Source organism: Janthinobacterium sp. FT14W (assembly GCF_009208755.1).
In the GTDB taxonomy this organism is placed as follows: Bacteria; Pseudomonadota; Gammaproteobacteria; order Burkholderiales; family Burkholderiaceae_D; genus Janthinobacterium; species Janthinobacterium violaceinigrum.
This window is the reverse complement of the sequence record NZ_WFLL01000038.1, coordinates 1-56041: the sequence shown is the minus strand read 5'-3', so window position 1 is coordinate 56041 and position 56041 is coordinate 1. Positions and strand designations below refer to the sequence as shown.

Below are 56041 nucleotides of genomic sequence, written 5' to 3'. Positions count from 1 at the left end.
CGATAAACGTGGTCCACTCGACCAGGCCTATCGATTTCAAATAGCGCTGCATCGGGCGTACCTTGAGTTCCGCCGTGCAGAAGCGCGCCACAGGGTTCGGGAGGAATTTCTTTTCGTCGTGCAGATCGGCGAACGGCTCGCCGCGGCGGCTGGCCGTTGTGAAGTCCACAACGGCAAATTCCTTGCCGCGCGCTTCGTTGCGAGGACGGTTTTCTATCCAGACGATAGGAACTCCCCAGCGTTCGCCGCAGTCGCGCACGAATTCAAGGGTTGCTTCCTCTTCCTTGCCGGTGTTGGCGAAGCACACCACCACGTCGGCCGGCAGCGTGCCGCCGTAGGCTTGAAGCGTCATCCACAGCATCATGCCGCTGGTACGGCCGCCGCTGAACGAAATGACACCCGGGCCGTCGAACAGGAATGGGCTGTTCATGCTGGCACCGCGCAGCGTTGAGCCAGGGCCACCAGCCAATGCGCCAGCTCGGGCGGCGTATGCTCGCGTTCTGCCTTGCCGCACTCCGGGCGCCAGCCCCGATCGCCTTTTCGGCGCCGCTCGCCGGCGCGGTTGCGGCCTGATGGCGCGATCACATGCGAGGCGTCGCCCAGGACGATGGGCATGGCCGGTATTTGAGCTGGCGCACAGCCGACGATGTACAGCAAGGTGGCCTTTTCCGCGCGGTGACCAAACGAGCTTTGGAAAATCGGCAACGTCCAGCCGCCAAATTTGTCCCGCTCGCCGATCGCTGGTAGTCCGCAGTGTGGCCAAAGAGTCGAGCGCTTCGGGTGCTCGAGCACGCCGCCGAACTTGCGCACCTGGGCGACGGCCCACACCGCGAGTTCCTTTTCGTCCGGGCGTGGCTTGGCCAAGTGGCGCAGCGTACCCCAGGAGCGGCACGGCGGATGCGCCACCACCGGCACGCCACCTGGCCAGGCGCGGGCGTCGCGCTCCGCGTCCCAGGCATCGACCGCCGGCATGGTCTTGTAGATCGAATTGGCGCGCACGAACAAGGCCGCCACGGCCGGTACTGAGCGTTCCGCCGTCATGCTGGGCACCCGACCGGCGCGACAGCCTTCTTGATCGCCTCGATGGCCGCCAGCGGCACGGCTCGGAACATACCCGGCCACTGGTGGTCCAGCTCCACCCACGCATGCAGCTCCCCATTGCCGACGTCGCGGCGCAAGTCGTTGACAGTGCCGGCCTGGTAGCCTTCGTCGGTATCGAATGTCACGCGGTCGCCCAGGGCGATTTGCCGCGGTGAATCGGTCAGGGTGGTCAGCATTGCGGTGCTCCTTTCAGTTTGGCGGTAACGCCGCACACGCCGTAGCGGTCGATGGCGGCGTCGATCACGTCGCCGCTGGATGCGGCAACCTCAAAAAATTCAAAGCGTTCGGTTTGCGTGCGAACGATCACGGCATAGGTGCTCATGTGCCAGTTCCTTCATCGGGTGGGGTGTCGGTGACGATCAGCCGGGGCCACGGGCAGGCGTTGACGGCCGCCCAGGCGGCATTGACCGCTGTTTTTGCCTCGTCGGACAGATTGGGCGCGGGCGCCGCCGGCGGCGTGGCCGGGGCAGGGCGGTCGGGGTGCGTACAGTTATTTACACGAGTCCGAGGAACGGCAACCCCAACAGCCACCCCGCGCCCGCCTGTGGCCTGTACCGGCGTCCACGTATGGCGCACGGACTTGAAGACCACGCCTATGAGGTCGCTGCAGCGCACGCCGTAGGGCGTGGTGCGCAGCGTTTCGCCGTAGCGGCCGATGACGGTCTTTTCGTCCTTGGCCAGGGTGACGACCAGTTCCTTGCGCGGCACCAGGGCGCCGCCTTGGGCGCGCAAGTATTCGGCCCAGCAAGCGCGCTTTTCGCCGTCGATCTTTTGCACGGCGTCCCAGGCGCGGCGCATGGCGGCCGGGGCTTCGTTGAGCATGTTTTCCTCGATGCGGCGCAGTTCGCGCCACACGGTGACGGGCGCGCCGCCCCATTGCTGGAATTGACGGATGCCCCAGCACGCGGCCCATGACTCGACGCGCGCCGAGGGCGTCAGCTCGACATCGCCTTCGGTATCGGCCGTGATGACATAGCCTTCTTTCGTTTTGTGCTCGGCCACGCCGTCGATGTTTTTGGCCACGTACTTGGCGATGTAGCCGGCGGCGCTGCCCTTGGCCCAGTCGATGCGTTTCACGTCCAGGCGGCGCGCGAATGCGCCCGGTTCGCCACGGTCCACGCGCCAGGCGTAGCGCTTCATGATGCGGATGGCGCGGCCCGCCACGTCCTGCAGGTGGGCCGTCTTGTATTTTGCGGTCGGGCGCACGAACAGCAGCAGATGCCAATGCGGGCAGCCATCGTGATGCGGCTCGGCGATGCGAAAGCCGTACAGGCCGATGCCACGACGCGCCAGCGCGGAGCGGCACAGCGATGTCATCTTGCCTAAATACGCGTTGGCCTCGCGCGGCGTGGAGCCGTCGAACTTGTCGTTTGGCTTGCCGTTGTGCTGCATGGCGTGAAAGCGCGATGGGCACGTCCAGGTGATGAAAATGCCCTGGTCGCCGCACTCGCGGGCGATCTGCTCGAAGCCGTTGATGCGCAACATCAGCTCGCCGCGCCGGATGGCTTTATTTGCAGTCGTTTTCTCGGCCAGCTCGGCGATGCTGAATTGCTGGCCGTTCTCGTTCTGCACCAGGGTGGCGGCCAGCGCTGCCGCGTTGCGCCGGTTTTGCGCCAGGCGCGACAGCACGGCATCGTTGCTGGCGTAGGGCTCGCCGCGATAGTTCACGTAGCCCAGGCGGATATTTCCCGCTTCAAAGGCGCGCTTGACGCGCTTGCGCAACTGGCGGCGCCACCAGCGGGCGTCCACCAGGCGGGCGATGGTGTCGGCCAGCTCGTCAAATTCGGGCAGCTCGATGCCATACGAGGCGCATTCGTCTTCCATGATCTGCAGGGCGTGCGTTTCAGATATGGCCATCCACAGCATTCTGGTAACGCCAGAGGCAGCGCGCTCGGCGGTGGCCACGATGTCGGCGTCGCTTTGGGACAGGTCGACGCCGGCCGGTACGTACTGCTCGGCAAACTCGCGCACAAAGCTGGTGGCGATGGATTCATAGACTCTGTACCAGGACGACCAGGCCATCTTGGCCATGGCGGCCGTGATGACGCGGTTGCGCCACTTGAACGGGATACGGGCCAACTCGGGCGCGAAGTACGAGGATCGCAAAAACGCCTCGTGGCGTTGGGCTGGCTTGAGAATTTCTTTAGATGGCATTCAACAGTCTTTCGTACACACGGATAGCGGCAGAGGTGGCGGCGCGCAGCGCGATGCGCTCTTCCTCGGTAAATGAGTGGATGGGCGATTCCCAGCGGTCGGCGTCCATGCCGGCGGCGATCAGGACGGACCGCCGTGCGCCACGCGGCGACAATCCCCACGCCTGGGCCATGAAGGGCGCGAGGTTGCGCGGTTTGATGCTGCGCAACTGGGCCTTGGCTTCGGCGATGGCGGCCCGCGCATGCCCGGCGCCTGGTGGCGTCGGCATATCCTTGTCGCGCGCGGCCAGAATCTCGGCGGCAGGCTGAAAGGACAGGTGATTGTCGATAAGGGACGCCGGCACGGTTCAGTCCTTGATGGCGCCGATGGCCCGCAGCACGCCTGGGGCAATGACGATCAGGAGCGTCAGCAGCCAGACGCCGCAGGTTTTGGCCAGGCGTAGCATTAGCGTGCCCCTTCCTTGGCAAAATACTTGGCCCAGTAAGTTAGCGTGCGCGATGAGCTGGTGCATTGCACGACACCCGATTCGCTGGCGAACAGGTAACGCAGCTCGATGGGCAAGCTATCAGCCAATGCGCGCTGGTTGGCCGGTGAGAAAAAGCCGAAAACCTGCAACGGTTGCGCATCGCTGATGATGAAGGTCAGATTGGCCGCGCCGTAGGCGTGATAGCTCCTGGCAATCTCGCGGATATAGGCGCACAGGTTGGCGATGTTGGTGCCAGCGTTAGCGTTCAGAAGGAAGCAGGTCGGCGCCACGGGCACGACGCATTCTTGCAGCGCCGGGCGGGCCGTGTCCGGCGCCAGGGAATGGTCGGCATGACGGGGGGCGTGCAGCGTGTTTTCCATCGGTTTTCCTTATTTCAGGTTGAACGAATCCCGCACGCTCAAAAGGGAGCGCTGCAGGGCACAGCAAAAGAGGGGAGTTACAGCGGCCGGGCTACGGCGGCGCGAGGAGCGGGATAATCATCAGCAGCCCGCAGTCAGGTCCAGGGCCAGCTGGCTGGTGGCTGCCGCGCGCGCATGCTGGGACATCGGGATGCGGATATCTGGCTTGGGCATGGCGGACAGCGAGAGGGTGCGCAGTACTTCCAGGCCTGCCACGAAGGAGTGCCCGCATTCGGGGTTCTGGCACATGTAGGTGATTTCCTTGAACATGGCGGACATCATCCGGCTCTTGACGGCGCGGACGGTGTATTCGCAATGCGGGCAGGGCAGGCCGATGACTCTCATTTCAGCTTTCTTTCCACTTGGTACAGGGCGCGACCGCGACCTGTCATGTTTTTCGACTGTATGCGTAAGCGCGTCTTGACGAGCCATTCAGCCGCCTGATCGATACTTGCCAGCCCCTGGCGTTGGCGCACGAGTTCCAGCACCGCGCGCTCTTCGTCATTGAGGTTAATTTGATGGTCTGGCATTTTTTGAAACTTTAGAGTTGCTCAAAAGTGACTCGGTTTAAGCACTGCGACGCTGTACGCTGTCGCTGTGGCTGTCATCCAAGGCAATGACGGCCAGAGCTTCACGCATCACGATCTGGCGCACCAGCACGGCAAGCTCTTCGCCCTGGTAGTTGGCGATCGAGGAAACGAGCTGGTGCTCATAGTCATCGAGGCGCAGCATGACGCGGTGGCTGCGGATACGTTTTGCATCGGGGTACATGACGTTGTCCTTAGTGAATGGATTTGGAAGCGAGTTCACGCTTGTAGTCGGCGAGGCCGCGCAGGATCAGGAAACGTAGAAACCAGGCACGGGAGCGCTCAAGTTTCTCTGCGTAGCCTTCGACTTCCTCTACCTCGTCAGACGTCAGACGAACGCCAAGAGGCTTAGTCGTGACGCCCTTGGCAGTGCGCCTCGCTATGGATACGTTTTTCATAATGTTATGATCTGTAATCGCTATGGTATGGCATAACTATAGCTCTCAAATGAGAGCATTGTAAAGAAGAATTTGCGCACAAATGAGATCAATTGGTGAAATACTAAAAGAAGAGCGTCAGCGGTTAGGCATGAATCAAGAGGATTTTGCTGCCGTTGGCGGGCTGAAGCGACGCGCACAAACGCTGTATGAGCAAGACGAGCGCGCCCCGGATGCGCTTTACTTACGAGCGTTGGCTGGGATTGGAGTCGATGTCCACTACATACTTACGGGTGAGAGATTGCAATCAGCCATTACCTCGGATGAGCGCGAATTGTTGGATGGCTATCGAAGTATGGACGTTCGCGGGAAAGCAGGCGTACTTGGGATGATTGGCGGCATGCGCTCGCCAACGCCTCCAGCATCCCAAGCAGGGAATGCCCCACACGTTGAAACCCACGGCAAGATTGGGCAAAATTTCGTGGGGAATATCATTGGGCCGCAGACTTTTAATGTGGCCGGCAGCGGACGAAAAAAGGAAAAATAGTCTGCAAATGATTCACCTTCTTATGCTTATTGTAATTGCTGCTTGTTTGCTCTGCATAATTTTCAGCAGCTGGAATCCTCGGAAGCGAGCGATTGACGCTGGCGAGCCGGGTGCCTCCCTTTGGCGACATATTCAACTATGCATATCAAGTGCAAAGGTGAGAAAGCCTCCATGCCTAACCGAGCAGATTGCAGTTGCGCCAAAAGTTCCTTCGGCTAGCGAGAATATTCCACAACTCAAGCAAGTCGCAGTTGAGGCGCAACCTGCTCAAGTTCCATCGCGCGCAAAAAAAAAGTCGAAGAGAGGGCCACGAGGCGAAGCAGGAGATGTCGACGAAATTCAGTTTTCGTACCCGAAGCGAGACGGTTTGGGCTATGTAACTCGCAAAGTTTCAGTGTGGGCAGTTGATGCGGATTATATGGAGGGTTATTGCCATGCAAGGCAGGGAAAACGAACTTTTTCTTTGCGGCGTATTCGTGGCAAGGTGACTTCGCTGAGGACAGGAGAAGTTCAACGAATCGGGAGGTGGGCGAGTGCAATGCGCCTCCTTCCCAACAACAGAATCGTTACTGATGGGGCTTCCCATCGTTCAGTTGGCATCAATGTCTACCCAATGGGCAGGACCAATCAAAAGCAGTGGCAGACTGCAGCGTATTTTGTCGGTTTTCGTGATACTAAGCGCTGTGTATTGGAGTCAATGGCGAGGGCGGCCGGTTGGCAGGTACGTGGAGGGTTTAGCGGTTCCCTGGATATTTTGATCGCTGGCCCGCTCGCTGGGAACGTGCAACTGAGCAAAGCAGAGTCGATGGGGATTGATGTTATTTCGGAGTCTGATTTTATAAGACGAATTGCGGAAGGCTGAACGGTATCTGACCCTCAAACCCATTTTTATGACGCCAATGATGCGAACGGAAACTTGAAAAAGTTTTTTGTAAGCATCTTTGGCTTTTTTATAACCTATCCTGCGCTCGCTGATTGAAGCCGAATATTCGCAATAAATTGCTGGAAAGACTCAGGAGGCTTAGATTTTGCTGCTAATTGTTCAAAGGAAAGTGTTAATTTTGCCGCAAAGTCATTCTGAGGAAGATGGCAGAATATAGAGGAGTCATCGGATTTTCTATCTGCTAACAAAAGAGAAAGCCACTTTCGAAAGAAATATAAAGCAAATTTTCCACGGTAACGATTTCTCTGTTCTAATAATTTAAAAGAAATATCGTGTGTTGTTATTTCATCTTCAGTTGGTTCTCTTTCCAGACAAATCATTTCCTCAAGCCGTCCGCGCCCTTTTTTTACTAAATTTAGCTGTACATCGGCAAGATCATCTAATCGATTCGTAATTTCGGAGATTTGTTTTATTTTGCATTTTCGTGCTAAATAAATTCTAAAATTTATGTCCGATGTAGTATTTAGGAAAAAATCATAAGTGGACTCGAACAATAAAATTATCTTTTTCCTAGCCTCAATATTTCCATGGCAATGCAATTCTATTTTTAATATTTCCTCCAAAACCTCATTGTCAACTAGATAGTTTTCGATGGAGTACTTTTCCGTCATGAAAATAGAATTGTCAATGTCTCCACCTTTTAAATCGTCAAAATCTCTATCAGTGAAAAAAAATACATCCTCGTTCATTCCTGTGAGATCGCTTTTCAGTGATTTCCATAGTTGAAGTAGTTGATCCTTATTTCTGCAGATGAATGGCTCATATTCTATTTCTGGATGAATTTTTGACAGCCAATGTGAATAGATTACTTTGTCATCAACTCCTTCATAAGCGAAGATTTTTGTATTCGCACAAGATGATTTTACCGCGCCTAACTCAGCTTTTAGGACGGCGGAGACAGTCAAACCATTTTTCAATTTATCAAGATAAGGGTCAAGCGAGGTGGCAATGTCAGTGATCATCGATAATGTCCTCGGAACTGTCAATGTTATCGTCTATTTCTAATCCAGGGAGAAAATCGCCGACCTTCATGGGGGCAAAACTTAGGCGGAGAGACGCTGCGAAAGGCTCAAGTTCATTATCAAATATAAATGGCGAGTGAGTAATTGCTATAACCTGTTGACATGTTGATGACGACAATATGTCAGGTAAAATTTTTCGTTGCCAATCTATCGAAAGCGAAAGTTCTGGTTCGTCAATTAATACTAATTTTTTCTTAGGGTAAAGATAAAGTTGTGCGAAAAGCGATATCATTTGCTTTTCTCCAGACGAAAGCGCGTCTAATGGAATCTTTACTTTTGCTCGCCGGCTTGATACTGTTACGCGCAAGTTTCTCTTGTTGAAGGTGAGAATTTTGTCATCATCTGACATTGCATCCACCATTCCTCTGGTTTTAGTAGAGGAGTCATCGCCAGAAAGATATTTGTTGCAATTTGCGATAAATTGCTCGACGGTGCTCTCGATACCTTGGGTTTTTTGTATCACGGAGTTAAGTTGCCCAAGGAAATAATCTAGGAACTTTTTGGAGTCAGCAGGAACGGCGTCACTGTAAATTGTATCGATATCAGGAATTCGTACACTGCTATAGGGGCCATAGCGATATTCTCGGTCAATATCTTTAATGCGTTCAAAAAATATCTGAAGTGCCTCTTTGGTTGGCCTGGCATTCAATTCTGGTACGCTTTGAGCAAAGGCACCCGTGACCAGGTCATTAATGATATTTGCACTTACTTTTCCATATCCTTGGTTTGATTGAAATTGAATGTCTCGATACAGTGCCGCTAATCTATCTGAAATATCACTTAAGCCAAAATTAATGTCGCCGGTGTGAAGTCCTCGCCGCGAAACTCCTAAGCGAGCAAGGATAGATTTTTTTCTTCGCCCCGGTCGACTTTCAACATTGGGAATGGAAAGTTCAATTCGTCGATAAGTGGGGAGGTAAACGATCTCAAATTCGGAAAGTACTGTAGATAGTAGTTCTCGAATTCGATTCAGATGAGGGGTTCTATCCTTTATTGGGTCTGCAAGTCGCTTGCAACGAGTTTTTGCCTCCCCAATGTCATAATTTGTTTTTGTATATATTGTGGAAAAAACTGGATGATCTAATAAATCCGCATTTGTCATTCGATCAAAATCTACTTCCAAAAGTTCGAGTAATGTATGAGGTTCAAGCTCCCACGCTTTTGCTCTGGCAACAAAATTAACGTCAGAACAAATTTCCATTAATTCATCAATTTGAACTTTTGAAACCTGCATAACGTCAGGAAGTCCTTCAATTGAACAAGAAATACTTTTAAAGTCTATGTTTGCAAGCCGAGTAAACTGGCCCCGAAGAAATGCATCTAGCGCACCAAGTAATGTGGTCTTGCCAGAACCGTTTCTCGCTATTAGAACTGTTGCAGCATATTTCGAATCCAGGCTTATTGAACGATATCCAAAAAGCCCTTCAATGCTGAAATGCTTGACTAAAGACGGGCGAAGTGCGGCCGTTTTAATATCGCTAGCAAGACTGTCGTTTTCCATAATTTCCTAAGATTTTTGATTTGCTTGCAAGAAAGGACAAGTTCAGAGGTCTCTGTTTACTCGAGACATGTATCGATAGTAGTCCTATATTTTCCTAAGTACTTTTTTGGTACTATCGGCATCTTGCCATAAAGAAAAAAACAATTCAAATTTCATGTTATTTAGGGAGCTAATCTGTCTAAATTCAGCCTCGACTTAAGGGCCGCATAGTTAGTTCTACTTACTGGCGTCGCAAGTGTTCGTTTCCTGACGTAAACGACCGTTCATCTGGCGTTACCTGTCACCTTGAGTTTAGTCGTAAATTCATTGCATCTTGGTATCGGCGCCTTCCGTCCTTCCGAGGTTACTTACTGTTCTCGCGGATGATATCCCGCACTTCCTCAATATGCTTCCACGCATGCAGAGCCGCCCGTTTCGCGGCCTGCTTGCTCTTATAAACATGGTCCAGCGTCTTGAGCGTGCCAACGGCGCCAGCCTGTTCCTGCCCCGCCTTTTTCTTCTTCGCCGCCACGTCCTTCCACTTTGCCACCACGCCCGTGATGCCTTCGTCCGGGTCTTTCTCTTCCTCTCGCTCGACCTCCACCGCTTCGGTTTTCGTTTCAAACTCCACGCGCGTTGTAAAACCGTTGCCGCCCAGACTGTGCGTGACCTTGACCGATAGCCACTCGGTGGCGTCGATCTCGGGCTTGAAGCCTTGTACGGTCACGGGCGATTGCGGGAACACGGCCGGGTTGCCAAGCGCCAGGCTCATTTCGAAGGTGGCCAGGCCGCGCAGGATGCGCTGCCATTCGGCCACGGCCGCCGCGCGCGCGTCGGTCTCGCTGGCAAAGGTGGTGCGCAGGCGTTTGCTGTTGCCGGGCACGCCGGCCACGACGCTGCGGCGGCGCGCGTAGCGCTCGTCGTGCCAGAAGGCGCGCACGCCCGTGTAGGCATCGCTTTCGGCGCTGTGGTAGCGGTGGCCGTCGCCCAGGGCGCGCGTGATGGGGATGACGGGCAGTGCCTTGCCGCTGGCCGTGCGGCTCTGGTTGATGGGGATGAAAAGCAGGGTGTCGTTCTTGACGGTGGCCACCGCGTCGTATTTCCTGCCCAGCCGGCGCAGGAAGGCCGCATCGCTTTCGTGGGTCTGGTCGATGTGCTCGACGGCGGTATCGCGCAGGCGCGCCGATATGCCCGACGCCAGCTCGTTGCGAAAGGCAATCGCCTCGATGATGGCGCCCAAGGTAGTTTTGTGAAAGCTGTGTTCCTGCCGCTGCTTGAATGTGTCGATCAGGTTGGCCGACCTGGCGCGCAGGGTGATGGTGTCGGGCGCGCCGCTGTGCTCCACCTCGTCCACCATGAACTTGCCCATGTCCACCAGGCCGGAGGCTTGCCAGCCCAGCGCCAGGGCGATCTGCGCGCCGCGCGGCGGCAGGGCCAGCTTGCCGTCGCTGTCGTCCAGGGAAATGTCGAGCTGGTCGCTCTCATCGCCACGGCACAGGGTCAAGGTCAGATTGATCAGCCGCGGCGAGACGATGGCCGTCAAATCCTTGTCCTCGATGCTGACCTTGAAGGCGGGGATATGCTCGCTCATTTGAATTTGTCCGCCGCGCTGCCGATGGCGCCGCTGATGCTGCCGCCGATCTTGTCTTTCATCTCGCTGACCACGCCGCCGTATTTCGACGTGATGCCGCCGACCACATTGCCGACCACGCTGCCCACGGCATTCTTGGCGGCGCCGGCAATGCTGCTGGTCATGCCGTCGATGCTGAGCATGTTTTTCAGGTCGCCGATGTCGCCCAGGCCGACCATGGCCAGCACGCCGTCGTCGTCGCGCTTGAGCGCAATCGAGAACTCGACGCGCCGCGCGCCGCCGTTGCCGTCCAGGATGGTGCGGCCCTCGGTCATGCTCGTGATGCGGTAGGAACCGAGAATGCGGCCCGTGCCCTGGATCAAAATCCACGATTTACCGGTGTCCGCCATCATGCGCAGGGCATCGAGCGAATACAGGGAGCCAGTTAGTTCCGGCGCCACCCAGCCTGACAGGGTGATCGTGTCGTCGCCGGGCCCCACGTACTGGTGCGCGTCGCGCAGGCCCACGCGCGCCGTGCTGGCGTGCTTCCATTCCGTTTGCCGCTGCAGCTCTTGATAGGCCAAGGTCGGCAGGCTGAACACGAACATTCCTAAAATCATCATCATGATGCTGTTCTTTCTTAATCGTGGTCGCGCAGGGACGAGCGGATGCGCGCCGCCTTTTCGCGGTCGCGCTGATCGAGCGCCACGCTCACCGCGCGCGCAATAGCCTGGGGATCGGTGCCGGCTTGCACGTGGAAAGTGATTTCGATCTTGTCGCCTTGAATCGTCATGCCGGCGCCGAACCCGCCCACGGGCAGCGGGGCGCGCGTGTCGAAGGCGCTCGCGGGCAGGGCTGTAGCCGTGCCGATGGCGATGCCGGCGCCCAGCTGCGTCAGGCGCTGCGCTAGGCCGGAAACCTTGGCAATCGGCGCGCCCTCGCTGCGGTCCAGGCCCACGGCCAGGCCTTGCATGGTGTAGTCGCCGAGCTGGGCAAACACACGGCTCGGGCTGTGGATGCCCAGCTTTTCCTTGAACCAGGCGATGGTGCTGGAACCGGCATTGCTGATGGCGTCCTTGACAGCGCCCATGGACCCGGTGATGCCGTTGACCAGGCCGCGCAGGATGTTGGCGCCGAACTCGGTGAACTGGGCCGGCAGCTCGATGCCGAACCAGCCCAGTACGCCCGCGAATGCCTTGTAAAACACGCCCAGCGGCGACCAGTTGAGAATGAGGTTATGCACGCCAACCAAGCCACCAGCAAAGGCGACTTTGACCTGCGACCAGATATCCACGAAAAAGGCCTTGATCGGCTCCCAGTTTTTATAGATCAGGTAAGCGGCGCCGGCAATGAGCGTCACGGCAATGCCAATCGGGTTCAGGAAGAGGGCGCGGCCCAGCCACAGCACGGCGCGACCCGCCCACATGAAGGCGCCGCCCAGGTTGCGCAGGATGGGCGTGAGCACGCCGCCCGTCACGCCCATTTTGGCGAACATGACGTGCAGCATGGCATACGGGCCGATCAAGGCGGCAATGCCCAGCATCAGCGGGCCGAGCACCAGCAGCAGGCTGGCCAGCCCGGCAAAGCCAGCGATCATGACCTTGGCCACGGTCGGGTTGCGCTCCATGAAACCGTTCAGGCGTGTGATGGCGTTGATGGCCATTTCCAGCCCCTGCGCGTACAGCGGCAGGATTTTTTCGCCCATGGTCAGTTTCAGGTTTGCCAGCCTGGCCGTCGCTTCCAGTTCGGCGCCGCCGGCCTGCTGCTTGCCCAGGTCGTAAATCTGCTCGATGTCATACGCGCCTGCGTTCAGCTTGGCATTCTTGTGCATCTGGATGCGCTGCCGGAACATGTCCAGAAACTGATTACCGGCCGTGCGCGTCGAAAACAGGCTGCCGATGGTGTCCTCAATTTTCTTGGGATCTGTGATGCCTTTCTTTTCCAGTTGTGGCAACAGCACTTGCTCCAACCACTCAAATTGGCTGCGCCGGAAAATGTCACTGCCCAGCAGGGCGCCAGGGCCAAGCGTAGAGACTTGACCGACTTTATCGTGCTTCACTTTACTGTGGTCACCGATCAGTCCCAGGTTTTCCAGATTGGTCACGGCGCGCTTGGTGGTGCGCCCCTGATACAGGTTCGAATAGCCGGACATCAGGGCCGTGCCGGCACGGTGGCCGCCGACTTCCTGCACCAGCGGTTCCATCTGGTAATAGAACTGCTTGTCGTCCATGATCTTGGCGGCAATGCCGCCCGTCTTGATGAAGTTCAGCCATTCCGTCGGCCCCACGCGCCCGCCCGTGGCCGTGATGACCTTTTGCATCATGTTGGCCTGGTCGTGGAATTTCTCCGAACTGGCCGTGCCGCCGCGCTGCTCGATGACTTTCAGCAGGTCCATGAAGATGCGCTCGTTCTCTTCGCCAGATTCCTTGCCAAAGAAAGCCTTGTTGGCAAACTTCATCTTGGCCAGGGTGGGCGCGACCATTTCCGCGTGATGCAGGTCGCCAAAAATCGACATTGCGTCGCGCACCAGTTCCAGGTTTTCGTTTTGGCTTGTGCCGTAGGTTTTCATGTTCTGGGCAAACTGGATCGCCTGCTGGCTCGTTTTCGGCCCCAGGCCCAGCGCATTCACGCGGGCTTTCTCTAACTGGTAGTGCTTCGCCTCGTGCAGCCCCTTGGCGATGGGCATGGCCATGACCGCGCCGGCCGCTGTCGCGCCAGCGCCGGCCGTGGCAATGTTGCCCGCCTTGCTGCGTAGCTTGTCGGCGTGCTGGGTGGCGTTGGTGACGCGCTGCTGCTTGGCAGCGGAGGCGGCCAGGCGCTTTTGTTGCGAGGCCAGCTCAACGTTCGTCAACTGGATGCTGTTCTTGAGCCATTCCTGTGCCTTGCCCAGTTGGCGCGTGTCGATGCCGGCGTCTTTCAGGCTGGTGCGCAGGACGCGGAATTGCTGGCTTTGTTCGCGGCTTTTCAGCGTCAAGGCCTGCGTGACTTTGACTGCCGCGTTAAAGTCACGCGTCATTGCGCGCGTGGGCGTCTCGGTCTGCTTCATTTTCGCGGCCAGCGCGTTGAGCGCATCTTGCGCTTTTTTGAGGTCGGCTCGCGTTGTGCCGATACCGCTATGCAGTTCGCGGAACTTCCCCAGGTTTCTCTGCTGGTTATTCAGCTCGCGCAAGCGGTCGCTGGTCGCTTTCAGCGCCTTGGCCGTGTCGCTGGAACCGCCCATGATCTTTTTTAGCGGGCCGGTGATCTTGTCCAGCGCTGCAAACACTACCTGTAACCTCAAGTCCCGACCAGCCATCTATTCCGCTCCGCTTCGCTGCCGGGCGCGTTCGCGCCAGGCCATCAGTTCATCAATCGTAAAATCGTCCATCGCTGCCGGCGTCCAGTGAAAGATGCCGGCAATGTCGGCCATGGCGTCTTCTACTTCGCCGGGGATACCGAAAGGCGATCTACTTTGCTTGCCAAAAAACCGGCAACCTCGACGCCCACGGCCAGCAGGTCGGCCGGGTCCATGTTGGCGATGTCGTGTGCGGTCAGTGTCGGCTCGGTGATGCGTGGCAGCACGATCTGCAGAGCCGACACGTTCAGGTTGGCCAGCTCGATCAGGGAAATGCCGCGCAGGGCGCCGGCCTTGGGCTTGCGCACGGCCAGCGAAGTGATGAAGGTGTCGCCGCGCTTGATCGGCTCGTCCAGCTCGATGACGGCTTGGTTTTGGGTATCGTTGTGCATGCTGTGTTCCTTGTGGTGGTGTGATTAAAAAAGGGGATTACAGGCCGATGGCCTTGCGGATGGCGGCGTTGGTGTCGCCGCCGCCGATGTTCTCGATGCCGCTCATGAAGTCCAGTTCGATGACGGTGGCGCCGTCGATCATCAGCTTGTAATAGCTGCAAGCCATCGTGTATTTGTGGGTGGTGTCGTCGCCCATCTTGGCGCCGCCCATGTCGATTTCCTTGTAACGGCCGCGCACGACAACCTCGACGGCGGCGACGTTGCCGTCTTCGTCGTTCTGGTAGGCGCCGGCAAAGCGCAGCATCACGGCACCGTGAGCATGCGCGCCGTACTGTTTCAGGGCTTCGGCGATCAGCCCGCCAGCGCTCCACTCCAGCGACAGCGCCTCGTTGCCGAAGTCCACGGACACGGGGCCGCTCATGCCGCCGGCGCGGTACTCTTCCATTTTGCGGCTGAGTTTCGGCAAGGTGACTTCGGGCACCATGCCCATGAACAGCACGCCGTTTTGAAATACGTTGAATTGCTTGAGTTTGTGGGGCATGCCCATAGCGTTCTCCAGTGGTCAGTTGCGCCCGCACGTGGCGGGCACGGGGATGGTTAAGCCGCGATGCGCGAGGCGAAGTCGGCCAGGTAGCGGTCGGTAATGCGCTGCTGGAATTTCAGGTTTTCCAGCGGAGGCACAGGCGTGTAGTCGTAATCGATGGCCAGCTTGCCGTCTTTCAGCCCTGTCTTGTCGTTGTACTGCTCGTCATACCAGGCATGGCCGTCTATGATGTAGCCCTGCAGTTTCAAGTCGCGGAACTTGGCATTGATGCTTTCCAGCAGATCGCGCACCAGGGACGGATGCAAGGGCAGGTCGACAAAGGTGAAATGCGCCTCGGCGATGGTGTCGGCCAGCACCTGGGCCGTGCGCGTGTAGCTTTCAAAATAGAAGAAGCCGCCCGGCGCCTCGCAGGTGCGCGAACCCCAGAAGCGGTAACCGCCCATGTTGATCAGGGTGGTGACTTCCTTGGCGTTGAGCACGCCGGCGTCGGTGGCCGGGTCTTGCAGGTCGAAAAACACGTCCTTGGTGATGCCGGTGGGACCGTTGATGACCACGTTGGACAGGGTCTTGTGCCAGCCCGTTTCCTCGTCAATCTTGGCGCGCAGGCCCATGGCGTAGGCCACGGCGGAAATGCTGGCCTCGGCATCGATGGCGGTATCCCAGTTCACGAAGTCGGGCCAGATCATCATGACCTCGCGCTGGCCGAACTGGCCGCGGTAGGCGGTGGCCGCCGAGACGGTGGCGCAGCCATAGGCGGACGCATACAGAAAGGCGCGCAGCCGCTGCGCCACACTGGCCAGGGCATTGGTGACGGCCTGGGTATCCAGTCCCGGCGCGCCCAGGATGCGCGGTTTCACGCCGAGCTTGCTTTGCGCGGCCAGCAAGGCCTGGGCGCCCAGGTACCTGCCATCGGGCGACACGCCGCCCACGGCGTTGGTGGTGGTTTCCGCTTCCGTCTCACCCTGGGCCACGCGCACCACGACGGTCAAGGGTTTGGTCTGTGCGGCGATGGCCGCCAGGCTGCGGTACAGGGTGCCCGTCTTGCCTGCCTTGCCCATGGCGGCCAGTACGTTGGTAATGAGCACGGGCGTGTCGAGCGGGAACGCGGCCGGGTCGGCATCGTCGGCCGTGGCGATCAGGCCCAGCACGGCCGTGGACACGGTGCGGATGGGACGCGAACCCTCGTTGATTTCAATGACGCGCACGCCATGGTGGTAGTCGGTGGCCATAGTGAATTCCTTTCTTGATGGTTCAGTCTTGGACGATGTAGGTGATATCGAAATCGAGCATGGCGTCAGGGTCGAGCTTTTTGACCTCCTCATAGCCGCCCGTTTCCGGGTTGATCGTGCGCAGCACGGCCACATTCAAGCCGCCGGCAAGGGTCTGCAGCGACCACGCCTTGCCCACGACGCTGACGCCATGGGCATAGCCCACGGTGCCGCTGCTGCGCACGGTGGTATTCGATGGCAAGGGCAGGCTGATGGTCAGCGGCCCGGCCGGTTCGTTGTCGCTCGGGGTAATCGCGGACAGGTTGCCGATGACGCGGCACATGGGGCCCTGCCGGTAGTAGCGCACATTGGCCACGCCGACACTTGCCGCCGGTTTGCCCGAGCCGTACCAGATCAGCTGCGGCGTGTAGCGGTGCAGGCAGTTTCCTTGCGTGCGGCCGGCGATATCGAACGCGGGCGAGGCCAGGAAGTCCAGCACCAGGTCGAGCATCAGCACCTGCCCCTTGTCGTTCGGATGCAAGCCGTCCGCCAGCACGGTGCCGTCGCGCACCCAGTCGAAGGCATCCATGGCAATCAATGGCACGCCGTAGTGCTCGCAGACGCGCTTTTGCGCGGCGGCGATGGCTGGATAGTTGGCGCGTACGCTTCCCCAATCCGCCGACGGGGTGATGCCGCCGATGGCGATGACATACGCATCGCTGTTGAGGTAGCGCGCCAGCATTTTGCCCAGCTGGGCCTCGTATACGTCCGGCATGGTGCCGGCGTCGGGCTTGCTGTCGTTGGCGTTGTTGATGCAGATCGCCACGAAGATGATGGGCTTGCCGGTTTTGCCGTTCAGTGCACGCGAGTGTCGCACTACGGAATCGATCACCTTGTCTTGCGAAAAAAGCTGCGTCGATTGTGCCGACAGCGCGCAGCGTGAGGCGAAGACGGCCGGCTGATCCGTATTCACCAGGCGCCAGATGCCCGTCAGTTCCACCGGGCCGCCGGACGCCGTGAGCGTGTACAGGTCAGTGGCAGGGCCGATGCCCGACAGGTCGGACGGAAAGGTGCAGACATCGCTTTGCGCCGCGCCGGCAGTATCGATCGTGCGATACGGCACGCCGTTGCGCCGCATGGTCAGGACGCCATGGCCGGGCGCCTGCTCGTACAGCACGTCCACGTACTGATAGGCGCCATGGAACGCGACAGAGGCGCCGTCCTGCAGGATCAGCGAACGCTGTACCGGCCCGGCTGCGCCGATGGTGTAGTCGCCGGCATAGGTCAGGCCATAGCGCCACGGGTCGCTCAGGTTGGTGATTTCCGGGTCGCTACCGTTGCCCACGTACACGTTGAGCATTTTTTGCAGCATATCGAACCACGTATGCTCGACGCCGGAGGCGCCATAGCCTTCGCCGATGCTGTCGGCCACCAGCAGCATGGTGCCGGAAGTCCAGGACGAGCCGGCCAGCTTGGCTGTGACGGCCGAAATCAGGCTTTCACGGCGCGGCTGGGAGGGCAGGCGCACGCGGTGGCCATTGACCGACAATTCCCCCGGACCCCACAGGCCATTGATGCGGAAGGTGTCGTCGACGCGGAATTTCCCACCTGGCACATAGGCCACGGGCGACATTTCGCACGCCAGCTCGACGGCCGGACCAGAAGAGTGCAAGCCGGTTGGGTCGGCGCCCCGGAAGTCGGTGATGCTGACCAGTTCGCGTAACTTGTCTTCGCTTTTGCGTGCGCGTGCGCCGTTGCCTGCCTGCTGGTAGCCCGTCATGGCGGCGCCCGATGGTTCGGCCAGGTCCGAGAATTTTTGCAGTACCGTGTCTTCGGCATACTGGCGCGTGGCCATGACGATGCCGGGATCAATCGACAGTTGCACCGTTTCGGCACTCGACACGATCAGCACCATGCGGATGACCTGGGTGCGCGCCGAACCCTCGGGCATCTGCGGCTTGTAGCTGGGCGGGCAGTTGGCCACGGCCACCAGGTCGCCATCGGCATCGAGCAAGCCGACTTCACGAATCCACCAGCCGCCGTTCTTTTCCGGGATGACGCATTCGGCGATCACCTGGCTGGTGTTGATCGGGTCGAGGCTCAACTGGTTGAGCGGGGCGCGGTAGACCTCGCGTACCAGCTGCGTTTGCGCCAGTTCGGGGCTGGGTGTGGCGCCTGCGCCGTCACCGACGACCATGTGCGTGAGCTTGAGCGGCACACCGCCTGCCTTGGCGTCGGCGTCCTTGGCCTCGCCGATGGCGGTAAGTATGGCGAAATATTCCGGTGATTCCTGTGACATGCGGACCTCAAAAAAGAATGAAAGGGTGGTGCGGGTGGTATTGCGGGTCAGGCCGGCGCCGCTTTGGCCTGTCCGGGATAGATGGTCAGCGCATCGCACTGGTGAATGCCGGCCGATACCTGCGCCGCGCCGCGCACGCGAATCTCAATCGGCTGGTGCGCCTGTATGGTCATGGTGTCGATGGTGTGCGCCATGCCGCTGGTGCCACACAGCCCGGCAGCGCGCACCTCGATGGGCGTGCGCGCGTAGATCGTCAGCTCGTCGCCCTGGTGCACGACGGCGCCCACTTGCGCGGCGCCGCGCACGCCCAGGTTGATGGCCAGGCCGGTCATGTGCCGCGTGACTGGCTTGGCCTCGTCCACCAGGCGTTCAATTTCCTGGTGCATACCACTGGTCACGCCACTATCGAGCACATCAAAGTCGAGCTGAAAGGTGCCGCGCGGACCAGGCGGGGTGGTTTGCCACCATTCGCGTACGCGGATGCCGGCGCTGAGGGGGGCCAGCGCGTGGCGCAGGGCGCTGATGGTGCCCTTTTGCTTGTGCACGGCAAACGCAGACTGGATCACGGCGCGCTTGGTGCTGACGGACCAGGTGGGTTCCCAGTGGTCGACCGAAAACGAAGCGGCCAGGAAGGGCAGGGCCGATACCGGGCAGGCGGCAGGGTTGGCCAGATCGCGCAACGGCACGGGCACGTGCTCGATCAGGGCGCCGGCGCGGGCGAGGTTGCGCTCCAGGCGGGTGGCGTTGGGCGGCAACAGGTCGGGCGTGGAACGGTCAGCCACGGGCGCCCCCGTTGATGACGTCGATGCCGTTGCAGAATGCCGCTTGGACATCGGCCACGGCGATATCGTCGGCCGGCTCGTGCAGTACCACTTTCTTGACGCCTTCGGCATGCAGGGCGGCGATGATGGCGGAACGGTTCACGTCGCGGCCCAGGCGGCGGCGCTCGTTGGCATAGGTGGCGGCGCGCTCGCCGGCCGACTGCAGGATCGGTTCAGCTTCTGGGTGCGGATCGAGGTAGACGGTGGCGCGGATCGTGTAATGCACGATCTCGGCAGTCTGCACGCGCAGGCGGTCGCCCAGGGGGCGCACATCTTCGTCGCTCAAGGCAGCATGCACCACGGCCAGCAGGTCGTCGCTGGCGGTGCCGTCACCGATGGCGGACAGTACCGTGACCACCACTTCGCACGGTTCAGGCGAAATGGCGCTGATATCGGCCACGCGCGCGTCGGCGTCACGGGCATGCTTGACGTAGGCATTGCGCGGGCCGGCCACCGACAAGCCCTCAAATGCCAGCTGGATGCGCTCGCGTAGCAGGGCGTCCGTTTCCACGGTGGTGACGGTGGTTTCCGCGTCGAGCTGCTGCACCTTGACCAGGCGGGTCAAATTGACGTTGGCGGCGAGCTGGTCCAGATCGGTGCCGCTGGCAAAGGCCAGCATCAGGGCGCGCGCGCCATCGTTGACGCGCTGGCGCCAGACCAGTTCGCGGTAGGCGTTTTCCTGCAGAATCTTTGCCATCGGCTCCGACTCGATCTCCAGCGCGCGGGCAATGGCGTCCTGCTGGTTGGCCGGGAAGTGCGCGACGAGCGCGGCCTTGCGCTCGGCATAGATGGCTTCAAAGCTCAGCACCTCCACGATGCTGGGTGCCGGCAACAGGGACAGGTCGATGGTGCTCATGGCGTGCGCTCCTGGCCAATGCCGACTGCGAGCTGGACAGATTGGCCATCGGCCACGCCATCGAGGATCAGGGAGGCCGCGCCTGCCTCGCCTGGCTCAAACTGCAGGCCGGTCAGGTTGATGCGTGGTTCCCACAGGCGGATAGCGTAGGCGGTGGCGGCATAGATGCGCAGCACCGTGGCGCTATTCAGGGGCTGGTCGATCAGCTCGGGCACTTCCGAGCCATAGCGGCGGCGCATCAGGCGCGAGCCGATGGGCGTGGTCAGGATATCGCTGATGGACTGGCGGATATGGGCAATCCCGGACAGGGGGCGGCCAGTGGCGGCGTGCATGCCCAGCATCACAGCGGCCCGCCCGACTTGTCGCCGCCGGCCCTGACGCCGCCGTGTGGGTGTTTGGCCAGGCTGATGGCGCCGGCCAGCACGTCCTCGCTGGCTTTGACAGTGCCTTGCACGGCCATGGCCACGCTGCCAGCGGCGCCGGCCTTGGCGTTCACGCCGCCATTCAGGGCGGTGGCGCCGTTCACGGTGGCCGATTGCTCGACCAGCAGATTGCCCATGACGGTCAGGTCGCCCGTGCAAATGGTGCTGGGTGCGTTCGACGTTACCTTGTCGGCGGTGATGGTGGCGATGCCGCCGGGCAGTAGGGCCGTCAGGGCGTGGGCCGCATGGTCGTATTGCACCACGGCGCCGTCGGGGTAGTGCGTGGTATGGATGGTGGGGCTGGATTCGGGCGCGTCAAACTCCTGCGAGTACAGCGCCGGCACGATGATGCCGCGCGTCAGGTCGCCGCCAGGGGAAAAGACGATCACCTGTTCGCCCACGGTAGGCGCCGACCAGGTGCGGGTGTTGCCGGCGCGCGGCGTGGCCCATTTCAGCCATTCGGTGGTGAGTGTCGGCCCGAGCCGCACGCGCGCCCTGGCCCCTTTGACCTCGGCGATGGTGCCCAGGCGGATCAGGTTTTGCAGCAAGCGGGAGAGGTCGGACAGGTCGGCGTTCATGCATTGCATGTTGCCGAAGTCCGCGTGCGGATGCACGCGGGGGCGGGTTGATATGTCACTTGTTGACTTCATCGAAGCGCTACTACGCAATGAAAAAGCCCCGTGTGCTTTAGCTCTCGCCCCAAAAAATTGATCGATTATGGAGGGGCGTGTAGCGAACATCCACTAAAGGATTGTCGTGATGGACTCATCCTATTGACAATGTTACTTAATTCAGACTGATCCAGCTCTGTCAGAGGCAATCTATTGTCGTGTGAGGATTAGTGAAATTTTGATTGATCATGCTAAGATGATTGCAATTTCGCAATAAATTTTACCAAATTTCATCAAATATGACGCTCGAATTTAATCCCCTTACATCACTTCTCTCAGTATTCGGTGCCCTTGGCGTAGCAGCATTAATTGGCTGGATCAAGATGGCACGCTTGGTAGTATTGGTCCCTAAGACTTTTTCTTATTCCGAGTTAACGGAGAGCGGCAATGGTCAACTTGTTGAAATTGCTGTTTTCAATCGTGGTTGGAAGACTGAAGACACTATTGATGTAACTATGAATCCAGCCCTGACATATCAAATGTTGGGGGCAAATAGCCAAGACGTAAAAGTAGAACAAAATCGACTTAAGATTTCTAGGATTGCACCTTCCGATGAAATAACCGCGTTAATAATTGTAGAGAAGGGAATCTTTCGTCGTGAGGACATAGTCCAGATCGTTTCTAAAGATTCCAAGGGTGTCACGGTGTCGAAAGCCGAAGAAATTGGTCCAACTGGTCAACAGCGTGTCCAATTTGTGGTTGCGCTTGTTGTGATGCTCTTATTGGGCGGAGGGAGCTATCTTGCCGTCCAAAGTTCAATAGCACAACCACCACAACAGGTGGGGCTTAAAGCCTCCGATGCAAAGGAAGAATTTCCCGCGAAGGTTGGAGGTTGGACTATAGAATCTCACTATCGGACCAAAGATAATGCTCTTTATCAAGCCGTGCTTAGTGGAAAGATCAAGCTTGTTGTAGGATCTCCACAAACAAAGGGAGACAACACGACCATTCCGGTTCGTGTGTCCAATAGTGGACCAACACCATTTGTAATCACACTTTCGATGAACACCAATGCGTCTGTCGGTCGTATTCCATCCCATGAGTTGCGCACCTTTGATCATATGGTACCTGTTGACCAAACCATTGAACGTTCGATTCGAGTCATTGTTCCAATCCGTAGCTCAGAAGCAGCAGATCGTTCTGTATACATTGAGGCGTTTCTAAAGACCCTTGAAGGGGAAAGTTTGATGTTGAAACAGGTCTATATTAAAGCTAGTTAAAGATCACCTTAGGTTACAGGTTTTGGTCGATAGGTAGCACTCATGCGGCCATGCTAAAGTTGATAATTAGTTGCCGGAAAATTGCATGTATGGTAACTAGAATTTATGTGTGGCGTAGTAATGATTCTCGTAGCACCACATGATCGGATTTACTCAACCCTAGCAATGGTCGCTCCTGATACCTGTACAGTGGCCCTTTTTTCGACACGCGTTCTTCCCTGCCAAACTGCTGCACATGCGCCACGCGCGCCACCCAGCCAAAGAACCCGACCTCGATCTGCTCGCCGGTCGCCTTTACTTTCAGGTGTTTGGCGGTGCGAATCTTGGCAAACATGGCCGCATTCTGCCGCTTGATTCGCCCATTCTTCCCCTTGAATTCCTTGCGCCGCTTGCGTGCCGGGTATGCGGTGCCGTCCGGTCCCTGTTGCGCCTTGATGCGCTGTGCCTGGCTGCGGCGCAGGTCGATGGCCACCTTGTGATTGATGGCACGGCGCTGGGCCGGCTGCAGCTTGGCCAGCAGGACACCGGCCCAGGCTTCCAGCGCGTGCAGGTCGTCGCTCATGGCGTGGCCTCGGGCGTGCGCCATTCGGCCAGCAGGGTGTTGCCGTCATACAGCTTCCAGAACTCATCCGCATAGGCAGGCATGTGCTGTATCTCGGCCAGGTGCTTGATGTCCAGGCGGCCCGCCTCGCCGGCCTTGACGGCCACGCGCTCGGTCAGGTCCAGCTTGATCGTGATATCGGCCGCTTCATGGCTATTGCAATCGTCCTCAAAGACGATGCGATACTTGCTCGCGGCTTAATTCCGAGAATTATTTTCGCATATGGCGATAAGGAATAGTGGATAGGTTTTTTTTAAAAAGCAATTTTCCAGTTCCACTAAACAACTGTTCAATCCCTATTGTTGCAAGTCGTTGATTTTCACATGGTCCTATAGTTACGATGCTTGGCATATATGTATTTTCATGTTTGGAGAAAATATTATTTATCTCAGGTTTTGGCGCGTCGTTCGATATCGGGAAGTCGACGTAAGGAGTGATGCCGAGGCGACCGCTTCTAAATTTTATTGGCTCATCGCGCGTAATTACAATTCGCCACTCCTGTTCATCCATAAATGCGATATTTTTAAGGCGAGGCATAAATCTTTGTAGTATGTATTTAATTACATATGAGCTAATGCATCCCTTCCACATGTCGTCTTCCATATTTTTTATTTTGTGCGCGACAAGTTTAATTATTCGTCTAACAAATTTTCGCTGTTCATCTTCCTCATAGATGCATTTCACCAATTTTGCACCACGAAATTTTGCCAATCTTCGTAACATATCGATGTTCCATCCTAATGCATAGCCGGAATCTCCGCTATAAGCACGCCATTGATTTAGGGAGTCATTTTGGCCGGAGAAAGAAATAACGTATGCAGTTACTGAGGAGTCGCGTCCGCCAACCAAAGAGTCAATAGCGCTCAATAAATATTCCAAGAAATTTTCATTAAATCCGTGGTCAATTTCTCCTGATTTTATTTTTGCAGCAATTTCTTTGACAAGCTTGCAGCCATGAATAAATTCCTCTGAATCATTTAAAAATCTGATGTCGGTTGCCCAGAGACATTCATTTTTAATAATCCCTATTGCCCCGTCAGGTGATGTGTAGTGAAACAATAAATCTTTATTCATGTGTTGTATGTTATTTAGTATTAGGGATGAACTTAAAAAGTTTTTACTGGTTTTGTACATTTATTGATTAAGGGGGAGTATTTTTTTTGTGAGAATATTCTTTTAATTAAATGCTGGTATTGCTTATTTAAATTGTTGCGACCGGAATAATTTAACTCTAACTCATTTGATAACTATTGTCAGTTGAATTTTGCACTGATGTAGTTTATTTTTTATCCATGTGTCGCAGAAAGGACTCTCGGATCAACGTCCGATCCGGTTCGCTCAAGCCCAGCAGCCGCCGCTCCGGGTACTTGTACAGTGGCCCTTTTTTCGACAAGCGGTCTTGCTGGCCAAACTGATGCACATGCGCCACGCTCGCCACCCAGCCAAAGAAGCCGACTTCGATCTGGTCGCCGGTCGCCTTTACCTTCAGGTGTTTGGCGGTACGAATCTTGGCGAACATGGCCGCCTTCTGTCGTTTGATGCGCCCATTCTTCCCCTTGAATTCCTTGCGCCGCTTGCGCGCCGGGTAGGCTGCGCCATCCGGTCCCTGCTGCGCCTTGATGCGCTGCGCCTGGGCGCGGCGTAAATCGATGGCCACCTTATGATTGATGGCGCGGCGCTGGGCCGGCTGCAGTTTGGCCAGCAGCGCGCCGGCCCAGGCTTCCAGCGCGTGCAGGTCGTCGCTCATGGCGTGGCCTCGGGCGTGCGCCATTCGGCCAGCAGGGTCTCGCCGTCATACAGTTTCCAGAACTCGTCCGCGTAGGCGGGCGTGTGCTGTATCTCGGCCAGGTGCTTGATGTCCAGGCGCCCGGCTTCGCCGGTCTTGACGGCCACGCGCTCGGTCAAGTCCAGCTTGATGGAAATGTCGACCGTTTCATGGTTATTAAAATCCACCTCGAAGGCGATGCCGTGTTTGCGCGTTTCCTCGTTGGCCATCAGGTCGAGCTGGTGGACTTTGAGCCAGGCTATCAGGGCCACCATGATGGCGTCGGCATCGCCTGCGTAATCGGTCACGATCAGGTTGAGCTTGAAGCGGTATTCGAAGGAGAGGGAGGCGGTGGCCGACGCCACCACGTTGCCCTCGTCGGCGAAGACCAGCAGGCGGTCGGGGTCGCGCTGCAGGTCGGGGATGGCGGCGGCCAGGTGCTGGCGCAGGCTATTCGGTTTGTACATGGTAGGTTTCGCGGATCAGGTTGTAGGCGTCGATGCAGGCGCTTAGCTGGCGGGTGGCGTCGTCGCCGTCGCCGGCAATGGCGTCAAGAGCTGCCGCAGTCGCTGCGTCAAGTTCGGCGCGCGTTTGGTGCTGATGGCCTGCGGCAGCGGTGGAATCAGCGGGGCCGGCGCACTGGTTGCTGGCAACGGGGATTGACAGGCGGACAGCGCCGCTGCGCACGTCAGCATGGAAATGGTCACGTTCAGTTTTCGCATGGGTTTGTTCCTGGGTGAGGTGGTCGGCGCGCTGCGCCAGGGCGGCGCCGGCGGCGCGCTCCAGCGTGAGCACGCGGGCGGTGGCCTGGGCCAGTTCGGTGGCGGCATTGGTTTTGCTGGTGGCGGCCGCCCGTTGCAGTTCGGCGATGCTGGCGTCCTTGCGCCAGCCCTGCGTCGTCCAGCCCGCGATGGCGCCGCACAGCAGGCAGGCGGCCAGCGGGCGCCAGGTGGTTGTGCTCACATGGCCACCCTTTCCTTGATCCAGCCGAACAGGAAACGGCGCTGGCTCTTGTTGGCTTCGGTGATTTCCAGGTAGCGCGCCGCCTGCAGGCCGTTCAGGGCGCGCAGTAGCACGGCGGCGCCGTCCTGGCCGCGCCATTTCAGGAAGGATGCCAGCGCGCCCAGCGACTGCGCGCCCAGGCGGCCGTCGACGAACAGGGCCGGGTAGCGCGCGCCCGTGTCGTTGAACCCGTTCAGCCAGCGCTGCAGGAATTCGGCCGCGCGGTGCGGCCCCATGTTCACGCCCGTGTCGATCACTTCGGCGCCGATGCCGGCATGCAGGGCCAGCACTTGGTCGAATTTCGGTTCCGTGATGTAGCGACCCGTGTAGATGGCGCGCGCCACCGTCACGGGCAGTTCGCGCATCGGCCCGGTGTAGCCGTTGGCGCGTGCCACGGCCACGGTGATGCCGAAATTCGTTTCGCCGCCTTTGTCTTGCGGGTCGTTCACGTAGCCGCCTTCGGCGCGCAGGATGGCGTCGATGACGCGCGCAATCAGGGGATTTTCCATGGTGGCCATCAATGCTCCTTCGCGTCTTTGACCAGCTCGGCGATGTCCTTGTCGCTGCGGCGCTGGAACCACAGGGCCACGGCGCGCGATATCCACCAGCCGGGCGCGCCCACGATCAGGTCGATGGCGGAGGCGTTGACCATGGCGCCGATGGCGGGGAGCTGGGCGCACAGCAGCTGGTACACGGTGCCGCCCAGCAGGCACGAGAACACGCCGGCGCAGGCTAGGCGGGCGACGAATTCGCCCTTGTTGAAGGTGCCGTCGGCATTCAGCGGCGGCAGCACGATGTACAGCATGGCCGCGCCGACCATGCCCAGCGCCGCCTTGAAGCCGTACAGTTTGACCAGGGTGGCGAAACCACCAAACGATTCTGCGGACATTGCTTGATTCTCCGGTGAGAGGGTAGATAGATTTTTCATGATGGTAAAAAGGTGGAATGCTGCGTTAATCCCATAGCTGCACAAGATCGGCTGCCGCCACCTGGCCCGTGCTGGGCGTTGGCTCGGGCAGGGTGACGACCAGCCCGGCCGGCAGCACGGCGCCGTGGCGCGCCAGCGCGGGATTCATTTCCAGGGTTTGCTCGACGTATCCCGCGCCGTCGCCCAGGTAGCGCCATACCAGGGCGTCTACCGTGTCGTGCTGCTGCGTGCGCACCTGCATCAGATCAATTCCACGGTGAGGTGCGTGCGGCCGACCATATCGGCGATGGCCCATTGCGCATTGCGCCGCTGCGCGCCGGGCGCCTCGTCCAGCCATTCCATGCTTTTCTTGTCGCTCACGGACGTGGCCGTGCTGTCGTAGTCGCGGTAACGCTCGATCAGATCGGCTTTCGCCGTGCTGTAGACGGCGCGCCGGTACTGCGCCAGCAAGCGGGACTCGCGGTTGATGCGCGTGGCCGGCACGTCCATCAGGGTGGCGATACCTGCAGCTGCCTGCTTGCCCTGCCAGTCGGCCAGCTCGCGGTTGACCTGCAGGATGGCATCGACCACGGCTTGCACCAGGCGCGCGTCGGTGACGGTGCCGTCCAGGCGCATGGCATCGCGCATATCGGTCAGCGCAATATCGGGAAACCAGCCGTCGTTCTCGATGATGCCGGGGACAGGCGCTGGCGCCGCCGGCGTGCTGCCGGGCGGGATGGATGGGGGCAGGGCCATGAAGGACATACGGGACGCTTTCAAAATGGGGCGGTGGACGGGGTTCATCAGGCTAATGAATTAGCCAGAATCCCCCCGTGCCGCCGTGCTGCGGGGGATGCTCTTTACTTGGCGTCGGCCGCGCGCTTGAGGCGCCGTTCCAGCCGTTCCATATCTTTCTTGACGCCGCACGACTCGGACAGGACGCGCGCACGTTTCAGCTGGGCCATGGCCGTTTCCGCCTGCGCCACCAGCGCCGGGGCGATGTCCGTATCGTCGGCCTGGTCCAGCATGGCGATCATGGCGAGGCCGATGGCCTTGTGCAGCTTGGCGCGCGCCTGGTCGGGCGCGTCGCTGGCGGCCGTCAGCCGTTCGACCGTGCCCAGCACCTGCGCGGCGTGCTGCGGATCGGCGGCCAGCTTGCCGTGCAAGTAGCCTTCGGCGAATTCGTCCAGCATCAGGGTGGCGATGTCGCGGCTGTAGGTGTCGGGCAGGGTGAATTTGTGCGCCAGCGCGTATTCGGCCATGACCAGGGCGCGTTCGTACTCGCCCGTGTCGATGTGCCACACCAGCAAGGTGGCGAAGACGTCGTCCTGCGCACCTTTGCCGCCGGCCAGCACGCCGTCGATCCACTGTGCGTAGTCCGGCAGCATGGTGGCCTTGACCTCGATCTTGCGTTCGACCGACTGGATGGATTTCAGGCGGCGCCGGTCGTCGGACAGCTTGTAGAGCATCATTTCGTAGGCCGTGCCGGTGGTGACGCCTTGCGGCGGCGCGGCGCCGGCCGTGCGCTCGGCCAGCATGCGCGCGCGGTGGCGCAGGGCGGGGGACTGGTTGGCCATCATTTGTCTTTCAGCTCGATGTTTTCCACCAGCGCGGCCAGGCCCAGGTCTTCGATCACGTAGGCGTCGTTGGACGACTCGTAATTCTCGATGCGGTCGCGCTTGGGCACGTCCTCGACGCGGCGGCGGCGCGCGCCTTCCTGGAAGTAGATCGACAGATTGTCGAAACGCGTGATGAGAATGGCGTTGTCAGGGAAGAACGGTACGCGCGCGGCCGGCAAGCCGCCAATGCGTTTCTGGCTGATGATGATGTCGGCCGCCAGGGTTTCCGTGGGCGCCTGCTTGGTGTTGACAAGTGGGAAATACTTGTCGTTCAAGAGCTTGCGCCCGACGATGGCTACCAGGTTGGTGTCTTCCTGATACCACGGGTCCAGCAGGTTGACGGCATCGGTGACGGCCGCGTCGAGGTTGGCATAGTCCGCATCGGCCACGTCGCCGATGACGACCTTGCCCGGCATGCCGGCGGCCAACAGGCCCAGCACGCGCTCGGGCGCCAGCTCGCGCAGGTGCTGCAGCCAGCCTTTGTTCACGTCCTGCAGCAGTGGATTGGCGTCCAGGTCGGTGTCGGCCATGGCTTTCACGCCATTGAAGCCGATGACGATGCGGTCGAGCGCCTGGCGCGTCAGGATGGCATTGGCCACGCGCGACTGGAAGTCAGGGAACTTGGCCCAGGCGTCCAGCTTGGCATAGTTCAGATGCGTGTCGAAGTTGGTCTGTTCGCAGCGGTACTTGGTGCCGTCCAGGGTGGACAGGTCGCGCGTCTTGCGTTCCTTGTCCTTGGTGTTGGTGCGGCCGGCAATCGGGCCGGATACGCCCAGGCCCAGCTTTTCGCCTTCCTGTTCGGTCACGCCGATGATGTTCACTTTCGACAGGAACTCGCTCGATTCCTGCATCTTCGTTTCCAGCTTTTGCTGCACGCTGGGCGTGACGCTGAAGGTCTTGGCCACGTTGTCCGTGTCGTTCAGCTGTCCCAGGCGGGTTTCATATTGGCCAAAGACCTGGCGCGTTTGCTTTTTCATGAATCAGTGCTCCGTTGTTGAATGGGGTGTTGGTGGATGGCGCGGGCGCTTAAAACTCGGTCTGCACGGCGCCGTCGTTGCCGGTGGCGGCCGGGCGGCGCGGGCCGTTGCCGGGCGCCTCGTCCATCTGCGTCTTGAAGGTGGCCAGCTCGTCCTGCGTCGCTTTCTGCGCCTTTTCCGCGGCATTGAGGCGCTTGAGGGCATCGGCATAGTTGTCGTTGGCGGTGACGACGTGGCCGGCCAGTTCCTGCACGGCTTCGCTGATGTCGGCGAACTGCGCGGCGTCGGCGCCGGATTTGTTCGAAAAGCGCGACAGCAGGTTTTTCACGGCATCGGCCAGCTTGGTGCCCTGCGGCTCGTCAAATTCCAGCGTGACCTCGACGGCGGAGGTAAATAGGTTGGTGCTTTGCAGCTTGCGGCTGGCGGAGAATTGCAGCGCCTCGGTGCCCAGGCTGGCCGGGCTGTCGGTGACGCCCAGGCCGACCAGGTAGGGCTGCGACGAGTCGGCAAAGTCGGGCTGGATTTCCAGGCTGGTGTAGAGCTTTTGTTTCGCCTTGTTGATGGCCACCAGCTCCGGCGTGGGTTCGATCTGCGCGAACAGGGCCAGTTTTTTGCCGCTGTCGGTGTCCACTTCCTCGGCTTTCACGGCGATCACGTCGCCGTAGGCCTTGAACTGGCTGTCGGGTAGGATGCCGCGAATGTGCTCGAGCCAGATGCGCGCGCCGTAGGTCTTCGGGTTGTAGGTGGCGGCGATCTGCTCGATGGTGGCGCGGTCGATGTTGCGGCCGTCCGTGGTGGCGCCTTCGGTGGCGACGCGGAAGAATTTCGATTTGGACATGATGGGCGTTCTCGGTTGATCGGATAACGCCATGGTCAACGTCTTGGCGCCGCGATTCAATGCGGTGCGGGTTGCTATGGGGCATAGCGACTTTTGCCTTCCCCCGCTCCGCGCGCGCGCGGCCTACGCTGGCGGCATGCTAGTCATTGAACAAAAACCCGAAGAAATAATCGCCGAACTGGCCGTGCCGGAATCCGAGCCGCGCCGTGCCGCGCGCGCCCTGTACTGGAAGGGCTGGCGCATTTCGTCCATCGCCCGACACTTAGGGATAAAGCGCAGCACCATCAATAGCTGGAAGCTGCGCGACGAGTGGGACAAGGCGCAGGCCATCGAGCACGTCGAGGCAGCGGCCGAGCTGCGCCTGGTGAAACTGATCGAAAAAGAGGTCAAGAGCGGCAGCGACTACAAGGAAATCGATCTGCTATTGCGCGCTATCGTGCAGGCGGCGCGCGTGCGCCGCTATGAGCAGCCGGGCGGCAACGAGGTCGATCTCAACCCTAAACTGGCGAACCGGAATGCCGGCCCGAAGAAAAAGCCGACGCGCAACGACTTCAGCGAAGAGCAGAAAGTCCAGCTGCTCGACGCCTTCCAGGATTCGCTCTTCGACTATCAAAAGGTCTGGTATCGCAACGGCGACCAGCGCACGCGCGCCATTTTGAAGTCGCGCCAGATCGGCGCTACCTGGTACTTCGCGCGCGAGGCGCTGGCCGACGCGATGGCGACGGGCCGCAACCAGATCTTTCTGTCGGCCTCAAAAAGCCAGGCGCACGTCTTCAAGCAATACATCGTGCAATTCGCGCGCGAGGCGGCCGGCATCGAGCTGACGGGCGACCCCATTGTGCTGCCGAACGGCGCGCATCTGTACTTCCTGGGCACGAACGCGCGCACGGCGCAGGGCTATCACGGCAATTTTTACTTCGATGAATTCTTCTGGACGCAGAATTTCCAGGAACTCAACAAGGTCGCCTCGGGCATGGCCATTCACAAGAAATGGCGCAAGACCTACTTTTCCACGCCATCCTCGACCACGCACCAGGCTTACCCGTTCTGGACGGGCGAGCTGTTCAACAAGCGCCGCGCCAAGGCGGATCAGGTGAACATCGACGTGAGCCACGGCCGCCTCTCGTCGGGCTACACGGGCGAGGACAAGATCTGGCGCCAGATTGTGACCATCCTCGATGCCGAGCGCGGCGGCTGCAACCTGTTCGACATCGACGAGCTGCGCAACTTCGAATACAGCCCCGACCAGTTCGACAACCTGCTGATGTGCAACTTTATCGACGACTCGGCCTCGGTCTTCCCGCTGGCGGAGCTGCAGCGCTGCATGGTCGATTCCTGGGTCGAGTGGGACGACTACAAGCCCTTGCTGGGCCTGCGCCCGTTCGGCAACCGGCCCGTGTGGATCGGCTACGACCCGGCCTTGAACGGCGACAGCGCCGGCTGCGTGGTGCTGGCGCCGCCCATGACGGCCGGCGGCAAGTTCCGCATCCTGGAGCGCCACCAGTGGCGCGGGCAGAGCTTCGAGGATCACGCCGACGCCATCCGTCAGATGACCCAGCGCTATAACGTCGCATACATCGGCATCGACACGACCGGCATGGGCATCGGGGTGCTGCCCATCGTGCGCGGCTTCTTCCCGGCCGTGACGGCCCTGAACTACTCGCCCGAAGTCAAAACCCGCATGGTCTTGAAGGCCAAAAACATCATCAGCAAGGGGCGGCTGGAGTTTGACGCCGGCTGGACGGATATCGCGCAGTCCTTCATGGCCATCCACAAGACCCTCACCCCAAGCGGGCGGCACGTGACCTATGTCGCCGGCCGCAGCGACGAAACCGGCCACGCCGATCTGGCGTGGGCCTGCATGCACGCCCTCGATCACGAGCCCTTCGAAGGCACCACCGACAACCACCACTCTTTCATGGAGATTTATTCTTGAGAAAAGCACGACATTTGCGCGCGCGCGGCCGCCAGGCCGAGAGCGCACCATCAACAGCATCCACGGCCACGGCCACGGCGCCGGCCGCCGCCGGCATCGAGGCGTTTTCCTTCGGCGATCCCACGCCCGTGCTGGAGCATGCGGATATTTTGGACTGCTTCGAATGCTGGAAGAACGGCCACTGGTATGAGCCGCCCGTCAACCTGGCCGGCCTGGCCAAGTCCTTCAACGCTGGCGTGCACCACAGCAGCGCCATTCACTTCAAGGCCAACGTGCTGGCGTCGACGCTGATCCCCAGCAGGTACCTGTCGCGCGACGCGTTTAAACGCATGGCGCTGGACTTCCTGACGTTCGGCAATGCTTACCTGGAAGACCGGCCCAGCCGCAGCGGCAAGGCGCTGGCGTACCAGCATGCGCTGGCCAAGTACATGCGGCGCGGCGTCGACCTCGACACGTATTTTTTTGTGAACGGCTACCAGGCCGTGCATCAGTTCGACAAGGGCCGCGTATTCCACCTGATGGAACCGGATGTGAACCAGGAGCTGTACGGCGTGCCGCAGTACCTGAGCGCGCTGCAATCGGCCTGGCTCAACGAGGCGGCGACTCTGTTCCGCCGCAAGTATTACAAGAACGGCTCGCACGCCGGTTTCGTGTTCTACATGACGGACGCCGCGGCGAACACGCAGGACGTGGACAACCTGCGCCAGGCCATGCGCGACAGCAAGGGGCCGGGCAATTTCCGCAACCTGTTCATGTACGCGCCGAACGGCAAGAAGGACGGCATCCAGATTCTGCCCGTGTCGGACGTGGCCGCCAAGGACGAGTTTTTCAACATCAAGAGTGTCACGCGCGACGACCAGCTGGCCGCGCACCGCGTGCCGCCCCAGCTCATGGGCATCTTGCCGAACAATGCCGGCGGCTTCGGCGCCGTCGAACCGGCCGCGCGCGTCTTCGCGCGTAACGAGCTGGTGCCGCTGCAGGCACAGTTCATGGCGATCAACGAGTGGGCTGGCGTGGAAGTGGTGCGCTTCGCCCCGTATGACCTGGGCCTGGGCAAGGAGGGCGCGCAATGAGCGATCACGTCGACAACACGGACAAGATCATCTTTGCCGAAGTGGTGCGCGGCCTGGCCGCCGTGCGCGGCCGGCCCGCCCTGGTGGCGCATGGCTGCTGCCACTACTGCGACGAGGCGCTGGCGCCCGCGCTGCTGTTCTGCGATGTGGACTGCCGCGACGACTACGACAAGGAACAGGCGGCGATGATCCGCGCCGGCCGCCCAGGATGACCGCCACGCCGCGATAGCCGGCAGGGCAGGGCCGCGACAGCCCAGCCGCGCCAGAGCGCCCCAGCCACCGCACAAGCCGCCCACGAGGCGGCTTTTTCACGTCCCGATGATTGATGTTGCACCAGAAGCAAGAAAAAAGCCCATTTCGGCCCGGCGCGCGCAGTTGTCCCCCCTCCACACCTGCCCGCTATATAGGGGTCTTTTGACTCAAATTTGCACCATGGCCGAAGGCGCATGAGGACTGGTGCGGCGGGGCGAAGAGGGGGTATGCGATTTGACGCATTTTGACGCACTTTGATCGCTTTTTCGTGCGGGTGGTGTTGCGGCGTGGGAACGGTGTTGTTTTCGCGCTGCGCCGCCTCCTGGCGCGGCTCTGGGCTATGTATGGCGTCTCTATGCTGACGATCATTCATCTTCACGCCGACGCATCATCGCCGCGTATTGCGGTCTCAAGAACTATTGATATACTGTATGTGTATACAGTATTTTACTTAGGTGTCACGATGATTGTTAAAATGTTAAAGATGCGCCTTGCTGGTGTAGAGGTGCCCAAGCGACGGCTGCATGATCGCTACAACTCGGCACGGCCCGGCACGTTGGAAGTCGTTGAAACGACAGATCAGGGCTTGCACCGGTTGGTGAAGCTGGCCCGCTTCACTTACGGCGAGAGCGGCAAATACGTTGACACACTGTTCGATGTGAATTTGCTCTGGTATCGGGACGGGCGCATGGTGTTGTCAGGGTTTGAGCGCAGTAAAGTGGATATGCAATTTTGCGACTATGCGCAGTCCTGGCTGTGTTTTGTCGGTACGGAGCCGCCGCCAATGCCGGAAGGTAGGTAGAGGGCATGATTCCTGTTGCGAATGGAAACGAATCCATATAAATTTTTTTCCGATGAGGAGCAAGGAGAATTCGTCTGCAAGCTACGTTGTGGAAAAGTGTTGCTTGGCGCCTCTTTATGTTGTTAGTAAATAATTTTTCATTGACTAAAGTGATATCATTTATTAACAACATTAATTATTGGGAAATCAGATGCCAATTCAACAGTTCGCAACCGCACGCGGTATCAAGCATTTGTTTCACTTCACGCAGTTGGGGAATTTGCCGTCAATTTTGGCAAACGGATTACTTCCCACGAATCACTTAGATGCAAATCGAGTAACTGCGATACGAAACGATGAACAACGTATCGATGGTACAACGGGAATCTGCCTGTCAATTAGTTTCCCAAACTATAAGCTATTTTACCCGTTCCGCATGAATTCTCCCGAGGCTCAATGGGTTGTTCTTGCCATTAAACCCAATGTCTTATGGGAGAAAGACTGTGCATTTTGCCGCGAAAATGCAGCTAAAGCCGAAGTTACAAGTATTCCCCTTAACACGCGTAGAACGCTTCCTGCACTGCACGCAATGTTTGACGACTTTCCCGGAGTTCCTCGTGCCTCTCTTGCTGTGCCAGAGAATTATCCTACACATCCGCAGGCGGAAATATTAGTGTTTGAGCCTATCCCGCCGCAGGACATCGTCGCTGTAGTCTTTAACGATCAGGCGTTGTATCGGCAGTACAAGGCAATGAATCTGCAGCAACAGATGGTTTACAATACTTCGTACTTTTCAGCACGCCGCGATTTCGATAAATGGAGGGCAAATGGCTAAACGCCCAGTATTCATACCAGTGGTTGACGGACCGGTTCTTGTTTCTACCGTGTATGTCGATTTTGAGTGGTTCCCCGGCATGGCACTTTCGCAGGCGCAGAAGTCGATTGCGGCTTTGCACTTGGCTGCGCGCAAAGAGATTTGTTCGGAAATGATCCTAGAGATTTCCAGCAAATCTATGCAAGATGTTGGTACTAAGCTAAGTGCTTTCAATCTCAAAATACGAACGCTGAAATACAATCAGGAATTTAGCGTTGAGTGTGCTTATCAGGCAAGTAAAGTATTTGAACGAGGTGGGCCGTTCACTGACTTGTTGGGAAGAACTTCCTTGGACGCCAAGCGTGACCCTCGATTGAACGAATGCGGTAGGATGACTAAGTTTTCATTCTTCGGCGTTGATTGGCAACTTGAGCCTCGCACAGCATTCTATGACTGGCTTTACATGAATGCTTTGCACAAGCAGCCTACCTTGGCGGAAGAGGTGTTGAGCTACTCGGCATTTACTGATATTGCATTTAACCCTGAGCGTTCGATAAATTGCCAAGCATACGCGGCAGCTTTGTATGTCTCGCTTTCGAAGAGAGGAATTTTAGATAGCGTTTTTCTTAGAGATCAGGCGAAGTATTTGGAGGTGGTCTCTAGCATGCAGGTTAGCAATGCGCATGAGAATACTGTGGATCAGGGGCGCATGACCTTTGAATGACCGCATTCAGTGCATTGAACTGCCGCTTGTTTAAAATCGCGGGAAATGGCTGTCAAAATGTATAATAATTAAAGATAGTGCACCGAAACATGCGGGCTTGAGTACCTGTCGAAAAGTACTGTATATTATACGACTCACCCCCTATATGTAGCATCCATGCGGGTTCCGACTAGGTCTCATCGAGCATGGGGTGCATGGGGTCGGAAGTTCGAATCTTCTCGCCCCGACCATTAGATTCAAGGAATTAGGCCACTCTTCGGAGTGGCCTTTTTCTTTTCTCCGTCCGGCCACGCCTGCCGCGCGCCGGCTGTCGCCTGAGCGGCCCAGCGTTCCATTCCCCGTTTCTTCCCATCCATCCCCCGATTTTCGTCCTTCATCGCCGTAATCAACCTGGCAACATGGCTTTCGCCTATCATGTGCTGGCACGTGCACAATTATTATGTTTTCCCTTCATTCAACAACCATGAGGTGTCCATGATTCGCTATGCCCTGCCTGCCCTGTTGTTCGCCAGCGTACTGCCGGCCCACGCCCAAGCCCCAGTCAACGATACGCCGCTGATCGAGCGGGCGAAGATCTTTGGCAATCCCAGCAAGTCCGGCGGGCGCATCAGCCCGGATGGCAAGTGGCTGTCGTGGATCGCGCCGCGCGATGGCGTGCTCAATGTGTGGGTGGCGCCGGCCGGCAATCCGGCGCAGGCGCGTCCGCTGACGGAGGAAAAGGTACGTCCCATCCGCAGCAGTTTCTGGTCGCCCGATTCGAAAACCCTGTTGTTTATCCAGGACAAGGGCGGCGATGAAAACTTCCTGCTGTATGGCGTGAATGTCGTGAGCGGCAAGCAGGTCAGTTACACGCCGTTCGAGAAGACCCGCGTGCGCGTGATCCAGATCAGCAGCAAGGTGAAGGACCGCATCCTGGTGGGCATCAACAACCGCGATGCGCGCTGGCACGATGTGTACAGCCTGGACCTGGCCAGCGGCAAGCTGACCCTGGTGCAGCAGAACGATGGCTATGGCGGCTATGTGGCCGACGAGCTGCTCAACTTGCGCATCGCCAGCAAGGCGCGCGCCGATGGCGGCATGACGTATTTCCGCGTGGCCGACGGCAAGGTCGAGAGCACGCCGCTGGCCGAAGTGGGCCTGGAAGATGCGCAGACCACGGCGCCGCTGGCTTTCACGGCCGATGGCAAGACCTTGTACTGGACCGATTCGCGCGGCCGCAATACTTCGGCGCTGCTGGCGCAGGACGTGGCCAGCGGCAAGACCACGCTGGTGGCGCAAGACCCGCGCGCCGACATTTCCGACGCCCTGTACGACACGCGCACAGGCAAGGTGCAGGCGTATTCCGTCGACTATCTGCAGCACGAATACCTGCCGCTGACGAACGACCTGAAGGCCGACCTGGCCTTCCTGAAGAAGCATGCCAAGGGCCAGTTCAACGTGACGTCGCGCACGGACGCCGACGATAAATGGCTGGTGGGCGTCGATGCCGTCACGGCGCCCGCATCGAGCTGGTTGTACGACCGCAAGAGCAAAAAGCTCACGCAGCTGTACGTGACGCGGCCCGAGCTGGAAGGCGCGCCATTGCTGCCCATGTATCCGCAGCAGATCAAGGCGCGCGACGGCCTGACCCTGGTTTCCTATCTCACCTTGCCGCAGGCATCGAAGGCGGGTACCGGCGGCGTGCCGTCGCAGCCGGTACCGATGGTCCTGCTGGTGCATGGCGGCCCGTGGGCGCGCGATACCTATGGCTATAACAGCTACCATCAATGGCTGGCCAACCGCGGCTATGCGGTGCTGTCCGTGAATTACCGGGGCTCGACGGGCTTCGGCAAGCAGTTCATCTCGGCCGGCGACCTGCAATGGGGCCGCAAGATGCACGATGACTTGCTCGACGCCGTGCAATGGGCGGTGAAGAGCGGCGTGACGACGGCCGACAAGGTGGCCATCATGGGCGGCTCCTATGGCGGCTACGCCACCCTGGCCGGCATGGCGTTCACGCCCACCACGTTTGCCTGCGGCGTCGACATCGTCGGTCCGTCGAACCTGTTCACCTTGCTGCAAACCATTCCGCCGTACTGGGAAGCGGGCAAGCAGCAGTTCTACAAGCGCATGGGCGACCCGACCACGGAAGAGGGCAAGGCGCTGCTGACGGAGCGTTCGCCGCTGAACTTTGCGCAGAATATCCAGCGCCCGCTGCTGATCGGCCAGGGTGCGAACGACCCGCGCGTGAACGTGGCCGAATCGGACCAGATCGTGGCGGCCATGGCAGCGAAAAATATCCCCGTCACCTACGTGCTGTTCCCCGACGAGGGCCATGGTTTTGCCCGACCCGTGAACAACATCGCCTTCAATGCGGTGACGGAAAACTTCCTGGGCCAGTGCCTGGCGGGCCGCGCCGAGCCGATCGGCGCCACCCTGAAGGCTTCCACCGCGCAGGTCAAGCATGGCGCCGGGTTTGCGCCGGGGCTGGAGGAGGCTATGCGCTAGGCGGAGAAAGCGGCATGGCAGGCTCTGCGCAGGCGGCCGGGGTGGACGACCCTGGCTGCCGGGTGCAGCGTGTAGGCTTTCATGTCAAAAACTGTGTAAAAGCGGCAATGCTTCCATTAGAATAAATCATTGTTTCAATCACACAGCCCATGAAATGGAATGCCTGCAATGATGAATGTATTGACCCTGGAACACTTTGCCGCGCGCGTCAACGACACGTTTATCTCGGTCGGCGACGGGAATGCCGCTTTCATCCTGAAGGAGGCGCGCCCCTTGCCGTCGGCCACACTGGAAGGCCTGTTGCGGGCGCCGTTCAGTTTGTTATTCCATAACAGTTCCCCCATCCTCTTCAGCCAGAAAATCTTTCAGCTGCAACATGACGGGTTTGGCGAGGTGGGTATTTTCCTGGTGCCGGTGGCGCGCGACAACCACGGCTTTCTGTATCAGGCGGTGTTCAACTGAGAATGCCGCTGATGCGGGGCAGGCAGGGCAGGCGGGAGCCCGACGGCGCCGCCTGCCCGGGGTGTTCAAGTCTCAATCAAACGCGGGAAACTCGCCCTGCAGGGCGATGCAGAAATTTACCGCCAGCATGGGCTGGCGGTTTTCGTGCGCCTGGCCGCCACCCGCGCTGCCGATGGTGAGTGGCGACAAGGTGACGTTCGGCGTTGCCGCGGGCACGAACGCGTTCGTGCCCGTGATGCTGGTCAGGCCATCGCCCGTTTGCGGCACGTTGCGCTGCAGGCTGGCATTGGTCTGGCGGCTCAAGGTCAGTTGATGGGTGTGGTTGGGGGTCTGCGTGATATTCAGCTGGACAGTATTGCTGCCGAACGTTTCGCCCATCACACGCTGCGTCAAGCCTGGCCCCTGGCCCTGGCCGCAGGGCGCGCGTCCGGTAAAGTTGGGCAACTGGAAGGTGTTGACCCCATCGCCGCCATATTGCGTGCCGATTAATGAAAACAGGGCGCTGAACTGCCTTATCTGCAGGGTGGCGCCATTACAGCTTGCCCACCCGGCAGGGGTGAAATTGAAGCCGAAGACTTGTATTTCGCCAAGATATGGTGATGTCACGGTAGGTTCTCCTGATCGATTTTATGGGCTGCGCTTGCGTGCTGGCTGTTATTGTTGGGATGGATAAATGCCTGCCCATGCGATGCAAAACGATGCGGTCAGGGTGGGCATGGTGTTGTCATGCGGCAAGCTACTGCCGGCAGTGCCCGTTGCTGCGGGCGCCATGTCATAGGTCGTGAGGCCAGCCAGGCTGCTCGTGTACATCTTGTCGTTATTCACCGGGGCCGCCAGCTGTGCGCTGGTCCCTGGCGTGTTGCTCGTCGCCAGTGTGCTGATCGCATTGAATACGTGCGTATGCGCAGGCATCTGGGTCGACAGCAAGGTCACCGTTTCGCTGCCCCCCTTTTGCCCCATGACCCGGGGTGTCAGGCCAGGGCCGATGCCCTGATGCAGGGGGACCTGGCCGCGCAGGTCGGGTACACCGAATGTATTGACGCCGTCGCCGCCATAGGTGGTGCCCAGCAGGGTATATAGCACCTCGTTATTGGCGATGGGCTTCAGGCTGCCATCGCAGGCAAACCAGCCTTGCGGTATGCGGGGAAAGGAAAACAGGCGGATCTCGCCGACATAAGGTGTGGTCATGACTATGCTCCGTGGGAAGTGGCTGGCATCTTAGTTGCGCGATGGGAAGATGCCGTTCAGGGCGATATTGAAATTGAGTACCTGGAATGGCTGCATATTGTTATGCGGCAGGCTGCCGCCCGTCTGGGCCAAGACTTGGTTGTTCAAGGGCACTTGCGGGCCTGCCGTGCCATAGATGGCTTCCGTGCCGCTGCCGCCATACAGGGTATTGGTCGGATTCTTGGTGGTGCCTGGGGAGGTCTGCGCATTGGCCGCGTGCGTATGCGGTGGAATCTGACTTAGTGTCAAAGTGATAGCTTCCGCGCCGTTACGAGCACCGACCTGGTATGGGGTGGGTTGCCAGGAAGCGTCTACCGAACTGCCTGAGCCGACAGGGGTGCTGCCTTGTAAGTTTGGCAAGGCAAAGGTGGTCGTGCCGTTCCCCCCGTAAAAGGTACCCAACAGGGCAAACAGCGCCTGATTCTGCGTAATTGGCAGCAATTGCCCGTTACATGCTGCAAATCCACGCGGCGCAAACCCAAATCCGCTCATCATGATTTGTCCCAAATACACATCAGCCATCATCGTTCTCCCGCAGTTGGAATATCATTAAATGCCAAAGGAATAACATTTTCCATTTGCAATCAATATTGTTTTTTAAAAAACCCTTTTTGTTATAGTTACTTTATTGAAATCTCGGGGTAGCATACGTTGTCGTATGGCAAGCGTCAACATCTGTTGGCCCTCTGGAAGAGCCCTGGATAGGGATCGCTTGCAGCCTGAATCCACGGTTCTTTTTGTCCCAAAAACTCTGTATTGGAGAAATCATGTTGCGTATTTGCAACGATATCGTCGCCCGTCCGGCACATTTTTTGTTCCCTGCTTTTGTCGCGGGAGCTCGAAGGCGGGCAGCGGCTTGCCGGGTTGGCCTGGCGCCAGCGTTTTGCCGCTTCCTGCATTGCTGCGTTGCGCTGTGCCTGCTGATGCTGGCGCTTGGCGCAGACCCGGCGCAGGCAGCCAACGGCGATCCGAGCACGAAATGTATTCCCAATCAGCGGAGTTTTACCGTCGCATCAGGCGGCTCCTATGTCGTTGACTTGTCGCTGTGTAGCTCATTTGGCCTGACGGACAATGGCGCGACGGCCCTGCATGGCACGATTACTGGTCTCGTCAATAACGGTACCGGCATTGCGACCTATATCAATAATGGTGACGGGGCGTTGTCCGACAGCTTTGTCCTGTGGGATGAGGACAGCAAGGCGGTGACTTTTACGGTGACCGTCCTGCCCCCTGCGGCTGCCTTCACCGTGACGCCGGGCAGCATATCGGCGCCCGTGATCGGCGTGCCGTACAACCAGGCGATGTCGTCGACCGGCGGTGTCGCACCTTACAGCTACGCGCTGGTATCTGGTACTTTGCCGCCAGGCATCACTGTGTCGTCGACCGGCGTGATTTCCGGCACCGTGACGGCGACCGGCGCCTATGTGTTCGGCATCCAGGTGACCGACTCGACCTCAGGCACGCCGCTGACCGTCACCAAGAATTACTCCGTGTCGATCGCCGTGCCCACCCTGTCCATCACCCCCACCGGCTTGCCCGCAGGCGGGTTGTCGGTGCCCTACAGCCAACAGATGTCGACCGCCAATGGCACCGGACCCTTTGCGTATGTGGTGGAGTCGGGCAGCCTGCCGGCGGGCATCACCCTGTCGGGCAGCGGCTTGCTTTCGGGTACGCCCGGTGCCCTGGGCACCTACAACTTTGTGATGAAATCGACGGACAGCACGGGCGGCAACGGACCATACAACACGTCCAGAAGCTATTCGCTGGTGATCAACGCCCAGCCGCCGCCTACGATCACGGGTGTGTCGCCGGCGCTCGGTCCGGTTAGCGGCGGTACCGCCGTCACCATTACCGGTACCGGCTTTACCGGCGCAACGGCACTCAAATTCGGCAGCAACAATGGCCTCAGCGTTACCGTGCTTAATTCCACGACAATCACTGCCACGTCGCCTGCCGGCACCGGCGTCGTGAACGTCTTCGTCACTACGCCAGGCGGCACCAACGCCGCCGATCCGTCAAACCAGTTCACCTATGTTCCGGCACCAGCGATCAGCAGTATTTCGCCGACGGCGGGCCCCCTGGGTGGCGGCACCACGGTCACCATCAACGGCTCGAACTTGACCGGCGCGACAGCGGTGACCTTCGGCGGCGTGGCGGCGACCAGTTACACGGTCAACGGCGCCTCGCAGATCACGGCGACGTCGCCAGCCGGTACGGGCACGGTGGATGTGCTCGTGACCACGGCGGGCGGCACCAGTGTCATCGCCGCAGCGGACAAATTCACGTATGCCGCAGTACCGGTGGTGAGCGGCATTTCGCCGACGGCGGGTCCCCTGGGGGGCGGCACCACGGTCACCATCAACGGCTCGAACTTGACCGGCGCGACAGCGGTGACCTTCGGCGGCGTGGCGGCGACCAGTTACACGGTCAACGGCGCCTCGCAGATCACGGCGACGGCGCCAGCCGGTACGGGCACCGTGGATGTGCGCGTGACCACGGCGGGCGGCACCAGTGTCATCGCCGGGGCGGATAAATTCACGTATGCAGCAGTACCCGTGGTGAGCGGCATTTCGCCAAACTCCGGATCCTTAGCAGGCGGCACCAGCGTCATCATCACCGGTTTGAATTTCAGCGGCGTCACGGCAGTGAAGTTTGGCACCAACAATGCCAGCGGCTTTACGTTCAACAACGCCACGCAGATCACGGCGACGGCACCCCCGGGCATTGCAGGCACGGTGAACGTGACGGTCACCACGGCTGGCGGCACCAGCGTCACCAGTTTGGCGGATCAGTTTACTTTTGTGGCCGTACCAATTGCCGGCAATACCAGCGCGACGGTGGCGTATGGCAGCGGCGCCACCGTAATCCCCCTGAACCTGAGCGGCGGAGCGCCGACCTCGGTTGCCGTGGCAAGCGTTCCCTCGAACGGCACGGCGACAGCCAACGGCACCAGCATCAGCTATACGCCGACGGCAGGTTTCGGCGGCAACGACAGCTTTACCTATACGGCCAGCAACGGCGTCGGCACCTCGACGGCGGCCACCGTGACGATCACGGTCAGCGCACCGACCGTGACGCTGGCACCGACCAGCGTGGCAGCAGCAAAGGTCGGCACGGCATATAGCCAGACCGTGACGGCCTCGGGCGGCAAGGATACCTATACCTACGAGATCCTTGCCGGCGGTACCTTGCCGGCCGGCGTGAGTCTGTCCAGCGACGGCATTCTGGCGGGTACGCCGACGGCGGCCGGCACCTTCAATTTCACCGTGCGTGCCAAGGATAGCTCGACGGGCAGCGGCCCGTATTATGGCTCGCAAGCCTATACGCTGACGGTGGCGGCGCCGACGATCGTCGTCGCGCCGACAGCCCTGTCGGCGATGGTGGTCGGCGTTGCCTTCAACCAGAGCATCACCGCCACTGGCGGGACGGCCACGTATGGCTTCGTCGCCAGCGGCACCGTACCTGCGGGCTTGACGCTGGCGGCGAACGGCACCCTGTCCGGTACCCCTACCACGGCAGGCGCATACAATTTCACCGTCACGGCTACCGACAGCAGCACCGGGACAGGTACTCCCTTCAATGCCCAGATAAATTATTCGGGCACTGTAGCTGTTGCTGTGCCCATTGCCGGCGCCGTCAGCGCGACGGTGGCGTATGGCAGCAGCGCCACTCCGATCACCTTGAACCTGAGCGGCGGCGCGGCGACGTCGGTGGCGGTGGCCTCCGCCGCCAGCCACGGCACGGCGACGGTCAGCGGCACCAGCATCACTTACACGCCGACGGCAGGCTATGCCGGGCCGGACAGCTTCTCCTACAAGGCCAGCAATGGTAGCGGCACGTCGGCGGAGGCCATCGTGACGATCACAGTAGGCAATCCTAGCATCAGCCTGACCCCGGCCACCTTGCCCAACCCGACGGCGGAGGCAGCCTACACTGCGACCCTGGCGGTGACGGGCGGCACGGCGCCGTATACCTACAGCGTGACCAGCGGCCCCTTGCCCGTCGGCCTGAGCCTGAATGCGGCCACCGGCGTGTTGTCCGGTACGACCAATGTGGCCGGCAGCTTCCCTGTCAGCATCAAGGTCGCGGACAGCAGCACCGGCGCGGGGGCACCGTTCAGCGCCAGCAACAGCTATACCTTGATAGTGGTTGCCCCCGTAATCTCGGTGACGCCAGGTTCGCTGGCGGTGCTGAAAGTGGCCACGGCGTATAGCCAGCAATTGACGGCCAGCGGCGGCGTCGCTCCCTATGCCTACACGGTGTCGGCTGGCAGCCTGCCTGCGGGCCTGACGCTGAGCAGCAGTGGTCTGCTGAGCGGTACTCCAACGGCGGGCGGCAGTTTCACCGCGACCGTGCAGGCGGCCGATGCGCACCAGTTCACCGGCACGCAAAGCTATACCCTGGTGGTGTCCTCGGCCACGGTCAGCCTGACGCCGGCCACCTTGCCGAATCCAACGGCGGAAGCGGTCTACACTACGACGCTGACGGCAGCGGGCGGCACGGCGCCGTACACCTTCAGCGTCAGCAGCGGTACCTTGCCCGCTGGCCTGAGCCTGAATGCGGCCACGGGCGTGCTGTCCGGCACGACGAATGTGACCGGCAGCTTTACCTTCAGCCTGCGCGCCAGCGACAGCAGCACGGGCGCGGGCGCGCCGTTCAGCGCCGCGAACAGCTATACCGTGACGGTTTCCGCGCCGACGATCACCGTGACACCCGGCACCTTGCCGGCGGCGACAGTGGCCACGGCGTACAGCCAGCAACTGTCGGCCAGCGGAGGCGTCGGCCCGTATGCCTATACGGTGTCGAGCGGCAGCCTGCCAGCAGGCCTGACCTTGAGCAGCAGTGGTTTGCTCAGCGGCACGCCGACCGCAGGTGGCAGTTTCACCTTGAACGTGCAAGCGGCCGATGCGCACCTGTTTACGGGCACGCAAAGCTATACCCTGACAGTGGCGTCAGCTACTGTCAGCCTGACGCCGGCCAGCTTGCCCAACCCGACGGCGGAAGCGGCTTACAGCACGACCGTCTCGGGTACGGGCGGCACGGCGCCTTACAGCTATGCCGTGGTGGGCACCTTGCCCGCGGGCCTGAGCCTGAATACGGCGACGGGCGTGCTGTCCGGCACGACGAATGTGGCGGGCAGTTTCCCGTTCAGCATCAAGGTCACCGACAGCAGCACGGGCGTGGGTGCACCGTTCAGCGCCAGCAACAACTACACGCTGGCGGTTGCAGCCCCCACCCTGACCCTGACGCCGGCCAGCCTGGCGGCGATCCGCGCCGGCGATGCCTACAGCCAGCCATTCACGGCTGCCGGCGGTATCGCGCCGTATGCGTATTCCCTCAGCAGCGGTACCTTGCCGAGCGGCCTGGTACTCGATGCGGCCACCGGCATCGTCAGCGGCACGCCGACGGTGGCGGGCAGCTTTGCCTTCACCCTGCAGGCGAAGGATACGCACCAGTTCACGGTGCAGCAGGCGTTGACCTTGCAGGTGAACCAGGCGCCGCCACCGGTGGCCAATGACGCCACCACCACCTCGGCCAACCAGGAAGTGAGCCTGACCATCGCTTCCACCGATGGCAGCCCGATCACCGACGTCACCATTGTCACGCCGCCGCAGCACGGGCGCGTCACGGTGGTGTCGACGGGCGCTTCGGCACGGATGGCACGCGCCGTCGGCGCGAGTTTTAAAGTGACGTATGTGCCGAATGCCGATTACTTCGGTCCGGACAGCTTCAGCTACACGGCGACGGGACCAGGCGGCACCTCCGCGCCTGCCACCATCAGCGTGACTGTGGCGCCGCAGCCGGTGCCCGTGCCCGTCGCCAAGACGGCCACGGTACTGGCCGGCACGCCGGTGACCCTGCACGTGACGGAAGGCGCCACGGGCGGCCCATTCACGGCGGTGGCCATCACCACGCAGCCGGCCAGCGGCACAGCTACTGTCAGCGGCATGGACATCGTCTACACGCCAGGCATCAGCACCAGCGGCGACATCAGCATCGGCTACACCGTGTCGAACGTGTTCGGCACCTCGGTGCCGGTGAAAGCGACCATCAGCGTCAATCCGATGCCGCAGGTGGTCAGCCAGAGTGCCACCGTGGTGGCCGGCCTGACGGTCACGGTCGACCTGACGGCGGGCGCCACGGGCGGTCCGTTCACGGCGGCCAATGTGCTGAGCGTGGCGCCGGAAAACGCGGGCAAGGCCGTGGTGCGCGACGTGGGCACGGCCGGCAAGCCGTCGTACCAGCTGAGCTTTACGGCCTCGGGCAAGTTTGCCGGCGCCGCCGTGGTCAGCTACACCCTGAGCAATGCCTTTGCCACCTCGAAACCGGGCGTGGTCAACGTGACCGTGACGGCGCGCCGCGACCCGTCGACGGATCCGGAAGTGATCGGCCTGCAGGCGGCGCAAGCCGACGCGGCGCGGCGTTTCGCCAGCGCGCAGCTGTCGAACTTCACGCAGCGCCTGGAAAGCCTGCATGGCGATGGCTGGGGACGTTCCAGCTTTGGCCTGAGCCTGACGTCGCCGGGCGACAGCGGCAATCCGACGGCAGCGCTGGCGCGCTGGCAGGAACAGGAAGCGGACCGCGTGTTCGGCACGGCCGTGAAACCGTTCATGCGCAAGGCGGCCCTGCGCCAGCCGGACAGTGGTTTCAGCAGCGAACGGCAACAGGTGGATGTCAGCGAGGCCACGAACGGCTTGCCGGACATGCCGCAAAAGCCGGACACGCAGAAACAAGCGCTGGCATTGTGGCTCGGTGGTGCGGCGGACTTCGGCCAGCACTATGTGAATGGCCGCGATACGGGCTTCCGCTTCCGCACCAACGGCATCAGCGTGGGTGGCGATTACCGCATCAGCGACCTGGCGACCCTGGGCGTAGGTGCCGGCTTCAGCCATGACCGCAGCGATGTGGGCCAGAACGGCAGCCGCAGCACGGCTGACAGTGCCGTGGCGGCCGTGTATGGCAGCTTGCGCCCAAGCAAAGGCGTCTTCCTCGACGGTGTGCTCGGTTACGGCACCTTGCAGTACGACGCCTCGCGCTACCTGACCGACGGCAGCGGTTTCGCCACCGGTGAACGCGACGGCAAGCAAGTGTTCGGCGCCGTCGTCGGCGGTATCGAGATGCGCCACGACACCTGGATGTGGTCGCCATATGGCCGCGTGGAACTGATGTCGGCCAAGCTCGATCCGTACACGGAGAAGGCGCCGGGCATCAATGCCTTGAGCTACTTCAAGCAAACCGTGCGTTCGCGCATCGGCGCGCTGGGCGTGCGGGCCGAGGGCTTGTACTTGGGCGGCCTGGGCACGTGGTTCCCCCGTGCGCGCCTCGAGTATCGCCACCAGTTCCAGGGTGCCGATGATGCGCGCCTGGCATATGCCGACCTGGTGGCCGACGGCCCCGTGTACGTGATCCGCACCTTGCCGCAAGAGACGGGCAACTGGACGGCGGGACTGGGCGTGAAGCTGCTGCTGTCGAACGGCATGACCATCACCTTGGACTACAACAGCAATCTGAATATGGATAGCGGGCGTACCCAGTCGGTGATGTTCGGCATCGCCATGCCGCTGAAGTAATCACGTAGGCAGGCCAGCCCTGATCGCCGGACCGGAATCACTTCCGGTCCGGCGATTTTTTTTGGTTATGTCAGAGTGCCCACGGGTGTGCTTCGGCGCCGGCGACGATGCCGCCCAGCACGGCCTGGTCGCGTTCCGCGTGGCTCTGGCGCAGGAATACGGGCAGGTCGGCCGCCAGGCGCGCGAAGCGCGCATCGCGGCACAGGGGGCCGGCGCCCAGCGCCCGCGTCGCCAGGTGCAGGACCAGGGTGGCGGCATCTTCCACCGCCAGGCGCAGGCGCAGCGCCAGTTCCATGGCATTGCGCTGCGGCTGGGCGTCGATCTCGGCGGCGCCTTCGCGCAGCAGGGCGCCGGCGGCGCGCAGCGCACAGTCGATCTGTCCCAGTTGCGCCAGGCGCACGGGATCGGGGGCGGCGTGCTGCGCGCGCGCATGCAGGTGGCTGGCGACGGCGCAGGCAGCGCCATACCAGGCGGCCGCGATGCCGGCGCTGCCATGCCAGTAGCCGGGGCGGGCCAGATACGCGCCCGGCGCGCCCACGGGAACGGCGCGCGCGCGGGAAAAGGTCACGTCGACGCTGGCGCAGGCCTGCATGCCGACGGCCTGCCAGCCTTCGTTGCTGACGTGCACGCCGGGCTGCGCCAGTGCCACGCAGGCCAGGCAAGCCTGGCCTTCTTTATTCCAGCAGCTGATCAAGGCATGGCTGAGGCCATGCGCCCCGGCACACGAGGCCTTGTGTCCGTCGAGCACATGGCGGCCGTCGGCCGTCTGCTGCAGCTTGACGCGCGCGTCCGGCATTTCCGCGCACCAGACGCCCCAGCTGCTGCCGGCCGGCACGCCGGGGCCGCCGATTTCCGCCAGGATGGCCAGCGCATCGGTATGGCTTTCGTACAGTTTGAGCAGGGAGAGGTCGATGGCGGCGATGGCGGCCAGCATTTGCCAGCGCCGCAGGGTGGCGCCGTGGCCGGGCAGGGGCAATTGGTCCAGCCCCGCGTCGCACAGGCGCCGCAAGCCGTCGATGGGGAGGAAAGCGCTGTCCCGCGGCTGCAGCAGGGCAGTCAATGCAGTATCGGACGGCAGCGAGAAGGCGTTGGGCGGCATGGCAAGCTCCTGTTTTCAACAGAATAGCTTTTTGTTTTTGCAATGTAGGTTCGATTCTACACCTGCACTGCTCGACGGCCACGCGTCCATGCCACGGCGGGCCAATGGCGCCGCCGCGGCAGGTCATTGCCTATTTTTTCACATAGTGCATGTCCAAGACATACGCGCCCTTGTCCAGCATCACCGTGTACAGCTCATTGCCCCGCAAGGACAGACCGGCGGGGACGCTTAATGCCGGATGCATGCCGTCGTCCTCCATGCACGATTCGCCATTGTCCACGTCCACGCACCATTGCTGCTTGCCTTCGCGCAATACATATTTCACGGTACCGCCGGCTCGCAGGAATGTATAGGCGGGGACGGACGAGGTGATCTTGTCGACGCGCAAGCTCGTTGCTGCGGCATTGTCGGACAGCTTGATCAGCATGTCGGCGGTGCCGTCCGGCTTGCCGGTGATCCTGGTGCTCATGCCGTCCGTCGCCACCACGGGGCCGGAGCAATCGGCCTTGAAGTAGGTTTCGCCCGTCGGCGTCAGTTCCAGTGTGCCGCTGCCGTCGTTCTTGAACGCGATGACGAGCAACTGGCGGTCGTGATTGTCGCAGGCCGATTGCCAGGTGCCGACATATGCGGCCAGCGTCGAGGTGCTGCCGGAATCGCCGGCAATCTGTTGCGTCGAACCGCCGCCACCGCCACCGCAACCGGTCAGGAGTGCCGCGGCCGAGCCGGCCAATACCGCCAATAATTTTTTCATGCATAATCCTTTTCATCCGGCAGCGGTGCGTGCCGTAAGCGCGGATTGATTATAGGATTATTAATAGCTGGTAATTCTCACGGAATCTATCGCTGACTTGATTTGGATCATGTCGCTGAAATGCGCTGAAATGGAGGGCGGGACTGAAGGAAAGACGGGGCGTGGCTGGTGCGCATTGCGCCGCCCACGCGGCGCAATGGCTATTTCACCGCTTCTGTTATTGTTTTACATAGTGCATATCCAGCACGTAAGCACCGTCTTTTTCCATCACCGTAAACAATTCGCTGCCGCGCAGATAAAAGCCGCCCTTGCCGCTTTCTGCTTTTTTCAAGTCGCTCTTGAGGATGTCCATGTAGTCGCCATCTCCAATAGCGATGTGCCAATGCGGTCCGGACTCCAACTGGACCGTGGTGACGGCCGGGCCCGTAAACTGGACCGTGTGGGCGGGCAGCGACGACACGACCTTGTCGATGCGGATGTCCGAGGCGGGGCTGTCCGCCGCCAGCTTGACCTGAATATTGCCTGCGCCATCGGGCACAGCGGTCATCTTTTCACTCGTGGTTTCCGTGAACTGCACGGGGCCGCTGCAATCGGGAGTGCCGAAGGTTTCGCCGTAGGTCGACATTTCCAGGGCACCGCTGCCATCGCTTTTGAGGGCGACGACCAGGCGCTGGCGCGATTGGTTTTCACAAGCGGGTTGCCAAGTGCCAACATAGGCGGCCAGTGCCGGAGGCGGCGGAGGCGCGACCACCTCTGGCGGGGGCGCGACCACCACCGGCGGGACAGCTACGCTGACATTGCCGCTATCGCCACTGTTTCCGCCACCACCGCAGCCAGTCAATGCCACTGTGCCCGATACCATTAATACAGCCCATACTTTTTTCATGCGTCATTCCTATAAATCACCAACAGGCTGGAGGCCGTGCCGTATGCGCGCGATATTATAAAGGACATGCCTGTTTTATTATTGTGAAATCTGTAATTGGCTGCAATGGCCGTATTGAATATGGCCATCGGATAATTTCTGGCCGAAGCGGATGATAATTATCCCGTCCGAATATGGCGGGACGGCGATGAATATCATTGCATGGCGCAGAAGAAAAACAGGCGGGGTGCCGCGCATAATAATGCGCGGGGCGTGCATTGAGATGGGCGCTTGTCAGGAACGTTATTGTCTTGCGAATGGATCAGGTGAAGCGCGTGCCGGCGCCTGACAAAGGGCGCCGGCCGCGATCATGGAGGGCAGGCTTAAAACTCTTCCCAGTCGTCGCCTGCCGGTGCCTTGGCTGGCGCGTGCTGTGCCGCTGGCGGCTTGGCGACGCTCAGGCGCTTGGCTGGCACGGGTGTCTTGGGCGTTGCGGCGCGCGGCGTGGCTACCGCGGCCGCCGCCGGCGCCGCCTGGCGCGCCTGCTCGCCCAGCTTGAACACGCTGACCACGTCGGCCAGGTGGCTGGCCTGGTCTTGCAGGCTTTCGGCGGCGGCCGCCGCTTCCTCGACGAGGGCCGCATTCTGCTGCGTCACGCCATCCATCTGCGCCAGGGCCTGGTTGACCTGGGCGATGCCGTCGCTTTGCTCGGTGGTGGCGACGCTGATGTCGGCCATGATGGCGGTGACCTTGCGCACGCTGTCGACCACCTGTTCCATGGTGGCGCCCGCTTCATCGACGAGTTTGCTGCCGGCCGCTACCTTGCCCACGGAATCGTCGATCAGCAGCTTGATTTCCTTGGCGGCAGCAGCCGAGCGCTGCGCCAGGTTGCGCACTTCCGTGGCGACGACGGCGAAGCCGCGGCCCTGTTCGCCAGCGCGCGCCGCTTCCACGGCTGCGTTCAGGGCCAGGATATTCGTCTGGAAGGCGATGCCGTCGATGACGCTGATGATGTCGACGATCTTGTTCGACGAGTCGTTGATCGAGGTCATGGTTTCGATGACCTTGCCGACCACTTCGCCGCTCTTCTGCGCCACGCTCGAGGCGGACGCGGCCAGCTGGTTGGCCTGGCGCGCATGGTCGGCGTTTTCCTTCACCGTGCCCGTCAGTTCTTCCACGGAGGCGGCCGTTTCCTCCAGCGAACTGGCTTGCTGTTCCGTGCGGGCCGACAGGTCGTTATTGCCTTGTGCAATTTCCGCGCTGGCCCGCGCCACGTTGTCGGCACTGGCTTGCACCTGCAGCAGCACGGCGTGGATTTTTTCCACGAAGTCGTTGAAACCCTTGCCGATCACGGCCAGCTCGTCGGTGCCCTTGACTTCCAGCTTGACGCGCAGGTCGGCGTCGCCGCTGGACAAGTCCGTCATGGTGCGGCCCAGGGTACGCAAAGGACGCGTCAGCTGGTTGACGACGAGGATCAAAATGCCGGCCGTGGCCGCCGCGCACAGCAGGGCGACGATCAGGGTGTAGGTCATCAGGTCGCGCGCCGAGGCGGTGGCCACGCTTTTCGGGAAGTTCAGTTCCACGCTCCACGGCGCGATATCGGGGTGGATCTGCAGCGGCTGCAGCAAGTGGATGTAGCCCTTGTCGTCCTCGTATTCATACGGCTGGCCCTGGCGCACTTTTTCCAGGCCGGCGGCCGGCACGTCGTCCGCTTTCTTGCCCAGGCGCTCGGGCACGGGGTGGCTGGCGTACAGGCCGCCGTTCGAGATCAGGGCCAGCTTGCCGCCCTCGATCACTTTCAGGCCGGCCAGGATTTTCGTCAGGCGCGTGAGCATGAAGTCGGCGCTGGCCGTGCCCTTGAAGCTGCCGTCGATCATGATGGGCGCGACCAGCGAGGCCATCAGCACATTCTTGCCGTCGACGGGGTAGATATACGGTTCCGTAAAGTAAGTCTTGCCGGTGCGCTTGGGCACGTCATACCAGTCGTTGGCGCCCGCTTTCGGATCGAAGACGATGGGTTCGACTTGCAGCTTGCCGCCGGCGCCCCGCGTCCAGTAGGGCATGAAGCGGCCGGTGGCGTCGTAGTTCGGCTTCTGGTTGGCGAATTCCGCATCCTTGCCGTCGAGCGCGTTCGGTTCCCACGTCACGGCCGAACCCAGCAAGTCTTCCGAGCTGGTCAGGGTAGCCTTGGTCAGTTCGTTGATCTGTTCGCGCTGCATGGGCAAATTCGCGCTTTTGGTGCCGCGCATGGCGCCGGCCAGGCTGGACACGCTGGACAGGTTGCTGGCGATGCGCGCCTGCAGGGCGCCCGCCACTTCGCGTGCCGAGGTGCGCGCCAGGTCCAGCGCGGCCGCTTCGGCGCTGGCGCTGCTCTTGTAGCCGATCACGGCCGCCGTGACGCCCAGGCTGAGGACGGCGAGCGCGGTGGCGGCGACGCAGATTTTACTGTTCAGTGATAGTTGCATGATGCTGTTCCTTGATGGGGAGGGATATCGGTGTCATGGGCGTCGCGGGTAGCGCGCCTAGAAAGTCTTGCTGACTGCCAGCACGAAGGTGGCCGCGGCGGGGTTCGAGGTGTCGAACTGGCCGGCCGCATTCGGGATGCCCAGCGTGTAATGGTCGTAGGCGTCGGTGGCGCCCCAGGCGCGCGTGACGGCGCCGCTCAGGCTCCAGCCGCCGTCGAAGGCCCGCGTGACGCCTGCCTTGGCGTCGCGCCAGTTCCAGATGGCATTGCCGTTGCCCGCCACCCGGCCATTGCCGGCGTGCAGGTTCAAGGTCCAGGCATTGCCCAGGTCGACATTTGCGCCCACGTCCAGGTAGCCCGTGCCGCGCGCATTGCTGATGCCGAAAAAGTCGCGCGTGACGGTATGGTTGTACTTGGCATACAGCATCTTGTAGCTGAGGCCCAGCGACAGTTCGCCATAGTCGTACTTGACGCCCGTGGCGCGGTAGACGGCGCCCGGGTATTTGTAATAGTAGGCCAGAACGCTGTAGCCCAGCTCGCCCACCGTGCCGCCGTAGCCGCCGTACAGGTCCCATTCGACGGTGGCATCCTGGATGTAGCGGTCGCTGACGGTGGACGCCCAGGTGCCCAGCGACCAGCCGCTCGGGTGCGCGTAGTCGGCGCCCGCCTGCAGCGCGGGCTTGCCCCAGGTCTGGCGAAAGCCCCGCGAAATGTATTGCGAGGCGAGGCTGGCGTTGGCGCTGAAGGTGGCGGCAGGATGGTCCGTGGCCTGGGCCTGCGCGGGCCCGGCGGGCAGCAGGAAGACGCAGCCCAGCAAGGATATTGCCGGGAAATTCAGGTTCGATGGCATGGCAGTCGGCTCCGTATTTGCTGGCAGCGGCCGTCCAGGCACGTTGCCCTGATGGTTGCGATAAAAATGCGGAATGGACTTTTGCGGAAGCAAGGCGACGCCGTCTGCATGTTCGCATGAACATGCACACATTCTCACCAAACGTAACCGAAAGGATAGGGGCTAGGACTAGTGCAAGTCAATAATGTTGCGATACGGAAATCATAAGTTGTTGTTTAGCGGCACTTTTTCATGCCGTTGTCACAATTGGCGGCACGCCGCGGCTGGCTGCCTGGCGCAAGGCGGCCAGCAAGCCGGGCAGGACCGCGTGCAGGGCAGGCATGGTGGCGTCCGCCAACTGGGCCTGTGCTTCTACGGCGCCCGAGGGCTGGCCCCAGACCACTTTCGCGCTCAACTGCGCGCTGGCGGCGAGCCCCGTGACGCTGACCAGCAGGGCGACTTCTTCCGGCGCATCCTCGGGCATGTCCTCGAGCAGGCAGGAAATGCCGAAGTGATAATCCTGGAAAGCGCTGGCCGTGCCGCTGGAAAAGGCGAAGACGGAGGCGAGCGCCTGTGGCGCGGCAAGCGCAAGGGGCGGCAGCGCGGCGCGGAACAGGGGCAGCAAGTCGTTCTCCAGCTGGAGCACGAGCGGATGCGTGTGGCTAAGGACGGTCATGTGAGGCTGGCAGAAGTGGCGGCGCGCGATGGTAGCAGTTTTTTGCGCCACCGTGGCCATGGAACTGGTCCTACCAGTCGCTTCAATCGTCGTCGCTGGTGACGCGCGTGCGCACGAAATCGATATGGCTTTGCATGGCCGTGCGCGCTTCCTCGGGCTGGCTGGCGCAGATGGCTTCGCACAGGGTGCGGTGCTGCGACAGCAGCTGCAGCGAGGTGGCGTCGTCCTGCTGGCGCAAGCCCGTGCCATTGATGGTGATGTGTTCGCGCAGCATGCCGATGATGCTGGTGTGCAGGTGCAGGAACATGGTGTTGTGCGACGCCTGCGCGATGACTTCATGCAGCCGCGCATCGGCCTGCGCCTCGCCGTGCTTGTCGTCGTCCGCGCGCGCCTGTTCCAGCTCGGCCAGCAGCGCCATGATCAGCGCGCGTTCGCCCGTGCTGGCCCGCTGCGCGGCAAAGTAGGCCGTCGCCCCTTCCAGCACGCGGCGAAATTCCAGGATGTCGTCGCGCAGGGCAGGGTGGTCAGCCACCAGCTGGCTCCACGGCGAGGCCATGCCTGTGCGCAACTGATCCGTCACGAACACGCCGGCGCCGCGCCGGCTGCGCACGAGGCCCCGCGCCGCCAGCCGCTGCACCGCTTCGCGCACGGTATTGCGCGAGACCCCATATTGCTGCGCCAGCAGGCGCTCGGCCGGCAGCTGCGCGCCCGCCGGCATGCTGCCGTCCAGCAAGGCTGTTTCCAGCCGGCGCATCACCGTTTCGACCCTGCCCCGCGTTTGCATGCCTGTCGCCATCGCTGTCTTCCGGTGTTGTTTTAAAGTGGTCCGAGCAATTTGAAGCGGCTCGCGGAAGCTGAAATTATGCGTGAACCGCCCATTCTTAACAACACACTGCGGCGCCGCAGCAACGCACAGAGCGCCGGGGAGACACACTCATGCAGCCAGACTCGCAGCCAGACCGGCGCCAGCCACGCCACATACCACGCCGCTATCCGCCCGCATCGCTCCAGGTGTATCTGTTCGCCACCTGCCTGGTCGACCTGTTCGTGCCGCAGGCGGGGCTCGACGCGGTGCGCCTGCTGGAACGGGAGGGCTTGCTGGTGCACTATCCGCGGGGCCAGAGCTGCTGCGGCCAGCCTGCCTACAGCAGCGGCAATCCGGAACAGGCGCGCGCCGTGGCCCGCGCCCAGCTGGACCTGTTCGCCCAGCCCTGGCCCGTGATCGTGCCGTCCGGCTCCTGCGCCGGCATGATGCGCCACCACTGGCCGCAGCTGTTCCAGGACGACCCCGTGGCCGGTCCCCAGGCGCGGGAACTGGCCGAACGCGTGTATGAACTGAGCGAATTTCTCGTCTGCGTGCTGCAGCTCGACCTGGCCGCCATGGCCGCTTCCGCCCAGGCGGATGAAAGCGTGGTGCTGCATACCTCGTGCGGCGCGCGCCGCGAAATGGGCACGCGCACCCACGGCGTGGCCCTGCTCGACGCCTTGCCCGGCGTGACGCGCATCGAGCACCAGCGCGAATCGGAATGCTGCGGCTTCGGCGGGACGTTCTCACTGAAACACCCGGACATTTCCGGCGCCATGGTCAGCGACAAGATCGCCTCGGCCTGCGCCACGGGCTGCGACCGGCTCGTCTCGGCCGACTGCGGCTGCCTGCTCAATATCGGCCACGCCGCGCAGCACCAGGGCGCGCCGCTGCCCGTCGAACACCTGGCCAGCTTTTTGTGGCGCCGCACGGGAGGCGAAGCATGAGCGCCGCCTTGAGCGCCCGCGAACGCATGCTGGGACGCCTGCGCGCCGCGGCACCGGCCGCGCCCGCGGCGGTGGAGGCCATCGATGCCGCCATCGACAGCCACTATCAGGCGCGCCGCGCCGCCGCGCCGCTGCC

The 56041-nt window shown here is 60.7% G+C and carries 61 protein-coding genes; 13 read left to right on the top strand and 48 right to left on the bottom strand.

Going from position 1 to position 56041, the window contains the following annotated elements:
- From GCN74_RS21815 to GCN74_RS21770, 11 genes are all read right to left on the bottom strand, one after another.
- On the bottom strand, positions 1–430 hold a 430-nt coding region (locus GCN74_RS21815), incomplete at its 3' end, for a phosphoadenosine phosphosulfate reductase family protein (RefSeq protein ID WP_152258609.1).
- Positions 427–1041: a hypothetical protein gene (locus GCN74_RS21810; protein WP_226939162.1), complete on the bottom strand. Its 615-nt coding sequence runs from the start codon at positions 1039–1041 to the stop codon at positions 427–429. The genes GCN74_RS21815 and GCN74_RS21810, both read right to left, overlap by 4 nt.
- Positions 1038–1277 carry a hypothetical protein gene (locus tag GCN74_RS21805; RefSeq protein WP_152258608.1) on the bottom strand — a complete coding sequence of 80 codons (240 nt, stop codon included), beginning with the start codon at positions 1275–1277 and terminating at the stop codon, positions 1038–1040. Before GCN74_RS21805 ends, GCN74_RS21810 begins: the two co-directional genes overlap by 4 nt.
- Positions 1271–1423: a hypothetical protein gene (locus tag GCN74_RS28890; RefSeq protein ID WP_175539401.1), complete on the bottom strand. Its 153-nt coding sequence runs from the start codon at positions 1421–1423 to the stop codon at positions 1271–1273. The genes GCN74_RS21805 and GCN74_RS28890 overlap by 7 nt, the downstream gene beginning before the upstream one ends.
- Complete coding sequence (locus GCN74_RS21800; RefSeq protein WP_152258607.1) at positions 1420–3255, bottom strand: replication endonuclease; 1836 nt, start codon at positions 3253–3255, stop codon at positions 1420–1422. The genes GCN74_RS28890 and GCN74_RS21800 overlap by 4 nt, the downstream gene beginning before the upstream one ends.
- On the bottom strand, positions 3245–3598 hold the full coding sequence (locus GCN74_RS29380) for a hypothetical protein (RefSeq protein ID WP_226939161.1): 354 nt from the start codon (positions 3596–3598) through the stop codon (positions 3245–3247). Before GCN74_RS29380 ends, GCN74_RS21800 begins: the two co-directional genes overlap by 11 nt.
- A 101-nt stretch (positions 3599–3699) precedes the next feature.
- Positions 3700–4101: a hypothetical protein gene (locus tag GCN74_RS21790; protein WP_152258606.1), complete on the bottom strand. Its 402-nt coding sequence runs from the start codon at positions 4099–4101 to the stop codon at positions 3700–3702.
- Between the two features lie 120 nt (positions 4102–4221).
- Positions 4222–4485, bottom strand: a complete 264-nt coding sequence (locus GCN74_RS21785) for an ogr/Delta-like zinc finger family protein (RefSeq protein ID WP_152258605.1) — start codon at positions 4483–4485, stop codon at positions 4222–4224.
- Positions 4482–4670 (bottom strand): hypothetical protein, encoded by a 189-nt coding sequence (locus GCN74_RS21780; protein ID WP_152258604.1) that lies wholly within the window; start codon positions 4668–4670, stop codon positions 4482–4484. Before GCN74_RS21780 ends, GCN74_RS21785 begins: the two co-directional genes overlap by 4 nt.
- A gap of 37 nt (positions 4671–4707) precedes the next feature.
- On the bottom strand, positions 4708–4911 hold the full coding sequence (locus tag GCN74_RS21775) for a hypothetical protein (protein WP_152258603.1): 204 nt from the start codon (positions 4909–4911) through the stop codon (positions 4708–4710).
- A gap of 10 nt (positions 4912–4921) precedes the next feature.
- Positions 4922–5125, bottom strand: a complete 204-nt coding sequence (locus GCN74_RS21770; protein WP_152258602.1) for a ribbon-helix-helix protein, CopG family — start codon at positions 5123–5125, stop codon at positions 4922–4924.
- A gap of 82 nt (positions 5126–5207) precedes the next feature.
- Here GCN74_RS21770 and GCN74_RS21765 point away from each other — a divergent pair, with 82 nt between their 5' ends.
- A complete protein-coding gene (locus GCN74_RS21765) occupies positions 5208–5651 on the top strand; it encodes a helix-turn-helix domain-containing protein (RefSeq protein ID WP_152258601.1) in 444 nt (147 codons plus the stop codon).
- Positions 5652–5658: 7 nt separating this feature from the next.
- Positions 5659–6513 (top strand): BRCT domain-containing protein, encoded by an 855-nt coding sequence (locus tag GCN74_RS21760; RefSeq protein ID WP_152258600.1) that lies wholly within the window; start codon positions 5659–5661, stop codon positions 6511–6513.
- 95 nt (positions 6514–6608) lie between these two features.
- On the opposite strand, the gene GCN74_RS21755 is transcribed toward GCN74_RS21760, so the two are convergent.
- From GCN74_RS21755 to GCN74_RS21690, 14 genes are all read right to left on the bottom strand, one after another.
- Positions 6609–7556, bottom strand: coding sequence for a DUF4435 domain-containing protein (locus GCN74_RS21755; protein WP_152258599.1), 948 nt, complete (start codon positions 7554–7556; stop codon positions 6609–6611).
- The gene (locus GCN74_RS21750; RefSeq protein WP_152258598.1) at positions 7546–9117 is read right to left on the bottom strand and encodes an AAA family ATPase; all 1572 of its coding nucleotides are present in this window, start codon (positions 9115–9117) and stop codon (positions 7546–7548) included. The genes GCN74_RS21755 and GCN74_RS21750 overlap by 11 nt, the downstream gene beginning before the upstream one ends.
- 343 nt (positions 9118–9460) lie before the next feature.
- Complete coding sequence (locus GCN74_RS21745) at positions 9461–10687, bottom strand: phage late control D family protein (protein ID WP_152258597.1); 1227 nt, start codon at positions 10685–10687, stop codon at positions 9461–9463.
- Positions 10684–11292, bottom strand: coding sequence for a phage tail protein (locus tag GCN74_RS21740; RefSeq protein ID WP_152258596.1), 609 nt, complete (start codon positions 11290–11292; stop codon positions 10684–10686). Before GCN74_RS21740 ends, GCN74_RS21745 begins: the two co-directional genes overlap by 4 nt.
- Before the next feature lie 14 nt (positions 11293–11306).
- Positions 11307–13931 carry a phage tail tape measure protein gene (locus GCN74_RS21735; RefSeq protein WP_226939160.1) on the bottom strand — a complete coding sequence of 875 codons (2625 nt, stop codon included), beginning with the start codon at positions 13929–13931 and terminating at the stop codon, positions 11307–11309.
- Positions 13932–13961: 30 nt separating this feature from the next.
- Positions 13962–14075 (bottom strand): GpE family phage tail protein, encoded by a 114-nt coding sequence (locus GCN74_RS21730; protein ID WP_152258594.1) that lies wholly within the window; start codon positions 14073–14075, stop codon positions 13962–13964.
- 8 nt (positions 14076–14083) lie between these two features.
- Positions 14084–14392 carry a phage tail assembly protein gene (locus GCN74_RS21725; protein WP_152258593.1) on the bottom strand — a complete coding sequence of 103 codons (309 nt, stop codon included), beginning with the start codon at positions 14390–14392 and terminating at the stop codon, positions 14084–14086.
- Between the two features lie 37 nt (positions 14393–14429).
- On the bottom strand, positions 14430–14939 hold the full coding sequence (locus GCN74_RS21720) for a phage major tail tube protein (protein WP_152258592.1): 510 nt from the start codon (positions 14937–14939) through the stop codon (positions 14430–14432).
- Positions 14940–14989: 50 nt separating this feature from the next.
- Complete coding sequence (locus GCN74_RS21715) at positions 14990–16165, bottom strand: phage tail sheath protein (protein WP_152258591.1); 1176 nt, start codon at positions 16163–16165, stop codon at positions 14990–14992.
- Between the two features lie 22 nt (positions 16166–16187).
- The gene (locus GCN74_RS21710) at positions 16188–18443 is read right to left on the bottom strand and encodes a phage tail protein (protein ID WP_152258590.1); all 2256 of its coding nucleotides are present in this window, start codon (positions 18441–18443) and stop codon (positions 16188–16190) included.
- A gap of 47 nt (positions 18444–18490) precedes the next feature.
- Positions 18491–19225, bottom strand: coding sequence for a phage tail protein I (locus GCN74_RS21705; RefSeq protein WP_226939159.1), 735 nt, complete (start codon positions 19223–19225; stop codon positions 18491–18493).
- A complete protein-coding gene (locus GCN74_RS21700) occupies positions 19218–20120 on the bottom strand; it encodes a baseplate J/gp47 family protein (protein ID WP_152258588.1) in 903 nt (300 codons plus the stop codon). Before GCN74_RS21700 ends, GCN74_RS21705 begins: the two co-directional genes overlap by 8 nt.
- The gene (locus tag GCN74_RS21695) at positions 20117–20452 is read right to left on the bottom strand and encodes a GPW/gp25 family protein (RefSeq protein WP_319633479.1); all 336 of its coding nucleotides are present in this window, start codon (positions 20450–20452) and stop codon (positions 20117–20119) included. The genes GCN74_RS21700 and GCN74_RS21695 overlap by 4 nt, the downstream gene beginning before the upstream one ends.
- Before the next feature lie 8 nt (positions 20453–20460).
- Positions 20461–21129, bottom strand: coding sequence for a phage baseplate assembly protein V (locus GCN74_RS21690; RefSeq protein WP_226939158.1), 669 nt, complete (start codon positions 21127–21129; stop codon positions 20461–20463).
- A 323-nt stretch (positions 21130–21452) separates the two neighbouring features.
- Here GCN74_RS21690 and GCN74_RS21685 point away from each other — a divergent pair, with 323 nt between their 5' ends.
- Entirely contained in the window at positions 21453–22433 is a 981-nt protein-coding gene (locus GCN74_RS21685) for a hypothetical protein (RefSeq protein WP_152258586.1), read from the top strand.
- A gap of 103 nt (positions 22434–22536) precedes the next feature.
- Here GCN74_RS21685 and GCN74_RS21680 read toward each other — a convergent pair whose 3' ends face one another.
- The 13 genes from GCN74_RS21680 to GCN74_RS21620 form a co-directional block, all read right to left on the bottom strand.
- Positions 22537–22995, bottom strand: a complete 459-nt coding sequence (locus tag GCN74_RS21680) for a phage virion morphogenesis protein (RefSeq protein WP_152258585.1) — start codon at positions 22993–22995, stop codon at positions 22537–22539.
- Positions 22992–23213, bottom strand: coding sequence for a phage tail protein (locus GCN74_RS21675; protein WP_152258584.1), 222 nt, complete (start codon positions 23211–23213; stop codon positions 22992–22994). Before GCN74_RS21675 ends, GCN74_RS21680 begins: the two co-directional genes overlap by 4 nt.
- Before the next feature lie 31 nt (positions 23214–23244).
- Positions 23245–24108, bottom strand: a complete 864-nt coding sequence (locus GCN74_RS21670; protein WP_193317198.1) for a DUF2971 domain-containing protein — start codon at positions 24106–24108, stop codon at positions 23245–23247.
- A gap of 205 nt (positions 24109–24313) precedes the next feature.
- On the bottom strand, positions 24314–24781 hold the full coding sequence (locus GCN74_RS21665) for a phage virion morphogenesis protein (RefSeq protein WP_152258582.1): 468 nt from the start codon (positions 24779–24781) through the stop codon (positions 24314–24316).
- A complete protein-coding gene (locus tag GCN74_RS21660; protein WP_070223004.1) occupies positions 24778–25266 on the bottom strand; it encodes a phage tail protein in 489 nt (162 codons plus the stop codon). The genes GCN74_RS21665 and GCN74_RS21660 overlap by 4 nt, the downstream gene beginning before the upstream one ends.
- Entirely contained in the window at positions 25250–25762 is a 513-nt protein-coding gene (locus tag GCN74_RS21655; RefSeq protein ID WP_193317197.1) for a lysis system i-spanin subunit Rz, read from the bottom strand. The genes GCN74_RS21660 and GCN74_RS21655 overlap by 17 nt, the downstream gene beginning before the upstream one ends.
- On the bottom strand, positions 25759–26319 hold the full coding sequence (locus tag GCN74_RS21650) for a glycoside hydrolase family 108 protein (RefSeq protein WP_152258580.1): 561 nt from the start codon (positions 26317–26319) through the stop codon (positions 25759–25761). The genes GCN74_RS21655 and GCN74_RS21650 overlap by 4 nt, the downstream gene beginning before the upstream one ends.
- Positions 26319–26690: a hypothetical protein gene (locus GCN74_RS21645; RefSeq protein WP_152258579.1), complete on the bottom strand. Its 372-nt coding sequence runs from the start codon at positions 26688–26690 to the stop codon at positions 26319–26321. The genes GCN74_RS21650 and GCN74_RS21645 overlap by 1 nt, the downstream gene beginning before the upstream one ends.
- Positions 26691–26754: 64 nt before the next feature.
- Complete coding sequence (locus GCN74_RS21640; protein ID WP_152258578.1) at positions 26755–26970, bottom strand: tail protein X; 216 nt, start codon at positions 26968–26970, stop codon at positions 26755–26757.
- Complete coding sequence (locus tag GCN74_RS21635; RefSeq protein WP_152258577.1) at positions 26970–27473, bottom strand: head completion/stabilization protein; 504 nt, start codon at positions 27471–27473, stop codon at positions 26970–26972. Before GCN74_RS21635 ends, GCN74_RS21640 begins: the two co-directional genes overlap by 1 nt.
- A 95-nt stretch (positions 27474–27568) precedes the next feature.
- The gene (gene gpM, locus GCN74_RS21630; RefSeq protein ID WP_226939157.1) at positions 27569–28288 is read right to left on the bottom strand and encodes a phage terminase small subunit; all 720 of its coding nucleotides are present in this window, start codon (positions 28286–28288) and stop codon (positions 27569–27571) included.
- A complete protein-coding gene (locus tag GCN74_RS21625; protein ID WP_152258576.1) occupies positions 28285–29304 on the bottom strand; it encodes a phage major capsid protein, P2 family in 1020 nt (339 codons plus the stop codon). The genes gpM and GCN74_RS21625 overlap by 4 nt, the downstream gene beginning before the upstream one ends.
- Positions 29305–29353: 49 nt before the next feature.
- Positions 29354–30142 carry a GPO family capsid scaffolding protein gene (locus GCN74_RS21620; RefSeq protein ID WP_152258575.1) on the bottom strand — a complete coding sequence of 263 codons (789 nt, stop codon included), beginning with the start codon at positions 30140–30142 and terminating at the stop codon, positions 29354–29356.
- A 136-nt stretch (positions 30143–30278) separates the two neighbouring features.
- On the opposite strand from GCN74_RS21620, the gene GCN74_RS21615 reads away from it, so the two are divergent.
- The 8 genes from GCN74_RS21615 (at position 30279) to GCN74_RS21580 (ending at position 38671) form a co-directional block, all read left to right on the top strand.
- Positions 30279–32078 carry a terminase ATPase subunit family protein gene (locus GCN74_RS21615; RefSeq protein ID WP_152258574.1) on the top strand — a complete coding sequence of 600 codons (1800 nt, stop codon included), beginning with the start codon at positions 30279–30281 and terminating at the stop codon, positions 32076–32078.
- Between the two features lie 14 nt (positions 32079–32092).
- Positions 32093–33151 (top strand): phage portal protein, encoded by a 1059-nt coding sequence (locus GCN74_RS21610; protein WP_226939163.1) that lies wholly within the window; start codon positions 32093–32095, stop codon positions 33149–33151.
- A complete protein-coding gene (locus GCN74_RS21605) occupies positions 33148–33363 on the top strand; it encodes a hypothetical protein (protein ID WP_152258572.1) in 216 nt (71 codons plus the stop codon). Before GCN74_RS21610 ends, GCN74_RS21605 begins: the two co-directional genes overlap by 4 nt.
- Positions 33364–33647: 284 nt before the next feature.
- On the top strand, positions 33648–34205 hold the full coding sequence (locus tag GCN74_RS21600) for a hypothetical protein (protein WP_152258571.1): 558 nt from the start codon (positions 33648–33650) through the stop codon (positions 34203–34205).
- 190 nt (positions 34206–34395) lie between these two features.
- A complete protein-coding gene (locus GCN74_RS21595) occupies positions 34396–35019 on the top strand; it encodes a DarT ssDNA thymidine ADP-ribosyltransferase family protein (RefSeq protein ID WP_152258570.1) in 624 nt (207 codons plus the stop codon).
- Positions 35012–35722 (top strand): DUF6977 family protein, encoded by a 711-nt coding sequence (locus GCN74_RS21590; RefSeq protein WP_152258569.1) that lies wholly within the window; start codon positions 35012–35014, stop codon positions 35720–35722. The genes GCN74_RS21595 and GCN74_RS21590 overlap by 8 nt, the downstream gene beginning before the upstream one ends.
- 474 nt (positions 35723–36196) lie before the next feature.
- On the top strand, positions 36197–38209 hold the full coding sequence (locus GCN74_RS21585) for a S9 family peptidase (protein ID WP_152258568.1): 2013 nt from the start codon (positions 36197–36199) through the stop codon (positions 38207–38209).
- Between the two features lie 171 nt (positions 38210–38380).
- On the top strand, positions 38381–38671 hold the full coding sequence (locus tag GCN74_RS21580; RefSeq protein ID WP_152258613.1) for a DUF6916 family protein: 291 nt from the start codon (positions 38381–38383) through the stop codon (positions 38669–38671).
- Positions 38672–38743: 72 nt separating this feature from the next.
- On the opposite strand, the gene GCN74_RS21575 is transcribed toward GCN74_RS21580, so the two are convergent.
- The 3 genes from GCN74_RS21575 to GCN74_RS21565 are packed head-to-tail and all read right to left on the bottom strand — an operon-like array spanning position 38744 to position 40423.
- Positions 38744–39277 (bottom strand): phage tail protein, encoded by a 534-nt coding sequence (locus GCN74_RS21575; RefSeq protein ID WP_152258567.1) that lies wholly within the window; start codon positions 39275–39277, stop codon positions 38744–38746.
- A gap of 48 nt (positions 39278–39325) precedes the next feature.
- Positions 39326–39859 (bottom strand): phage tail protein, encoded by a 534-nt coding sequence (locus GCN74_RS21570; protein ID WP_152258566.1) that lies wholly within the window; start codon positions 39857–39859, stop codon positions 39326–39328.
- A 30-nt stretch (positions 39860–39889) separates the two neighbouring features.
- Positions 39890–40423, bottom strand: coding sequence for a phage tail protein (locus GCN74_RS21565; protein ID WP_413541558.1), 534 nt, complete (start codon positions 40421–40423; stop codon positions 39890–39892).
- Between the two features lie 512 nt (positions 40424–40935).
- On the opposite strand from GCN74_RS21565, the gene GCN74_RS21560 reads away from it, so the two are divergent.
- The gene (locus tag GCN74_RS21560; protein ID WP_193317196.1) at positions 40936–47469 is read left to right on the top strand and encodes a putative Ig domain-containing protein; all 6534 of its coding nucleotides are present in this window, start codon (positions 40936–40938) and stop codon (positions 47467–47469) included.
- A 70-nt stretch (positions 47470–47539) separates the two neighbouring features.
- Here GCN74_RS21560 and GCN74_RS21555 read toward each other — a convergent pair whose 3' ends face one another.
- From GCN74_RS21555 to GCN74_RS21525, 7 genes are all read right to left on the bottom strand, one after another.
- Entirely contained in the window at positions 47540–48568 is a 1029-nt protein-coding gene (locus GCN74_RS21555; RefSeq protein ID WP_226939156.1) for an acyl-CoA dehydrogenase, read from the bottom strand.
- A 130-nt stretch (positions 48569–48698) separates the two neighbouring features.
- Positions 48699–49319 carry a hypothetical protein gene (locus GCN74_RS21550; RefSeq protein WP_152258564.1) on the bottom strand — a complete coding sequence of 207 codons (621 nt, stop codon included), beginning with the start codon at positions 49317–49319 and terminating at the stop codon, positions 48699–48701.
- Between the two features lie 217 nt (positions 49320–49536).
- Entirely contained in the window at positions 49537–50205 is a 669-nt protein-coding gene (locus GCN74_RS21545) for a hypothetical protein (protein WP_152258563.1), read from the bottom strand.
- Between the two features lie 362 nt (positions 50206–50567).
- Complete coding sequence (locus GCN74_RS21540; RefSeq protein WP_152258562.1) at positions 50568–52649, bottom strand: methyl-accepting chemotaxis protein; 2082 nt, start codon at positions 52647–52649, stop codon at positions 50568–50570.
- A 57-nt stretch (positions 52650–52706) separates the two neighbouring features.
- On the bottom strand, positions 52707–53498 hold the full coding sequence (locus GCN74_RS21535; RefSeq protein WP_193317195.1) for a TorF family putative porin: 792 nt from the start codon (positions 53496–53498) through the stop codon (positions 52707–52709).
- A 229-nt stretch (positions 53499–53727) separates the two neighbouring features.
- Positions 53728–54153, bottom strand: a complete 426-nt coding sequence (locus GCN74_RS21530; protein ID WP_152258561.1) for a hypothetical protein — start codon at positions 54151–54153, stop codon at positions 53728–53730.
- Between the two features lie 82 nt (positions 54154–54235).
- Complete coding sequence (locus tag GCN74_RS21525; RefSeq protein WP_152258560.1) at positions 54236–54949, bottom strand: FadR/GntR family transcriptional regulator; 714 nt, start codon at positions 54947–54949, stop codon at positions 54236–54238.
- Positions 54950–55089: 140 nt separating this feature from the next.
- Between GCN74_RS21525 and GCN74_RS21520 the strand changes: the two genes are divergently transcribed.
- Positions 55090–55905, top strand: a complete 816-nt coding sequence (locus tag GCN74_RS21520) for a (Fe-S)-binding protein (protein WP_152258559.1) — start codon at positions 55090–55092, stop codon at positions 55903–55905.
- Positions 55906–56041 lie beyond the last annotated feature (136 nt).

Excerpts from the sequence above, each read along its gene's own strand:
- GCN74_RS21810 (WP_226939162.1), bottom strand. The coding sequence starts at position 1,041 with ATGACGGCGGAACGCTCAGTACCGGCCGTGGCGGCCTTGTTCGTGCGC.
- GCN74_RS21805 (WP_152258608.1), bottom strand. The coding sequence starts at position 1,277 with ATGCTGACCACCCTGACCGATTCACCGCGGCAAATCGCCCTGGGCGAC.
- GCN74_RS28890 (WP_175539401.1), bottom strand. The coding sequence starts at position 1,423 with ATGAGCACCTATGCCGTGATCGTTCGCACGCAAACCGAACGCTTTGAA.
- GCN74_RS21800 (WP_152258607.1), bottom strand. The coding sequence starts at position 3,255 with ATGCCATCTAAAGAAATTCTCAAGCCAGCCCAACGCCACGAGGCGTTT.
- GCN74_RS21790 (WP_152258606.1), bottom strand. The coding sequence starts at position 4,101 with ATGGAAAACACGCTGCACGCCCCCCGTCATGCCGACCATTCCCTGGCG.
- GCN74_RS21785 (WP_152258605.1), bottom strand. The coding sequence starts at position 4,485 with ATGAGAGTCATCGGCCTGCCCTGCCCGCATTGCGAATACACCGTCCGC.
- GCN74_RS21780 (WP_152258604.1), bottom strand. The coding sequence starts at position 4,670 with ATGCCAGACCATCAAATTAACCTCAATGACGAAGAGCGCGCGGTGCTG.
- GCN74_RS21775 (WP_152258603.1), bottom strand. The coding sequence starts at position 4,911 with ATGTACCCCGATGCAAAACGTATCCGCAGCCACCGCGTCATGCTGCGC.
- GCN74_RS21770 (WP_152258602.1), bottom strand. The coding sequence starts at position 5,125 with ATGAAAAACGTATCCATAGCGAGGCGCACTGCCAAGGGCGTCACGACT.
- GCN74_RS21765 (WP_152258601.1), top strand. The coding sequence starts at position 5,208 with ATGAGATCAATTGGTGAAATACTAAAAGAAGAGCGTCAGCGGTTAGGC.
- GCN74_RS21760 (WP_152258600.1), top strand. The coding sequence starts at position 5,659 with ATGATTCACCTTCTTATGCTTATTGTAATTGCTGCTTGTTTGCTCTGC.
- GCN74_RS21755 (WP_152258599.1), bottom strand. The coding sequence starts at position 7,556 with ATGATCACTGACATTGCCACCTCGCTTGACCCTTATCTTGATAAATTG.
- GCN74_RS21750 (WP_152258598.1), bottom strand. The coding sequence starts at position 9,117 with ATGGAAAACGACAGTCTTGCTAGCGATATTAAAACGGCCGCACTTCGC.
- GCN74_RS21745 (WP_152258597.1), bottom strand. The coding sequence starts at position 10,687 with ATGAGCGAGCATATCCCCGCCTTCAAGGTCAGCATCGAGGACAAGGAT.
- GCN74_RS21740 (WP_152258596.1), bottom strand. The coding sequence starts at position 11,292 with ATGATGATGATTTTAGGAATGTTCGTGTTCAGCCTGCCGACCTTGGCC.
- GCN74_RS21730 (WP_152258594.1), bottom strand. The coding sequence starts at position 14,075 with ATGGCCGACATTGCCGGCATCTTTCACTGGACGCCGGCAGCGATGGAC.
- GCN74_RS21725 (WP_152258593.1), bottom strand. The coding sequence starts at position 14,392 with ATGCACAACGATACCCAAAACCAAGCCGTCATCGAGCTGGACGAGCCG.
- GCN74_RS21720 (WP_152258592.1), bottom strand. The coding sequence starts at position 14,939 with ATGGGCATGCCCCACAAACTCAAGCAATTCAACGTATTTCAAAACGGC.
- GCN74_RS21715 (WP_152258591.1), bottom strand. The coding sequence starts at position 16,165 with ATGGCCACCGACTACCACCATGGCGTGCGCGTCATTGAAATCAACGAG.
- GCN74_RS21710 (WP_152258590.1), bottom strand. The coding sequence starts at position 18,443 with ATGTCACAGGAATCACCGGAATATTTCGCCATACTTACCGCCATCGGC.
- GCN74_RS21700 (WP_152258588.1), bottom strand. The coding sequence starts at position 20,120 with ATGAGCACCATCGACCTGTCCCTGTTGCCGGCACCCAGCATCGTGGAG.
- GCN74_RS21695 (WP_319633479.1), bottom strand. The coding sequence starts at position 20,452 with ATGCACGCCGCCACTGGCCGCCCCCTGTCCGGGATTGCCCATATCCGC.
- GCN74_RS21690 (WP_226939158.1), bottom strand. The coding sequence starts at position 21,129 with ATGCAATGCATGAACGCCGACCTGTCCGACCTCTCCCGCTTGCTGCAA.
- GCN74_RS21685 (WP_152258586.1), top strand. The coding sequence starts at position 21,453 with ATGACGCTCGAATTTAATCCCCTTACATCACTTCTCTCAGTATTCGGT.
- GCN74_RS21680 (WP_152258585.1), bottom strand. The coding sequence starts at position 22,995 with ATGAGCGACGACCTGCACGCGCTGGAAGCCTGGGCCGGTGTCCTGCTG.
- GCN74_RS21670 (WP_193317198.1), bottom strand. The coding sequence starts at position 24,108 with ATGAATAAAGATTTATTGTTTCACTACACATCACCTGACGGGGCAATA.
- GCN74_RS21665 (WP_152258582.1), bottom strand. The coding sequence starts at position 24,781 with ATGAGCGACGACCTGCACGCGCTGGAAGCCTGGGCCGGCGCGCTGCTG.
- GCN74_RS21660 (WP_070223004.1), bottom strand. The coding sequence starts at position 25,266 with ATGTACAAACCGAATAGCCTGCGCCAGCACCTGGCCGCCGCCATCCCC.
- GCN74_RS21650 (WP_152258580.1), bottom strand. The coding sequence starts at position 26,319 with ATGGCCACCATGGAAAATCCCCTGATTGCGCGCGTCATCGACGCCATC.
- GCN74_RS21645 (WP_152258579.1), bottom strand. The coding sequence starts at position 26,690 with ATGTCCGCAGAATCGTTTGGTGGTTTCGCCACCCTGGTCAAACTGTAC.
- GCN74_RS21640 (WP_152258578.1), bottom strand. The coding sequence starts at position 26,970 with ATGCAGGTGCGCACGCAGCAGCACGACACGGTAGACGCCCTGGTATGG.
- GCN74_RS21635 (WP_152258577.1), bottom strand. The coding sequence starts at position 27,473 with ATGTCCTTCATGGCCCTGCCCCCATCCATCCCGCCCGGCAGCACGCCG.
- gpM (WP_226939157.1), bottom strand. The coding sequence starts at position 28,288 with ATGATGGCCAACCAGTCCCCCGCCCTGCGCCACCGCGCGCGCATGCTG.
- GCN74_RS21625 (WP_152258576.1), bottom strand. The coding sequence starts at position 29,304 with ATGAAAAAGCAAACGCGCCAGGTCTTTGGCCAATATGAAACCCGCCTG.
- GCN74_RS21620 (WP_152258575.1), bottom strand. The coding sequence starts at position 30,142 with ATGTCCAAATCGAAATTCTTCCGCGTCGCCACCGAAGGCGCCACCACG.
- GCN74_RS21615 (WP_152258574.1), top strand. The coding sequence starts at position 30,279 with ATGCTAGTCATTGAACAAAAACCCGAAGAAATAATCGCCGAACTGGCC.
- GCN74_RS21605 (WP_152258572.1), top strand. The coding sequence starts at position 33,148 with ATGAGCGATCACGTCGACAACACGGACAAGATCATCTTTGCCGAAGTG.
- GCN74_RS21595 (WP_152258570.1), top strand. The coding sequence starts at position 34,396 with ATGCCAATTCAACAGTTCGCAACCGCACGCGGTATCAAGCATTTGTTT.
- GCN74_RS21590 (WP_152258569.1), top strand. The coding sequence starts at position 35,012 with ATGGCTAAACGCCCAGTATTCATACCAGTGGTTGACGGACCGGTTCTT.
- GCN74_RS21585 (WP_152258568.1), top strand. The coding sequence starts at position 36,197 with ATGATTCGCTATGCCCTGCCTGCCCTGTTGTTCGCCAGCGTACTGCCG.
- GCN74_RS21580 (WP_152258613.1), top strand. The coding sequence starts at position 38,381 with ATGAATGTATTGACCCTGGAACACTTTGCCGCGCGCGTCAACGACACG.
- GCN74_RS21570 (WP_152258566.1), bottom strand. The coding sequence starts at position 39,859 with ATGACCACACCTTATGTCGGCGAGATCCGCCTGTTTTCCTTTCCCCGC.
- GCN74_RS21565 (WP_413541558.1), bottom strand. The coding sequence starts at position 40,423 with ATGATGGCTGATGTGTATTTGGGACAAATCATGATGAGCGGATTTGGG.
- GCN74_RS21555 (WP_226939156.1), bottom strand. The coding sequence starts at position 48,568 with ATGCCGCCCAACGCCTTCTCGCTGCCGTCCGATACTGCATTGACTGCC.
- GCN74_RS21550 (WP_152258564.1), bottom strand. The coding sequence starts at position 49,319 with ATGAAAAAATTATTGGCGGTATTGGCCGGCTCGGCCGCGGCACTCCTG.
- GCN74_RS21545 (WP_152258563.1), bottom strand. The coding sequence starts at position 50,205 with ATGAAAAAAGTATGGGCTGTATTAATGGTATCGGGCACAGTGGCATTG.
- GCN74_RS21540 (WP_152258562.1), bottom strand. The coding sequence starts at position 52,649 with ATGCAACTATCACTGAACAGTAAAATCTGCGTCGCCGCCACCGCGCTC.
- GCN74_RS21535 (WP_193317195.1), bottom strand. The coding sequence starts at position 53,498 with ATGCCATCGAACCTGAATTTCCCGGCAATATCCTTGCTGGGCTGCGTC.
- GCN74_RS21530 (WP_152258561.1), bottom strand. The coding sequence starts at position 54,153 with ATGACCGTCCTTAGCCACACGCATCCGCTCGTGCTCCAGCTGGAGAAC.
- GCN74_RS21525 (WP_152258560.1), bottom strand. The coding sequence starts at position 54,949 with ATGGCGACAGGCATGCAAACGCGGGGCAGGGTCGAAACGGTGATGCGC.
- GCN74_RS21520 (WP_152258559.1), top strand. The coding sequence starts at position 55,090 with ATGCAGCCAGACTCGCAGCCAGACCGGCGCCAGCCACGCCACATACCA.